General features: G+C 73.7%; 52 protein-coding genes, 2 tRNA genes and 2 pseudogenes (1 of these 56 running past the window's edge). 35 read left to right on the forward strand and 21 right to left on the reverse strand.

The features are described from left to right. Nucleotides 1-123: 123 nt before the first annotated feature. A tRNA-Gly gene (locus ACWGKI_RS07705) sits at nt 124-194 on the reverse strand. A 220-nt stretch (nt 195-414) separates the two neighbouring features. Between ACWGKI_RS07705 and ACWGKI_RS07710 the strand changes: the two genes are divergently transcribed. After that, nucleotides 415-488 (forward strand) — tRNA-Pro (locus ACWGKI_RS07710). Between the two features lie 222 nt (nt 489-710). Next, a complete protein-coding gene (tig, locus tag ACWGKI_RS07715) occupies nt 711-2,084 on the forward strand; it encodes a trigger factor (protein WP_452186083.1) in 1,374 nt (457 codons plus the stop codon). A 40-nt stretch (nt 2,085-2,124) separates the two neighbouring features. Here the strand turns inward: tig and ACWGKI_RS07720 are convergent, their stop codons facing one another. Continuing rightward, nucleotides 2,125-3,111: a DMT family transporter gene (locus ACWGKI_RS07720; protein ID WP_452186002.1), complete on the reverse strand. Its 987-nt coding sequence runs from the start codon at nt 3,109-3,111 to the stop codon at nt 2,125-2,127. A gap of 66 nt (nt 3,112-3,177) precedes the next feature. On the opposite strand from ACWGKI_RS07720, the gene ACWGKI_RS07725 reads away from it, so the two are divergent. From ACWGKI_RS07725 to clpX, 4 genes are all read left to right on the forward strand, one after another. Continuing rightward, complete coding sequence (locus ACWGKI_RS07725; protein WP_380245021.1) at nt 3,178-3,756, forward strand: TetR/AcrR family transcriptional regulator; 579 nt, start codon at nt 3,178-3,180, stop codon at nt 3,754-3,756. 136 nt (nt 3,757-3,892) lie between these two features. Continuing rightward, nucleotides 3,893-4,513 (forward strand): ATP-dependent Clp protease proteolytic subunit, encoded by a 621-nt coding sequence (locus tag ACWGKI_RS07730; protein WP_380245023.1) that lies wholly within the window; start codon nt 3,893-3,895, stop codon nt 4,511-4,513. A gap of 59 nt (nt 4,514-4,572) precedes the next feature. Further along, complete coding sequence (locus tag ACWGKI_RS07735) at nt 4,573-5,289, forward strand: ATP-dependent Clp protease proteolytic subunit (protein ID WP_380245020.1); 717 nt, start codon at nt 4,573-4,575, stop codon at nt 5,287-5,289. A 144-nt stretch (nt 5,290-5,433) separates the two neighbouring features. Beyond that, nucleotides 5,434-6,708, forward strand: coding sequence for an ATP-dependent Clp protease ATP-binding subunit ClpX (clpX, locus tag ACWGKI_RS07740; protein ID WP_380245019.1), 1,275 nt, complete (start codon nt 5,434-5,436; stop codon nt 6,706-6,708). 27 nt (nt 6,709-6,735) lie between these two features. Here the strand turns inward: clpX and ACWGKI_RS07745 are convergent, their stop codons facing one another. Continuing rightward, nucleotides 6,736-8,529 carry an AMP-dependent synthetase/ligase gene (locus ACWGKI_RS07745; protein WP_452186005.1) on the reverse strand — a complete coding sequence of 598 codons (1,794 nt, stop codon included), beginning with the start codon at nt 8,527-8,529 and terminating at the stop codon, nt 6,736-6,738. A gap of 90 nt (nt 8,530-8,619) precedes the next feature. Here ACWGKI_RS07745 and ACWGKI_RS07750 point away from each other — a divergent pair, with 90 nt between their 5' ends. Together ACWGKI_RS07750 and ACWGKI_RS07755 are read left to right on the forward strand one after the other, a co-directional pair. Then, entirely contained in the window at nt 8,620-9,003 is a 384-nt protein-coding gene (locus ACWGKI_RS07750) for a chorismate mutase (protein WP_380245017.1), read from the forward strand. Nucleotides 9,004-9,120: 117 nt separating this feature from the next. Then, entirely contained in the window at nt 9,121-10,371 is a 1,251-nt protein-coding gene (locus ACWGKI_RS07755) for a baeRF2 domain-containing protein (protein ID WP_452186007.1), read from the forward strand. 149 nt (nt 10,372-10,520) lie between these two features. Here the strand turns inward: ACWGKI_RS07755 and valS are convergent, their stop codons facing one another. Beyond that, nucleotides 10,521-13,307, reverse strand: coding sequence for a valine--tRNA ligase (gene valS / locus ACWGKI_RS07760; RefSeq protein WP_452186009.1), 2,787 nt, complete (start codon nt 13,305-13,307; stop codon nt 10,521-10,523). 267 nt (nt 13,308-13,574) lie between these two features. Between valS and ACWGKI_RS07765 the strand changes: the two genes are divergently transcribed. From ACWGKI_RS07765 to ACWGKI_RS07800, 8 genes are all read left to right on the forward strand, one after another. Then, the gene (locus ACWGKI_RS07765; RefSeq protein ID WP_452186011.1) at nt 13,575-14,522 is read left to right on the forward strand and encodes an ABC transporter permease; all 948 of its coding nucleotides are present in this window, start codon (nt 13,575-13,577) and stop codon (nt 14,520-14,522) included. Next, nucleotides 14,519-15,511, forward strand: coding sequence for an ABC transporter permease (locus ACWGKI_RS07770; RefSeq protein ID WP_452186013.1), 993 nt, complete (start codon nt 14,519-14,521; stop codon nt 15,509-15,511). Before ACWGKI_RS07765 ends, ACWGKI_RS07770 begins: the two co-directional genes overlap by 4 nt. Nucleotides 15,512-15,592: 81 nt before the next feature. Next, complete coding sequence (locus tag ACWGKI_RS07775) at nt 15,593-17,281, forward strand: ABC transporter substrate-binding protein (protein ID WP_452186015.1); 1,689 nt, start codon at nt 15,593-15,595, stop codon at nt 17,279-17,281. Next, nucleotides 17,278-18,966 (forward strand): dipeptide ABC transporter ATP-binding protein, encoded by a 1,689-nt coding sequence (locus ACWGKI_RS07780; protein WP_380242327.1) that lies wholly within the window; start codon nt 17,278-17,280, stop codon nt 18,964-18,966. The genes ACWGKI_RS07775 and ACWGKI_RS07780 overlap by 4 nt, the downstream gene beginning before the upstream one ends. A gap of 39 nt (nt 18,967-19,005) precedes the next feature. Then, the gene (locus tag ACWGKI_RS07785) at nt 19,006-19,956 is read left to right on the forward strand and encodes a bifunctional helix-turn-helix transcriptional regulator/GNAT family N-acetyltransferase (protein ID WP_452186017.1); all 951 of its coding nucleotides are present in this window, start codon (nt 19,006-19,008) and stop codon (nt 19,954-19,956) included. 71 nt (nt 19,957-20,027) lie between these two features. Further along, the gene (locus ACWGKI_RS07790; RefSeq protein WP_380242323.1) at nt 20,028-21,032 is read left to right on the forward strand and encodes a TIGR03557 family F420-dependent LLM class oxidoreductase; all 1,005 of its coding nucleotides are present in this window, start codon (nt 20,028-20,030) and stop codon (nt 21,030-21,032) included. Continuing rightward, nucleotides 21,029-21,841 (forward strand): coenzyme F420-0:L-glutamate ligase, encoded by an 813-nt coding sequence (gene cofE, locus ACWGKI_RS07795; protein ID WP_452186019.1) that lies wholly within the window; start codon nt 21,029-21,031, stop codon nt 21,839-21,841. Before ACWGKI_RS07790 ends, cofE begins: the two co-directional genes overlap by 4 nt. Nucleotides 21,842-21,888: 47 nt before the next feature. After that, nucleotides 21,889-22,299, forward strand: a complete 411-nt coding sequence (locus ACWGKI_RS07800) for a hypothetical protein (protein WP_452186021.1) — start codon at nt 21,889-21,891, stop codon at nt 22,297-22,299. A 20-nt stretch (nt 22,300-22,319) separates the two neighbouring features. On the opposite strand, the gene ACWGKI_RS07805 is transcribed toward ACWGKI_RS07800, so the two are convergent. After that, the gene (locus tag ACWGKI_RS07805; RefSeq protein WP_380242316.1) at nt 22,320-22,685 is read right to left on the reverse strand and encodes a VOC family protein; all 366 of its coding nucleotides are present in this window, start codon (nt 22,683-22,685) and stop codon (nt 22,320-22,322) included. A gap of 86 nt (nt 22,686-22,771) precedes the next feature. Between ACWGKI_RS07805 and ACWGKI_RS07810 the strand changes: the two genes are divergently transcribed. Further along, complete coding sequence (locus ACWGKI_RS07810) at nt 22,772-23,260, forward strand: TIGR03667 family PPOX class F420-dependent oxidoreductase (protein ID WP_452186023.1); 489 nt, start codon at nt 22,772-22,774, stop codon at nt 23,258-23,260. A gap of 6 nt (nt 23,261-23,266) precedes the next feature. On the opposite strand, the gene ACWGKI_RS07815 is transcribed toward ACWGKI_RS07810, so the two are convergent. From ACWGKI_RS07815 to ACWGKI_RS07830, 4 genes and pseudogenes are all read right to left on the reverse strand, one after another. Beyond that, nucleotides 23,267-23,728, reverse strand: a complete 462-nt coding sequence (locus tag ACWGKI_RS07815; RefSeq protein ID WP_452186085.1) for a YbaK/EbsC family protein — start codon at nt 23,726-23,728, stop codon at nt 23,267-23,269. A gap of 246 nt (nt 23,729-23,974) precedes the next feature. Further along, nucleotides 23,975-24,814: pseudogene (locus ACWGKI_RS07820) on the reverse strand (AI-2E family transporter); the annotation flags it as partial. 164 nt (nt 24,815-24,978) lie between these two features. Further along, nucleotides 24,979-26,175, reverse strand: a complete 1,197-nt coding sequence (corA, locus tag ACWGKI_RS07825; protein ID WP_452186025.1) for a magnesium/cobalt transporter CorA — start codon at nt 26,173-26,175, stop codon at nt 24,979-24,981. 362 nt (nt 26,176-26,537) lie between these two features. Beyond that, the gene (locus ACWGKI_RS07830) at nt 26,538-27,581 is read right to left on the reverse strand and encodes an alcohol dehydrogenase catalytic domain-containing protein (protein WP_452186027.1); all 1,044 of its coding nucleotides are present in this window, start codon (nt 27,579-27,581) and stop codon (nt 26,538-26,540) included. A gap of 105 nt (nt 27,582-27,686) precedes the next feature. On the opposite strand from ACWGKI_RS07830, the gene ACWGKI_RS07835 reads away from it, so the two are divergent. Next, nucleotides 27,687-30,005: a M28 family peptidase gene (locus tag ACWGKI_RS07835; RefSeq protein WP_452186029.1), complete on the forward strand. Its 2,319-nt coding sequence runs from the start codon at nt 27,687-27,689 to the stop codon at nt 30,003-30,005. 28 nt (nt 30,006-30,033) lie between these two features. Here the strand turns inward: ACWGKI_RS07835 and ACWGKI_RS07840 are convergent, their stop codons facing one another. The 3 genes from ACWGKI_RS07840 to ACWGKI_RS07850 all read right to left on the reverse strand — a co-directional run bounded on the left by ACWGKI_RS07840 (nt 30,034) and on the right by ACWGKI_RS07850 (nt 32,355). Further along, complete coding sequence (locus ACWGKI_RS07840) at nt 30,034-30,408, reverse strand: MmcQ/YjbR family DNA-binding protein (protein WP_452186031.1); 375 nt, start codon at nt 30,406-30,408, stop codon at nt 30,034-30,036. Between the two features lie 63 nt (nt 30,409-30,471). Further along, complete coding sequence (locus tag ACWGKI_RS07845; RefSeq protein ID WP_452186033.1) at nt 30,472-31,320, reverse strand: hypothetical protein; 849 nt, start codon at nt 31,318-31,320, stop codon at nt 30,472-30,474. A 63-nt stretch (nt 31,321-31,383) separates the two neighbouring features. After that, nucleotides 31,384-32,355, reverse strand: a complete 972-nt coding sequence (locus ACWGKI_RS07850; protein ID WP_452186035.1) for an NAD(P)/FAD-dependent oxidoreductase — start codon at nt 32,353-32,355, stop codon at nt 31,384-31,386. A 93-nt stretch (nt 32,356-32,448) separates the two neighbouring features. Between ACWGKI_RS07850 and ACWGKI_RS07855 the strand changes: the two genes are divergently transcribed. Beyond that, nucleotides 32,449-32,928 (forward strand): MerR family transcriptional regulator, encoded by a 480-nt coding sequence (locus ACWGKI_RS07855; protein ID WP_380242298.1) that lies wholly within the window; start codon nt 32,449-32,451, stop codon nt 32,926-32,928. Next, the gene (locus ACWGKI_RS07860) at nt 32,925-34,046 is read left to right on the forward strand and encodes a P1 family peptidase (RefSeq protein ID WP_452186037.1); all 1,122 of its coding nucleotides are present in this window, start codon (nt 32,925-32,927) and stop codon (nt 34,044-34,046) included. The genes ACWGKI_RS07855 and ACWGKI_RS07860 overlap by 4 nt, the downstream gene beginning before the upstream one ends. A 66-nt stretch (nt 34,047-34,112) precedes the next feature. On the opposite strand, the gene ACWGKI_RS07865 is transcribed toward ACWGKI_RS07860, so the two are convergent. From ACWGKI_RS07865 to ACWGKI_RS07880, 4 genes and pseudogenes are all read right to left on the reverse strand, one after another. Continuing rightward, the gene (locus tag ACWGKI_RS07865; protein WP_452186039.1) at nt 34,113-34,709 is read right to left on the reverse strand and encodes an HhH-GPD-type base excision DNA repair protein; all 597 of its coding nucleotides are present in this window, start codon (nt 34,707-34,709) and stop codon (nt 34,113-34,115) included. Between the two features lie 76 nt (nt 34,710-34,785). Then, nucleotides 34,786-35,061, reverse strand: a complete 276-nt coding sequence (locus ACWGKI_RS07870; RefSeq protein ID WP_452186041.1) for a DUF6959 family protein — start codon at nt 35,059-35,061, stop codon at nt 34,786-34,788. 67 nt (nt 35,062-35,128) lie between these two features. Continuing rightward, entirely contained in the window at nt 35,129-35,380 is a 252-nt protein-coding gene (locus ACWGKI_RS07875; RefSeq protein WP_452186043.1) for a hypothetical protein, read from the reverse strand. Nucleotides 35,381-35,391: 11 nt separating this feature from the next. Further along, nucleotides 35,392-35,490 (reverse strand): annotated as a pseudogene (locus ACWGKI_RS07880) (HhH-GPD-type base excision DNA repair protein); the annotation flags it as partial. An 87-nt stretch (nt 35,491-35,577) separates the two neighbouring features. Between ACWGKI_RS07880 and ACWGKI_RS07885 the strand changes: the two are divergent. After that, nucleotides 35,578-36,165 (forward strand): hypothetical protein, encoded by a 588-nt coding sequence (locus ACWGKI_RS07885; RefSeq protein ID WP_452186045.1) that lies wholly within the window; start codon nt 35,578-35,580, stop codon nt 36,163-36,165. A gap of 43 nt (nt 36,166-36,208) precedes the next feature. Here ACWGKI_RS07885 and ACWGKI_RS07890 read toward each other — a convergent pair whose 3' ends face one another. Continuing rightward, nucleotides 36,209-36,670, reverse strand: coding sequence for a hypothetical protein (locus ACWGKI_RS07890; protein WP_452186047.1), 462 nt, complete (start codon nt 36,668-36,670; stop codon nt 36,209-36,211). A 50-nt stretch (nt 36,671-36,720) separates the two neighbouring features. On the opposite strand from ACWGKI_RS07890, the gene ACWGKI_RS07895 reads away from it, so the two are divergent. Together ACWGKI_RS07895 and ACWGKI_RS07900 are read left to right on the forward strand one after the other, a co-directional pair. Further along, a complete protein-coding gene (locus ACWGKI_RS07895; protein WP_452186049.1) occupies nt 36,721-37,176 on the forward strand; it encodes an anthrone oxygenase family protein in 456 nt (151 codons plus the stop codon). A 40-nt stretch (nt 37,177-37,216) separates the two neighbouring features. Beyond that, a complete protein-coding gene (locus ACWGKI_RS07900) occupies nt 37,217-37,717 on the forward strand; it encodes a CoA-binding protein (protein ID WP_452186051.1) in 501 nt (166 codons plus the stop codon). Between the two features lie 13 nt (nt 37,718-37,730). Here ACWGKI_RS07900 and ACWGKI_RS07905 read toward each other — a convergent pair whose 3' ends face one another. Genes ACWGKI_RS07905 through ACWGKI_RS07915 form a run of 3 tightly spaced genes read right to left on the reverse strand, consistent with a single transcriptional unit; the run spans nt 37,731 to nt 40,668 of the window. After that, the gene (locus ACWGKI_RS07905; RefSeq protein ID WP_452186052.1) at nt 37,731-38,570 is read right to left on the reverse strand and encodes a putative F420-0 ABC transporter ATP-binding protein; all 840 of its coding nucleotides are present in this window, start codon (nt 38,568-38,570) and stop codon (nt 37,731-37,733) included. Further along, the gene (locus tag ACWGKI_RS07910; protein WP_452186054.1) at nt 38,567-39,643 is read right to left on the reverse strand and encodes a putative F420-0 ABC transporter permease subunit; all 1,077 of its coding nucleotides are present in this window, start codon (nt 39,641-39,643) and stop codon (nt 38,567-38,569) included. The genes ACWGKI_RS07905 and ACWGKI_RS07910 overlap by 4 nt, the downstream gene beginning before the upstream one ends. Further along, a complete protein-coding gene (locus tag ACWGKI_RS07915; RefSeq protein ID WP_452186056.1) occupies nt 39,640-40,668 on the reverse strand; it encodes a putative F420-0 ABC transporter substrate-binding protein in 1,029 nt (342 codons plus the stop codon). The genes ACWGKI_RS07910 and ACWGKI_RS07915 overlap by 4 nt, the downstream gene beginning before the upstream one ends. Nucleotides 40,669-40,838: 170 nt before the next feature. Here ACWGKI_RS07915 and ACWGKI_RS07920 point away from each other — a divergent pair, with 170 nt between their 5' ends. Then, nucleotides 40,839-41,594 carry a tyrosine-protein phosphatase gene (locus ACWGKI_RS07920; protein ID WP_452186058.1) on the forward strand — a complete coding sequence of 252 codons (756 nt, stop codon included), beginning with the start codon at nt 40,839-40,841 and terminating at the stop codon, nt 41,592-41,594. Between the two features lie 22 nt (nt 41,595-41,616). Here the strand turns inward: ACWGKI_RS07920 and ACWGKI_RS07925 are convergent, their stop codons facing one another. Further along, on the reverse strand, nt 41,617-42,456 hold the full coding sequence (locus ACWGKI_RS07925; RefSeq protein ID WP_452186060.1) for a class I SAM-dependent methyltransferase: 840 nt from the start codon (nt 42,454-42,456) through the stop codon (nt 41,617-41,619). A 143-nt stretch (nt 42,457-42,599) separates the two neighbouring features. On the opposite strand from ACWGKI_RS07925, the gene ACWGKI_RS07930 reads away from it, so the two are divergent. The 11 genes from ACWGKI_RS07930 to ACWGKI_RS07980 all read left to right on the forward strand — a co-directional run. Beyond that, a complete protein-coding gene (locus ACWGKI_RS07930) occupies nt 42,600-43,292 on the forward strand; it encodes a winged helix-turn-helix transcriptional regulator (protein ID WP_380245119.1) in 693 nt (230 codons plus the stop codon). 64 nt (nt 43,293-43,356) lie between these two features. Beyond that, nucleotides 43,357-43,929, forward strand: a complete 573-nt coding sequence (locus ACWGKI_RS07935) for a hypothetical protein (RefSeq protein ID WP_452186063.1) — start codon at nt 43,357-43,359, stop codon at nt 43,927-43,929. Between the two features lie 52 nt (nt 43,930-43,981). Beyond that, on the forward strand, nt 43,982-45,577 hold the full coding sequence (locus tag ACWGKI_RS07940) for a molybdopterin-dependent oxidoreductase (protein WP_452186065.1): 1,596 nt from the start codon (nt 43,982-43,984) through the stop codon (nt 45,575-45,577). Nucleotides 45,578-45,936: 359 nt separating this feature from the next. Then, nucleotides 45,937-49,281 carry an isoleucine--tRNA ligase gene (gene ileS, locus ACWGKI_RS07945; protein WP_452186067.1) on the forward strand — a complete coding sequence of 1,115 codons (3,345 nt, stop codon included), beginning with the start codon at nt 45,937-45,939 and terminating at the stop codon, nt 49,279-49,281. Between the two features lie 166 nt (nt 49,282-49,447). Then, nucleotides 49,448-49,927 carry a nitroreductase/quinone reductase family protein gene (locus ACWGKI_RS07950; RefSeq protein ID WP_380245145.1) on the forward strand — a complete coding sequence of 160 codons (480 nt, stop codon included), beginning with the start codon at nt 49,448-49,450 and terminating at the stop codon, nt 49,925-49,927. Between the two features lie 51 nt (nt 49,928-49,978). Continuing rightward, nucleotides 49,979-51,427: a bifunctional folylpolyglutamate synthase/dihydrofolate synthase gene (locus ACWGKI_RS07955; protein ID WP_452186069.1), complete on the forward strand. Its 1,449-nt coding sequence runs from the start codon at nt 49,979-49,981 to the stop codon at nt 51,425-51,427. Nucleotides 51,428-51,559: 132 nt separating this feature from the next. Beyond that, a complete protein-coding gene (dhaK, locus tag ACWGKI_RS07960; RefSeq protein ID WP_380245143.1) occupies nt 51,560-52,555 on the forward strand; it encodes a dihydroxyacetone kinase subunit DhaK in 996 nt (331 codons plus the stop codon). Nucleotides 52,556-52,596: 41 nt separating this feature from the next. Continuing rightward, nucleotides 52,597-53,265 carry a dihydroxyacetone kinase subunit DhaL gene (dhaL, locus tag ACWGKI_RS07965; protein ID WP_452186071.1) on the forward strand — a complete coding sequence of 223 codons (669 nt, stop codon included), beginning with the start codon at nt 52,597-52,599 and terminating at the stop codon, nt 53,263-53,265. Next, nucleotides 53,262-53,975, forward strand: coding sequence for a dihydroxyacetone kinase phosphoryl donor subunit DhaM (gene dhaM / locus ACWGKI_RS07970; RefSeq protein WP_452186073.1), 714 nt, complete (start codon nt 53,262-53,264; stop codon nt 53,973-53,975). Before dhaL ends, dhaM begins: the two co-directional genes overlap by 4 nt. Nucleotides 53,976-54,032: 57 nt before the next feature. After that, on the forward strand, nt 54,033-54,641 hold the full coding sequence (locus tag ACWGKI_RS07975; protein WP_452186075.1) for a TetR/AcrR family transcriptional regulator: 609 nt from the start codon (nt 54,033-54,035) through the stop codon (nt 54,639-54,641). 77 nt (nt 54,642-54,718) lie between these two features. Beyond that, on the forward strand, nt 54,719-55,736 hold the 5' portion of the coding sequence (locus ACWGKI_RS07980; RefSeq protein ID WP_452186077.1) for an MDR family MFS transporter. The gene runs 710 nt beyond the window's last position; only the first 1,018 of its 1,728 coding nucleotides appear in the window; it begins with the start codon at nt 54,719-54,721; the stop codon falls past the right edge of the window.

Below are 55,736 nucleotides of genomic sequence, written 5' to 3' on the forward strand. Positions count from 1 at the left end.
CAACCCCCCCCCCCCCCCCTCACAACAACACTAACTTCGCGGGGGCCGGCGACCCTTTTGTATCCCCCCCCGGGGGGGGGGGGGGGGGGGGCGCCGCCCCGCCCCACGCCAGGCGGGAGAGGGAGCGGGCGACGGGAATCGAACCCGCGTAGCCAGTTTGGAAGACTGGGGCTCTACCATTGAGCTACGCCCGCACGGACGACCCGAGCAGTGCTGCCGGGCCGGAACGCGGGGCTCACCCTAGCAAACGTGGCACGCGCGCCGGTCCCGCTCCGCGCGGGCCCGGGTGCCGACTCCTCGCCGACTCCTCGCCGATCGTTCCGACGGCGTCCCCGCCTCCGTCCGTGCACGTCGTGGCGTCCGGCGGGGGCGGTCGCACTACACTGACCGAGGTCCCGCCCGGCGGGCGGGCCACGGGGTGTGGCGCAGCTTGGTAGCGCATCTGCTTTGGGAGCAGAGGGTCGCTGGTTCGAATCCAGTCACCCCGACCGCAGGACGTCGCGACGGTGGCGGCGTGCAGAATCTGCACGGAGGCGTTTCTCACCGCGGAGCGCGCCTCCCACCGGTACCTCCGCGGGGGCGTCGTGGCGTAGCATGGACGGGTTGCCCGTACGTCCGTCGTACGGTCCGCCACCCCGCGCCGCAGCAACCAGGCCGGCTCGCGCCGGTGAGACGCGCGCGCACGCACCCAACCGTTGGAGACCATCGAAGTGAAGAGCGCCGTCGAGACCCTGGATCCCACCAAGGTCAAGCTGACCGTCGAGGTGGAGTACGACGAGCTCAAGCCGAGCATCGACCACGCGTACAAGCACATCGCCGAGCAGGTGAACATCCCCGGGTTCCGCAAGGGCAAGGTTCCCCCGCGCATCATCGACCAGCGCGTGGGCTGGGGCGCGGTCGTCGAGCACGCCGTGAACGACGCTCTGTCGAACTTCTACCGCGACGCCGTCACGGCCGAGTCGCTGCGTCCCCTGGGCCAGCCCGAGGTCGAGGTGACCGAGATCCCCGCCGCCGCCGGCGAGGGCCAGCTCGCCTTCACCGCCGAGGTCGAGGTCCGCCCGGAGATCACCCTGCCGGAGCTGTCCGGCATCGAGATCACGGTGGACAGCACCGAGGTCACCGACGAGGACGTCGCGGAGCGCCTCGACGCGCTGCGCGAGCGCTTCGGCACCCTCGTGGGCGTGGACCGCCCGGCCGCCGAGGGCGACTACGTCGTCATCGACCTCAAGGCCGTCATCGGCGACGAGGAGATCGACTCGGTCTCCGGGGTCTCCTACCAGATCGGCGCCGGCAACATGCTGGAGGGCCTCGACGAGGCGCTCACCGGCCTGTCGACGGACGAGACCACGACCTTCGCCACGAAGCTCGCCGGCGGCGAGCACGAGGGCGAGGAGGCGCAGGTCACCGTCACGGCCACCGCCGTCAAGGAGCGCGACCTGCCGACGCCGGACGACGACTTCGCCCAGCTCGCCTCGGAGTTCGACACCCTCGAGGAGCTGAAGGCGGACCTGCGTGAGCAGGTCGCGTCGATCAAGACGTCGAACCAGGCCGTCGCCGCGCGCGACCTGCTGCTCGAGAAGCTGCTCGAGGCCGTCGAGGTGCCCGTGCCGACCGGCGCCGTCGAGGCCGAGGTCCACCGTCACCTGGAGTCGGAGAGCCGCCTCGAGGACGACGAGCACCGCGCCGAGGTCACCGTGGACGCCACCAAGGCGCTCACGAACCAGATCCTCCTGGACACGCTGGCCGAGAAGCTCGAGGTGCAGGTCGGCCAGGGCGAGCTCGTCGAGTATCTGGTGCAGGCGTCGCAGCAGTACGGCATGGACCCGAACCAGTTCATCTCCACCCTGGACCAGGGCGGCCAGATCCCCGCCATGGTCGGTGAGGTCGCGCGCTCGAAGGCCCTCGCGGTCGCCCTGCGCGAGATCGAGGTCAAGGACTCCGACGGCAACGTCGTCGACCTGACCGAGTTCATCGGCACCGAGGAGGAGGACGCCGCGGCGGCCGAGGCCGAGGGCGCCACCGAGCCCGTCGAGGCGACCGAGGCGACGACGGAGGAGACCCCGGAGGAGACGGCCAAGGCCTGATCCCCGGCACCACCGGCAGTCCCGACGGCCCGCATCGTCCTCACGGACGGTGCGGGCCGTCGTCGTCCCCGCCGCCGTCTCCGTCACCGTCTTCGGCACCCTTCCCGCCACGCGCCGCCGGGGCCGCGCGACGGCGGCTCTCGGCTCGCACGACGGCCGCGACACCGAGCCCGGTGAGGACGAGCCCCGCCCCGGTGGCGGCAGAGAGGGGCTCGTCGAAGAGCGCGGCGCCGGCCAGCGTGGTGGTCGGGACGACGAGGAAAAGCAGCGCGTTGAGCGTGGTCACGTCCACGCGACGCAGCAGGGACCAGTACAGGCCGTAGGCGGCCAAGGACGGGACGAGCGCGAGGAAGACGGTCGACACCCAGAACGTGGCGTCGGCAGGCGGAAGGACGTCCCCCGTGGCGAGCGCGAGCACCGCGAGCACGAGCGTGGCGACCGTGGCGTGCAGGGCGAGCATGGGCGCGGCCGGGAGGGCTGCCGGGCGCCGGCGCTCCAGCATCGTGGCCGCGACGAGGGACCCGACCGCCGTCGCGGGCAGGGCGTACGCCCAGACGGGCGCCGTCGTGACGCGCAGGTCGGCGGACACGAGGAACGCCACGCCTGCGAACGCCGTCGCCAGGCCGGCCCACTGCAGGGGCCGGACGCGCTGGCCGAGCACGGGTCCCACGAGCGTGGCGACCAGGACGGGCTGCACCGCGTCGACGAGCGACGTCGCCCCCGTGCTCACGCCCAGGGCGATCGCGCCGTAGACGGGCAGCACGTACCCGACCTGGGAGAGCAGCCCGACGACGACGTGGTGCGCGGCCTCTCGCGCACCGCCGAGGTGCACGACTCCCGGGTGGCCGGCGCGGCGGCGCCCCCGCACCTTCCGGGCGACTCCGAGCCCGGCCCCGAGGGCGACCGTGACGACCACGTACCGCCACAGGAGGAGCGTCGGCACGGGGGCCTGGCCGGTGCCGAGCTTCGCACCGAGGAAGCCCGAGCTCCACGACAGCACGAACGCGACCGAGGCGAGAGCGGTCATCACGCGGGCGTGTATACCGATCTGTTTACCCATCCCAGCAATATACAGATCTGTATAGTCGGTCGCATGACCGACGCCCCCAGCCTCACCCCGGCCGCGCGAAGGATCCTCGAGGCCGCCTCGCACCTGTTCTACGCCCGCGGCCTGCACGCCGTCGGCGTCGACACCATCGCGGCGGAGGCGGGCGTCACGAAGAAGACCCTGTACGACCGCTTCGGGTCCAAGGAGGCCCTGGAGGTCGCGTACCTGCGGGCGCGCGACGCGCGCTGGGAGGAACACCTGCGTGCCGCGCTGGCCGCGCACGAGGAGCCTGGCGTCGAGCGCGTGCTGGCCCTGTTCGACGCCGCCGAGGGCTGGACGTCGGCCGAGGGCGGTCGAGGCTGCGCCGCGATCAACGCGCGCGCGGAGGTCGACGACCCGGCCCATCCCGTCGCGGTGGAGGTCGGGCGGCAGAAGGCGTGGCTGCGGGAGCTCGTCGAGGGGGAGTGCCGGCAGGCCGGCCTGCGGCGGTCCGGCGAGCTCGCGGCAGCGCTGGTGCTGCTCTACGACGGCGCCCTCGTGGCGTCCGGGCTGGGCGTCCCGTCGGCGCCGTTCCGCGCGGCGCGGCGGGCGGCACGCACGCTGTGCGAGGCGGCCGGGACGTGAGCGCCGGGGCCGGGGTGCGGCGTCGTGTGCGCCCGCAGCGAAAAGGGCCGGTTGCGGGACGTTTCGTCGCACCGCCGCACGTTAGGGTCGATCGACGGCGATGACGAAGGAGACGGACGTGAACGACTTGCTGCGGATGGACGGTGCGACGCCGGTGGCGCGCGCCGATGGCCCGGGCCTCGGCCTCAACGACTCCATCTACAACCGGCTCCTCAAGGAGCGCATCATCTGGCTGGGCTCGGAGGTGCGCGACGAGAACGCGAACGCCATCTGCGCCCAGATGATGCTGCTGGCCGCGGAGGACCCGGACAAGGACATCTGGCTGTACATCAACAGCCCCGGCGGCTCCATCACGGCCGGCATGGCGATCTACGACACGATGCAGTACATCCAGCCCGACGTCGCGACCATCGCGATGGGCATGGCGGCCTCGATGGGGCAGTTCCTGCTCTCCTCGGGCGCCAAGGGCAAGCGCTACATCACGCCGCACGCGCGTGTCCTCATGCACCAGCCGTCGGGCGGCGTCGGCGGGACCGCGACCGACGTGCGGATCGGCGCGCAGCTGATCATGCACATGAAGAAGGTGCTCGCGGAGCTCACGGCCGAGCAGACCGGCCAGCCGCTCGAGCAGATCCTCAAGGACAACGACCGCGACAGCTGGTTCACCGCGGACGAGGCGCTCGAGTACGGGTTCGTCGACCACGTGGTCACCAACGCGTCCTCGGTCTCGGGCGGCGGCGGCACCGCGGCGTCCTGACGACGCCGGACCGCCTCGTCCCGCGAGGACATCAACGACCTTTACGTGAGGAGACCACAGTGAGCTACTCCGAGGAGTACCAGTTCGCCCTCCGGGCCCAGAACCTGGCGGGCGCGGCGGGCCGCCCCGGCGGCGTCGCGCTGCCGCACGGCGCCCCGTCGTCGCGGTACGTGCTGCCCCAGTTCGAGGAGCGCACGGCCTACGGGTTCAAGCGCCAGGACCCGTACACCAAGCTGTTCGAGGACCGCATCATCTTCATGGGCGTCCAGGTCGACGACGCGTCGGCGGACGACATCATGGCGCAGCTGCTGGTCCTGGAGAGCCAGGACCCCGACCGCGACATCATGATCTACATCAACTCCCCCGGGGGGTCGTTCACGGCGATGACCGCGCTGTACGACACGATGCAGTTCATCAAGCCGCAGATCCAGACGGTGTGCCTCGGTCAGGCCGCGTCGGCCGCGGCCGTGCTGCTCGCCGCGGGCCAGCCGGGCAAGCGCCTCGCCCTGCCGAACGCTCGCGTGCTCATCCACCAGCCCGCGATGGAGGGCGGCGGCTACGCCCAGGCGTCGGACATCGAGATCCACGCCAACGAGCTCATCCGCATGCGGGAGTGGCTCGAGGAGACGCTGGCCGGCCACACCGGCAAGACGGTGGCCCAGGTGCGCGAGGACATCGAGCGCGACAAGATCCTCACCGCCCCCCAGGCGAAGGACTACGGCCTGGTGGACCAGGTGCTGGAGAGCCGCAAGCCGGCCGCCCTCGCGGCGCGCTGACCTGGGACGACAGAGGGTCCGCGTCCTCCCGGACCGGAGGACGCGGACCCTATGGCACGACGCACCGGGGTACTCGGCTGACAACGACGCCCCCGTGGTGTGGAATGGTTGCAGGACCAGCACTCAGGACTATGGAGGCTCCCGGTGGCTCGGATCGGTGACGGCGCAGACCTGCTCAAGTGCTCGTTCTGCGGAAAGTCGCAGAAGCAGGTCAAGAAGCTGATCGCCGGCCCCGGCGTGTACATCTGCGACGAGTGCATCGACCTGTGCAACGAGATCATCGAGGAAGAGCTCGGCGAGGCGGCCGAGCTCGGGCTCACGGAGCTGCCGAAGCCGCGCGAGATCTTCGACTTCCTGGAGCAGTACGTCATCGGCCAGGAGCCGGCCAAGCGGGCCCTGGCCGTCGCGGTCTACAACCACTACAAGCGGGTGCAGGCCGGCGAGGCGGCGCGCGACAGCGACGACGCCGTCGAGATCGCGAAGTCCAACATCCTGCTCATCGGCCCCACCGGCACCGGCAAGACGTATCTCGCGCAGACGCTCGCAAAGATGCTGAACGTCCCGTTCGCCATCGCGGACGCCACGGCCCTGACGGAGGCCGGCTACGTGGGCGAGGACGTCGAGAACATCCTCCTCAAGCTCATCCAGGCCGCCGACTACGACGTCAAGAAGGCCGAGACGGGGATCATCTACATCGACGAGGTCGACAAGGTGGCCCGCAAGGCCGAGAACCCCTCGATCACGCGCGACGTCTCCGGCGAGGGCGTGCAGCAGGCGCTCCTGAAGATCATCGAGGGCACCACCGCTTCGGTGCCTCCGCAGGGCGGTCGCAAGCACCCGCACCAGGAGTTCATCCAGATCGACACGACGAACGTGCTGTTCATCGTGGCGGGCGCGTTCGCCGGGCTCGACGACATCGTGGCGTCCCGGGCGCGCAAGCGCGGCATCGGGTTCAGCGCGCCCATGGAGACCGTCGTCGACGACGACCTGTTCGCCGAGGTGCGGCCGGAGGACCTGCAGAAGTACGGCCTCATCCCCGAGTTCATCGGCCGCCTGCCCGTCATCGCCTCCGTTTCGCCCCTCGACCGCGACGCGCTGGTGCGGATCCTCACGGAGCCGCGGAACGCGCTCGTCAAGCAGTTCCAGCGCATGTTCGAGATCGACGGCGTCGAGCTCGAGTTCGAGCAGGAGGCCATCGAGGCGATCGCCGAGCAGGCGCTGCTGCGCGGGACCGGCGCGCGCGGCCTGCGGGCCATCATGGAGGAGGTCCTCCAGCAGGTGATGTTCGACGTGCCGAGCCGCGACGACGTGGAGCGGGTGGTCGTGACGCGCGAGGTCGTGCTGGAGAACGTCAACCCCACGCTGGTGCCCCGCACCTCGCCCGTGCGTCGCCGCCCGCCGCGGGAGAAGTCGGCCTGACGCAGGCCGGCCGGGACCGGACCCGGCTCAGCGGGCGTACAGGGCCTCGATCTCCTCGGCGAAGTCGCGCAGCACGAGCTCCCGCTTCACCTTGAGCGACGGCGTGAGGTACTCGTTCGCCTCCGTGAAGTCGCCCTCGAGAACCCGGAACTTGCGGATCGACTCGGCGCGCGACACCGCGGTGTTCGCCTCCTCGACGGCGGCGTCGAGCGCCGCCAGGACGCGCGGGTCGGTGCGGGCGGCACCCACCGACATCGGCGGGATGCCCTGCGTCGACAGCCAGCCGGGCAGCATCTCCGCGTCCAGGGTGACCAGGGCCCCGATGAACGGTCGCCCGTCGCCGACCACCACGACCTGCGAGACCAGCGGGTGGGCCCGCACGCGGTCCTCCAGCGGGGCGGGGGCGACGTTCTTGCCGCCCGCGGTCACGATGATCTCCTTGGTGCGACCCGTGATGCGCAGGTGGCCGTGGTCGATCGCGCCCACGTCGCCGGTGCGGAACCAGCCGTCGACCAGCGCTTCCGCCGTGAGGTCGGGCCGCCCGCGGTAGCCGTGGAAGACGTGCGGGCCGGACACGAGGACGGCGCCGTCGTCGTCGACGCGCACGGAGGTGCCGGGGAAGGGCGGTCCCACCGTGCCGATCCGCAGGTCGGAGGGCAGGTTCACCGCCGTCGGCGCCGTGGTCTCCGTGAGGCCGTAGCCCTCGAGCACCGTGAGACCCGCCCCGCGGAAGAAGTGGCCGAGGCGGTCGCCCAGGGGAGCGCCGCCGGAGATCGCGTACCGCAGCTCGCCGCCCATCGCCGCGCGCAGCTGCGCGAGGACCAGGCGGTCGGCCACCGCGTGCCGCAGCCGGAGGGTCGCGGGGACGGCGCCGGCGTCGAGCGCGCGCGAGTACGCGCCGGACACGCGGGCCGCCCAGGTGAAGACGCGGCGGCGTGCGGCGGACCCGGCGCGCTGCTCGGCCGAGTTGTAGACCTTCTCGAACACGCGCGGCACCGCCAGGAGGAACGTGGGCCGGAACGTGCGCAGGTCGTCGGTGAGCGTCTTGACGTCCGGGAGGTGGCCCAGCACCGCGCTGCTGCCGATGACCGCGACCTGGATGAGCCGGGCGAACACGTGGGCGAGCGGGAGGAACAGCACCGTGCGGGCGCCGTCGGCCTCCAGCAGCTCGGGGAGCGCGAGGCGGGCGTTGAGGACCAGGTGCGCGAAGTTGCCGTGGGTGAGCTCGGCACCCTTCGGGCGACCCGTCGAGCCGGAGGTGTAGACGATCGTCGCGAGGTCGTCGCGTGCCACCGCGTCGCGCCGGGCGGCGACGTCGTGCGCCGGGACCGCTGCCGCGGCCTCGCGCAGGGCGTCGACGGCACCGGTCGCGATGACGAGGACGTCCTCGAGGTCCGGCAGCTCGTCGCGCACCTGACGGACGGCGTCGGCGTGGGCCGGCGACTCCACCACGACCAGCCGCGCGCCGGAGTCCGCGAGGATCCACCGCACCTGGTCGGGGGAGGACGTCTCGTAGACGGGGACCACGACGGCCCCGACCGCCCAGGCCGCGAAGTCGAGCAGCGTCCACTCGTACCGCGTGCGGGACATGATCGCGACGCGGTCGCCGACCTCGACGCCTCGGGCGAGCAGGCCTCGCGCCACCGTCAGGACGTCGGCGTGGAACTCGCCCGCGGTCACCGGCGACCACGACCCGTCCGTCGCCGCGCGCCGCTCGATGAGGGGGCGGTCTCCGGCCCGGGCCACGCGCTCCGCCAAGAGGGTGTTGATGCTCGTGCCCTCGGGCACCTCCACGAGGCTCGGCGTCGTCGCGACCGTCATCTGTTCTCTCTCCGTGCGTCGGTTCGGCCGGCTCAGGCCGAAGAGGGACCTTACACGCTCGTACGTCCGCGGGCCTCGTAGGATCGACCCATGCCCGAGACCCCCGACGAGACCACGCCCGTGCCCGCTCCCGCTGCCGACGGGATCCCCCAGGAGATCCTCGATCTGCGCGCGAGCATCGACAACATCGACGCGGCGTTGGTGCACCTGCTGGCCGAGCGGTTCAAGATGACCCGGCGCGTGGGCGAGGTCAAGGCCGTAGGCGGGCTCCCTCCGGCCGACCCGTCCCGCGACCGGCAGCAGGTCGACCGGCTCAAGGGCCTGGCCGAGGCCGCCGGGCTCGACCCCGAGTTCACCGAGCAGTTCCGCAACTTCATCGTCTCCGAGGTCATCCGGCACCACGAGCGCATCGCCGAGGAGCACGCGGCGGGGCGCCTCAAGGGCGAGCTCCCGCCCCTGGACACCTACGCTTGAAGGGGTGAGATCTGACCCCGACCACGGGGTCGCGGTCCTCTGGCCGACGCAGTGGCGTCGGCCGCGAATCCGTCGCACGCTGGAGGCCACAGCCGACGACGATCAAGGGGATCACGGATGAAGATCGACTGGCTCAAGCCCCTCGTCGGACGCCCCGGCCCGTTCGCGACCGTCTACCTGGACGCGACGCCCTCGGCCGAGGCGGGCGACAGGGACGTCGCGAACCGCTGGCGAGCGGTCCGACGTTCTCTCGAACGGCAGTCGGCGCCTAGCGCGGTGCTCGACGAGTTGGAGGCCGCGGTCCTGCGGCCGACACGCGTGGCGGGGGCGCACGGCAGGGTGCTCATCGCCGAGGACGGGGGCGTGGTCGTCGACCGCGTGCTGCGCACCCCGCCCGCCGTGGCGACGGGGGTGTGGCTGCCCGTACCGGCGCTGCTGCAGGCCGCCCTGGCCGCGGACGAGGCGGTCGACGCGCTGTGTGTCGCCGTCGACCGCAGCGGGGCGGACTTCTGGCCCTGCGACGCCGCCGGCCGGGCGAGCGCGGCCCGCGAGACGTTCGAGGGCCCCAACGACGAGGTCAGCAAGACCTCCAGCCCGGGAACCAAGCGCGCCACGATCGAGTCCCGCGCCGAGGACTCCTGGAAGCGGAACGCGGCGGCCGTCGCGGCGGAGATCGACCGGCGCGTGAACGACGGCCGCCCGGAGATCGTGCTGCTCACCGGCGACGTGCGCGCCGTGAACCTGGTGCGCGCCGAGCTCGGCCAGGACGCCGGGCACCGGACGGTCGAGGTCGCGGGCGGCGGGCGCGGCCACGGCGTCCGCGCGGCGGACTTCGAGGCGAGCGTCGAGGACGCCCTCGACTCCTACCGGGAGCGGCGGCGCGAGGTGGTGCTCGCGGAGTTCCGCCAGGACCAGGGGCGCGAGGAAGGGGCAGTCTCGTCGGTTGACGACGTGGTCGCGGTCCTCGCCCGCGGGCAGGTGAAGGCGCTGGTGCTGGCCGAGGAGCTCGCCAGGGACGCGGCCGCGGTGCTCGCGGCGCCGGGAGACGGCATCGGGGGCACGGAGCGCCTCGACGGTCTCCTCGGGGGGCGGACGCTGTGGATCGGGCCGGACCCGATGCACGTCGCCACGTCCCGCAGCGACCTGGAGGATCTCGGCGTCACCGAAGGGCTCGAGGAGCTGCCGGCGCCGTCCGCGCTGCTGCGTGCCGCCATCGCCCAGGACGCGGCCCTGACGTTCGCGCCCGAGGGGTCCGTCGACCTCATGGACGGTGTCGGCGCGACGCTGCGGTGGCACGACGACGGGACACCGAAGGAGGTCGCCGCCACCATGAGCGGTGACGGGGACCGGTTCACCACGCCGAGGTAGTCCAGGGTCTGCCGAGGTAGTTCGACAAGAGCCGAGGTAGTGCGTGCCGGCCGCCATCCTGCGGCCCGCACGAACTACCTCGGCTCTTGTTGAACTACCTCGGCCCTTGTTGAACTACCTCGGCCCTTGTTGAACTACCTCGGCGTGGGTCAGGCCTTCGGCTTGCGGGCCGGGGGCTCGCCCAGCTCGGAGGCCGTCACGACGATGCCGCCCTGGACGTCGGGGTTGCCCTGGCCCTCGGCCGCCTCGACGACCTCCAGGGTGCCGGTCGCGCGTCCGGCACCGCGGACGTCGTCGATCGCGGAGCGGACGCCGTCGAGCAGCGGCGCCGGCACCGCCATGGCCGCCGAGAGGATCGGCGTGCGCATGGAGACCTTGGCCTCCGACTTGATCTTGCGCAGCGCCGCGAGGGCGTGCCCGGCCGCCGTGAGCTGCACCGGGTCGCCGTCGCCCGCGGCGGCGCGCAGCGGCGCGGCGACGGGCCACGCCGCGTGGTGCACGGAGCCCGAGCGCCACCACGACCAGACCTCCTCCGTGGCGAACGGCAGGAACGGCGCCAGGAGCCGCAGCAGCGTGTCGACCGCGAGGGCGAGAGCCGTGCGGGCCGACTCCGTCTCGGCGGTGACCTCGGTGGCCGCGGCGCCCGCCCCGTACGCACGGTCCTTGACCAGCTCGAGGTAGTCGTCGCAGAAGGTCCAGAAGAACGTCTCGGTGACCTCGAGCGCGCGCGTGTGGTCGTAGGCCTCGAACGCGGCCGTCGCCTGCTCCACGACGCCCGCCAGGCCCGCGAGCATCGCGCGGTCGAGGGGCACCGTGACGCGCGCCGGGTCGAGGAGGATCTCGCCGGCGCCGGTCTCGGGGTCGACGCCGAAGGTCAGCGCGAACTTGGAGGCGTTGAGCACCTTGATCGCGAGGCGGCGCCCGATCTTCATCTGGCCGACCTCGAACGCGGCGTCCGTACCGAGGCGCGCGGCGGCGGCCCAGTAGCGGACCGCGTCGGCGCCGTGCTCCTCGAGGAGGCCCATCGGCGTGACGACGTTGCCCTTCGACTTCGACATCTTCTTGCGGTCCGGGTCGAGGATCCACCCGCTGATCGCCGCGTGCTTCCAGGGCAGCACGCCGCACTCGAGGTGGGAGCGCACCACCGAGGAGAACAGCCAGGTGCGGATGATGTCCTGGCCCTGCGGGCGCAGGTCCATCGGGTAGACGCGCTCGAACAGGTCGGCGTCGCGCTCCCACCCGGACACGATCAGCGGGGACAGGGACGACGTGGCCCACGTGTCCATGACGTCGGCGTCGCCGACGAAGCCGCCGGGCGTTCCGCGCTGGGACTCGTCGTAGCCGGCGGGGGCCTGCGACGTCGGGTCGACGGGCAGCTCGGCCTCCGTCGGCACGATCGGGTGGTCGTGGTCGACCTCGCCCGCGTCGGTCACCGGGTACCAGAGCGGCACGGCCACGCCGAAGAAGCGCTGGCGGGAGATGAGCCAGTCGCCGTTCAGGCCGTTCACCCAGTTCTCGTACCGCACGCGCATGAAGTCTGGGTGGAACTCCAGCTCCTTGCCGCGCGTCAGCAGCTCGGCCTTGAGGTCCCGGGCCTCCCAGTCGCGGCCGCCGTTGCGGATGTACCACTGGCGCGAGGTGACGATCTCGAGGGGCTTGTCGCCCTTCTCGTAGAAGTTCGTCATGCGCTGGGTGGCGGTGGGCTCGCCGTCGAGGTCGCCCGAGGCGCGCAGCGCGTCGACGACGGCGGTGCGGGCGGAGAAGGCCGTCTTGCCGGCGAGCTCCTCGGCGTACAGGGTCTCGCCGGGGCCACCGACGATCCAGGCCGGGGTCTCGCGGGACAGGCGGCCGTCGCGCTGGATGACGGAGCGCGTCGCCAGCTGCAGCTCGCGCCACCACTGGACGTCGGTGAGGTCGCCGAAGGTGCAGCACATGGCGATGCCCGCGCCCTTGTCCATGGCGGCAGCCGGGTGCGCCAGCACCGGCACCTCGACGCCGAAGAGGGGGGAGGTGACGGTGGTGCCGAAGAGACCCTGGTACCGCTCGTCGTCGGGGTGGGCGATGAGCGCCACGACGGCGGGGATGAGCTCCGGTCGGGTGGTCTCGATGTGGATCGGCTCACCGTCGGGACGGTGGAAGGCGACCCGGTGGTAGAAGCCCGGGTACTCGCGCGCCTCGAGCTCGGCCTGCGCCACCGCGGTCTGGAACGTCACGTCCCACAGCCCGGGGGCCTCCGCCTGGTAGGCCTCGCCGCGTGCGAGGTTGCGCAGGAAGGCGCGCTGGGACGCGGCGCGGGAGGTGGCGTCGATCGTCTGGTAGTTCTGGGCCCAGTCGACCGAGAGCCCGAGGCGGCGCCACAGCTCCTCGAACTGGCGCTCGTCGTCGGCGGTGAGCTGCTCGCACAGCTCGATGAAGTTGCGCCGGCTGACCGGCACCTGGTCACCGGGCTTGACGTTCTTGCCGTCGGTGCCCTGGTGCGGCGGCTCGAAGCCCTCGACGTAGGGGAGCGAGGGGTCGCAGCGCACGCCGAAGTAGTTCTGCACGCGGCGCTCGGTGGGCAGGCCGTTGTCGTCCCAGCCCATCGGGTAGAAGACCTTCTTGCCGCGCATGCGCCAGAAGCGCGCGACGGTGTCGGTGTGCGTGTAGCTGAACACGTGGCCCACGTGCAGCGACCCGGAGACCGTGGGCGGCGGGGTGTCGATGGAGTACACCTGCTCGCGCGTGGCGGTCCGGTCGAAGGCGTAGGTGCCCTCGGCCGACCAGCGCTCGTCGAACCGCTGCTCCAAGCCGTCCAGGCTGACCTTGTCGGGTACCTCCCGGACCACCGCGCGCACGACGTCGCCGGCGACCTGAGCAACACGGTTGCCGGCGGTCGGGGTCGCTGCGGGGGTCTGCGCGGGCGCGGTCGGCGCCTCGTGGGTCGGGAAGTCGCTCATGGTCGCTCATTCTCCCAGATCTGCGGCGGCGCTCGGCGCACCGAGATCTCACGTGATGGATGGCTGTGTCATAGTGTGGACGGGTGTCCTGACGGGGCCCGGAACAGTCGTATCGTGACGGCCGGTGCCCCACGGGCGCCACCTCGAATCGTCCGGTCGCCCCCCGCGGCACCGGCTCGACGTCCCGGGAGGACGAGATGCAGGCGATGTGTTGTCGGTGCAGCTGCCGCCGCTTCGCCCTGCCCGCCTGACACCCGAGGAGCACCCATGACGCTCGACCACGCCGACGAGCTGGTCGTGCCCGAGGGTCAGCCCGCGCCCGCTGCCGGACGCCGCACGTTCTGGCGCCGCTTCGCCCGGGACCGGTTCGCCGTCGCCGGCGCGGCGGTCGTGGTCCTGTACGTGCTGCTCGCCCTGCTCGCGCCGCTCATCACCCACCTGCTCGGCGTCGACCCCTACACCTACGACCTGGCCGCCCTCGACGAGACGGGCGCCCCGGCCGGCTGGGGCAACGGCATCAGCGCCGAGCACTGGTTCGGCGTCGAGCCGCTCACCGGGCGCGACCTGTTCGCGATCGTGCTCATGGGCTCGCGCACCTCGTTGCTCGTCGGCATCGGCGCCACGGTCATCTCCATGCTCATCGGCACCGTCCTCGGGCTCCTGGCCGGCTACCTCGGCGGCTGGGTCGACTGGGTGATCAGCCGCGGCGTCGACGTGATGCTCGGCCTGCCCGCGCTGATCTTCATGATCGCCGTCGGCGCCGTCGCCCCGCAGTCCTTCCCGCGGATCCTCCTGCTGGTGCTCGTCATCGGGTTCTTCAGCTGGTCGTCCGTGGCGCGCGTCGTGCGGGGACAGGCCCTCGGGCTGCGCACCCGCGGTTTCGTGCGGGCCTCCCAGGCGCTCGGCGCCGGCCACGGGCACGTCCTGTTCCGCCAGGTGCTGCCGAACCTCGCCGCGACCGTCGTCGTCTTCGCGACCATCAGCATCCCGGGCGCCATCGGCGCCGAGGCCGCGCTGTCCTTCCTGGGCGTCGGCGTCCCGCCTCCGACGCCGTCGTGGGGCCGCTCCATCGGCGAAGCCGTCACCTGGATCAGCTCCGACCCGATCTACCTGCTCTTCCCCGGCCTCGCGCTGTTCGGCATCACGCTCGCGTTCAACGCGTTCGGCGACGGTCTGCGCGACGCCCTCGACCCGCGCTCCGGAGGCCGCAAGTGAACGCCCTGCGGTTCCTCGGCACCCGCGTCGGGAGCATGGTCTTCGTGCTGCTCGCGGTGTCCCTGCTGACCTATGCCGTCTTCGTCCTGCTGCCGGCCGACCCGGCACAGCTCGCCTGCGGGCGGCCGTGCACCCCGGAGCGGCTCGAGACGGCGCGCGCGTTCATGGGGCTGGACCAGAACTTCGTCGTGCAGTGGTGGAACTTCGTCACGGGCATCTTCACCGGCCGCACGTTCGGCTCGGCCGGCGCGCAGATCTCGTGCCCGGCGCCGTGCCTCGGCTACTCCTTCGTGCTGCGCCAGCCGGTCACCGACCTCATCGTCGGCCGGCTGCCGGTCACCTTCTCGATCGCGATCGGGGCGGCCGTCCTGTGGCTGCTCGCCGGGGTGGCGGGGGGAGTCGTGGCCGCGGTGCGCCGTGGCACGGCGGCCGACCGCGCCATCATGATCACCGCGATCACGGGTGTCTCGGCACCCAGCTACCTCGTCGGGCTGCTCGGCATCCTCCTGTTCGGCTTCACGCTCGACATGGTTCCGGTGAACGGGTACGTGCCGTTCACGACCAGCCCCGTGGACTGGGCCTGGCACCTGGTGCTCCCGTGGTGCGTGCTCGCGTTCCTCTCGGCCGCGATCTACGCCCGGCTCACCCGCGCCCAGATGCTCGACGCGCTCGGGTCGGAGTACGTCCGCACGGCGCGCGCCAAGGGGATCACCGAACGACGCGTCGTGACCCGGCACGCGCTGCGCAACGTGCTGGTGCCCGTCGTCACGCTGTTCGGCCTGGACCTCGGCGTGCTGCTCGGCGGCACGGTCATCACCGAGAAGGTGTTCTCGATGGCGGGGCTGGGCGCGCTGCTGCTCGACGCGGTCGGCAACACGGACGTCCCGCTGCTGGTGGGCGTCACGTTCTTCTCCGCGGCCCTCATCGTGGTCGCGAACCTGCTCGTCGACGTCGTGTACGGCGTCATGGACCCGCGGGTGCGCGCATGAGCGCCCGGCCGTACGCCGGGCGATGTCCCCGCGTCGCGCCGCCCCGACCCTGACGAACTCCCCGAGAGGCCCTGAGAGACCATGACCCGCAACCTCGCCCGCCGACGCACCGTCGGCGCCGTCTCCGCCGTCGCCGCGCTCGCGCTCGTGCTCACCGCGTGCGGCGCGAACGAGCAGGACGACAGCACGACCGGCAGCCCGACCGCCGTCCAGAAGGGCGGCACGCTGCACATCCTCACGTCGGCGCCCTCCGTGAACTGGGACCCGGCGACCAGCCAGAACCTCGCCATCACCACGCTCGGGCTCGTCGAGCGCCGCCTCACGGCGTGGCAGACCAACCCCGACGGCAGCACCGAGGTGGTGCCCGACCTCGCCACGGACACCGGCACCGCCTCCGACGACGGCAAGACCTGGACCTTCACGCTGAAGGACGACGTGACGTTCGAGGACGGCACGCCGATCACCGCCCAGGACGTCAAGTACTCGGTGGAGCGCTCGTTCGCCCCGGAGCTGTCGGGCGGCCTGAGCTACCACAAGAGCCTGCTGGCGGGCGGCGACGACTACACCGGGCCGTACGACGGCAAGGAGCTCGACTCGATCGAGACGCCCGACGAGAAGACGATCGTCTTCCACCTGGACAGCGCCTACGGCGACTGGCCGTGGATCGTGTCGATGCCGGCCTTCGGGGCGGTGCCCGAGGCGAAGGACGACGTCTCGACGTACGCCACGAAGCCGGTCGCGACCGGCCCGTACACGGTCGCCGAGACGAAGGAGGGGACCTCGGTCACCCTCGAGCGCAACAAGAGCTGGGACGCGGCGACGGACGACGTCCGGACCGCCGGCCCCGACTCGATCGTGTTCGAGCTGGGCCAGGACGAGACCGTCGTGGCGCAGCGCCTCATCGCCGACGCCGGCGACGACCAGAACGCGTTCGGCGCGACCTTCGTCCCCGCCGCCCAGCTCGCCCAGGTCCAGAACGACGCCGCCGCCAAGGAGCGCCTCGTCACCTCGGGCCCGGGCGCGCTGGCGTACCTCGCGATCAACACCCAGGCGGACGGCCTGGACGACGCGAAGGTGCGCGAGGCGATCGAGTACGCCGTCGACAAGCAGGCGTTCCTCGTGGCCTCCGGTGGTGCGATCGCCGGTGACATCGCCACCACGCTGATCACCCCGGGGATCCCGGGCCGCGAGGACTTCGACCTGTACCCGGCGGACCCCTCCGGCGACGCGGACAAGGCCAAGGGCCTGCTGGCGGACGCCGGCTGGAAGGACCGCACCCTGCGGCTCGTCGTCCAGGACGACCCGACCTCGCGGGCCCAGGCGCAGGCGGTCCAGCAGGGCCTGGCGAAGGCCGGGCTCACGGTGAAGATCGTGCCGCAGGCGTCGGAGGTGTGGACCCAGACGGTCACCCAGGGCGACGGGTCGGGCTACGACCTCACGCTCTCGTCGTGGCAGCCGGACTTCCCCAGCGCGAACGGCAACATCCAGCCGCTGTTCGCCACGTCCCAGATCGGCAACGGCGGGTACAACCTGTCGCGCTACTCGAACGAGGACGTGGACGCGCTCATCGAGCAGGCGACCGCGGAGACCGACGCCGACGCTGCGGCCGGCATCTGGGCCCAGGCCGACAAGGCGATCCTCGAGGACGCCCCGGTGGTCCCGCTGATCTACACGAAGAACTCCTTCCTGCACGGTTCCAAGGTGCAGAACTTCGAGATCCCGGACTTCCCGGCCTACCCGAACTACCTCAAGGTCTCGCTGGCCCAGTGAGCACCGACACGCGCGACGGGCAGCCCCTCCTGCAGGTGGAGGGGCTGTCCGTCGTGTTCGAGGACGCCGGCGCCGCCGCGGTCGACGGGTCGTCCTGGGCCCTGCACCCCGGTCAGGTGACGGCGCTGGTGGGGGAGTCCGGTTCCGGGAAGTCGGTCTCCGCGATGGCGGTGCTCGGTCTCCTGCCGTCGAGCGCCACCGTGACGGGCAGCATCCGGTACGCCGGCGCCGAGCTGGTCGGCGCGAGCCCGGAGGAGTTCCGGGCGGTGCGCGGTGCCGTGTTCTCCCTGGTCTCGCAGGAGCCGATGAGCGCCTGGAACCCCGTGCTCACGGTCGGCGACCAGGTGGCGGAGGCCGTGGGGGCGCACGCCCGCGTGCCCCACGCTGCCGCGCGCGAACGCGTGCTGGGGCTCCTGCGGGAGGCCGGCCTGTCCGAGCCGGAGCGGATCGCGCGGTCCTACCCGCACCAGCTGTCGGGCGGGCAGCTGCAGCGCGCCCTCATCGCGATGGCGCTCTCGCAGGACCCGGTCGCGATCGTCGCGGACGAGCCGACCACGGCGCTCGACGTCACGGTGCAGGCCGACATCCTCGACCTGCTGCGGCGGCTGCGCGACACCCGCGGGACGGCGGTGCTGCTCATCACCCACGACATGGGCGTGGTCGCGGACCTCGCGGACGACGTCGTGGTCATGCGCGACGGGCGGGTGGTCGAGCAGGCGCCGGTGCGCGAGCTGTTCGCCGCGCCCCGCCAGGAGTACACCCGGACCCTGCTCGACGCCGTCCCGCACCTGGGGCGGCTCGCGCAGGAGCCCGCCACGGTCCGTGCGGCCGCGACGCCTGCGACACCCACGACGCCCGCGCACGGCGCGACGGCGGACGTCGTCGTGCTCGAGGACGTCGACGTCGTGTACCCCGGCGGCCGCCGCCGTGCCCCCGTGCGCGCGGCGGACGGCGTGAGCCTGCGGATCGCCGCGGGCGAGGTCCTCGGCCTGGTGGGGGAGTCGGGCTCGGGCAAGTCCACGCTGGGCCAGGTGGTCTCCGGGCTGCTGGTCCCCGACCGGGGTCGGGTCGTGGTGGACGGCCTCGAGCTGGCCGGGGCGCGGCGGGCCGACCTGCGCGCCGTGCGCCGCCGCACGGGGATCGTGTTCCAGGACCCGGCCTCGACCCTCAACCCGCGCTGGTCGGTGGGGGCGTGCGTGGCCGAGCCGCTGCGGCTGCACCGCACCGGGAGCGAGGCGGAGAACCGCGCCCGGGTGCTGGAGCTCCTCGACATGGTGGGTCTCGGCGCGGAGCACGCCGTGCGCTACCCGCACGAGCTCTCCGGCGGGCAGCGCCAGCGTGTCGCCATCGCCCGCGCCGTGGCCCTCGACCCCGCCGTGCTGGTGGCCGACGAGCCGACGAGCGCGCTCGACGTCTCGGTACAGGCCCGCGTGCTCGAGGTCTTCGCCGAGCTGCAGTCGCGCCTCGGGTTCGCGTGCCTGTTCGTGTCGCACAACCTGGCCGTGGTGGAGCGGGTGAGCGACCGGGTCGCCGTCATGCAGGCGGGCCGCATCGTCGAGACCGGTCCGACGGCGCGCGTGCTGGGCGCGCCGCAGGAGGAGTACACCCGCAGGCTCGTCGGGGCCGCGCCGGTCGCGGACCCGGACCTCCAGGAGCGCCGGCGGCGGGAACGGGCAGGCGCCTGACCCTGTCCCGTCCCCGATTCTCTGACTAGAGTCAGAGACATGGGAGACATGCAGGAGGGCGCCGCGCCGGACGGCGTGGACGGGCAGGTGGCTGTCGTGCGCCGGTTCAACCGGAGCTACACCCAGCGGGTCGGTGCGCTCGAGGACTCGTTCCTGGGCACCGGGCTGCCGCTGGGCACGGCGCGGCTGCTGTTCGAGGTCGGCACCGAGCCGGGCACCACGCGCGACCTGCGCGCCCGCCTCGGGCTGGACTCCGGGTACCTCAGCCGCCTGCTGCGGCGGCTCGAGTCCGACGGCCTCGTCGCGGTCGTGCCCGACGCGGACGACCGGCGGCGGCGCCGTGTGGACCTCACGCCCGCGGGCCGGCGCGCCTGGGACGACCTGGAGCGCCGGTCCGTCGACCGTGCCCGCGACCTCGTGGCGCCTCTCACGCCGCGCCAACGGGCCCGGCTCGCGGCGGCGCTGACCGAGGCGGACCTGCTGGTGCGGGCCGCGACCGTCGCTATCGAGCGCGTGGATCCGGCGTCGGACCTCGCGCGCACGGCGGTGGCGGCGTACGTGGCCGAGCTCGACGAGCGGTTCCCGGGCGGGTTCGACCCGGGCCCGGCCGCGAGCGCGGCCGACCCGGACGCCGCGAGCCTCGCCCCGCCGTCCGGCGCGTTCGTCGTGGCCACGAGCGACGGCGAGCCGGTGGCCTGCGGCGGTGTGCGCACCCTGTCCGGTGCGGCAGCACGAGGGGCGGACGGGGGCGTGGGCGAGGTCAAGCGGATGTGGGTGCACCCCGGCTGGCGTGGGGCCGGCCTCGGGTCCCGCCTGCTGCGCCACCTGGAGGGGGTGAGCCGCGACCTCGGCCATCACGAGGTGCGGCTCGACACCAACGGGACGCTCACCGAGGCGGTCGCGATGTACGAGCGGGCCGGCTACCGACGCATCGCGCGCTACAACGACAACCCCTACGCCGAGCACTTCTTCGCCAAGCACCTGGCGTGACCGCCGGGTCGCGCGGCCCGGATCGGGCCGGTACCAGGTACCTGGTCGGTGGGCGGGGATAGGGTCGGGACATGCCTTCCGGTCTCACCATCGGCTATGCCGCGATGCTCGAGCAGTTCCACCCCACCGACGTGGTCGAGTACTCGGCCTACGCGGAGGAGCACGGCTTCTCCGGCGTCATGGCGGCCGACCACTTCCAGCCCTGGGTGCCGCAGCAGGGCGAGGCCGCCTTCGTGTGGAACGTCCTCACGGCCCTGGGCGAGCGCACCCGCGGCGACCTCGGCCCCGGCGTCACGGCCCCGACCTTCCGCTGGCACCCGGCGATGGTGGCGCAGGCGTCGGCGACGCTCGCCGCGATGTACCCCGGCCGGCACTGGCTGGGCCTGGGGTCGGGCGAGGCGCTGAACGAGCACGTCGTGGCGGGCTACTGGCCCGAGGCCCCGGAGCGGATCAACCGCATGTTCGAGGCCATCGACATCATCAAGAAGCTGTTCGCGTCGGGGATCGACGGCAAGGACGTCAAGCACTCCGGGCAGTACTACAAGATGGAGTCCACGCGGCTGTGGACCATGCCGGAGGTACCCCCGGAGATCCTGGTGGCCACGGCCGGTCCGATCACCGCCAAGCGCGCCGGCAAGCACGCCGACGGTCTCATCACCGTCGGGGCGCCGCTGGAGAAGATCGAGATGCTGTTCGGCAAGTTCGACGACGGTGTGCGCGAGTCGGGCCGGGACCCGGAGGGCATGCCGAAGGTGCTGCAGGTGCACATGTCGTGGGCCGCCACCGACGAGGAGGCGCTCGCCAACGCCATGACGGAGTGGCCCAACGGCGGCATGAAGTTCCCGAAGGCCGACATCCGCTCGCCGCACGACTTCGCACAGATGGCGAAGCTGGTGCGCCCGGAGGACTTCGAGGGCCGCATGGTGATCAGCGCCGACCCGGACGAGCACCGCGCCGCCATCCAGAAGTACGTGGACCTCGGCTTCGACCGCATCTACCTGCACAACGTGGGTCGCAACCAGAAGGAGTGGATCGAGGTCTTCGGCCGCGAGGTGCTCCCGAAGCTCGCGCGGTGACCGCGCGGCTGTCCGCGTGGGCCCCTCCCGGCCTGCCGGAGGTCCGTCCCGGGGACGACCTCGCCAGGCTGGTCGGCGACCTGCTGGACGCCACCGGTGCCGACGCCCTCGTCGAGGGTGACGTCGTCGTCGTGACGTCGAAGATCGTCTCCAAGGCGGAGGGACGCGTGGTGCGCGCCGCCGACCGCGAGCAGGCGATCACCGACGAGACGGTGCGCGTGGTCGCGACACGCGAGCGGCCCGGCGGTGCGGCGCCGCTGCGCATCGTGGAGAACCGGCTGGGCCTGGTCATGGCCGCTGCCGGGGTCGACGCCTCGAACACGCCGGAGGGGACCGTGCTGCTGCTCCCCGAGGACCCGGACGCCTCGGCCCGTGCGCTGCGGACCGCCCTGCGCGCACGGTTCGGTCTGGACCGGCTGGGCGTGGTCGTCACCGACACCGCGGGCCGACCCTGGCGGGACGGTCTCACCGACATCGCGATCGGCGCGGCCGGGGTCGACGTGGTCGACGACCTGCGCGGCGGCGTGGACATGCACGGCCGTCCGCTGTCGGTGACGGTGACAGCCGTCGCGGACGAGGTGGCGGCCGCCTCCGAGCTGGTGCGCGGCAAGGCGGACGGCCGCCCGGTGGCCGTGGTGCGGGGCCTCGCGCGGCACGTGCGCCCGGGGGAGGGGGCCGACGCGGACGGGCCTGGGGCTCGCTCCCTGGTGCGGCCCAGCGCCGACGACCTCTTCCGGGAGGGCAGCGCCGAGGCCTACGCGCGAGGCGTCGCCGCCGGTCGCGCGAGCGCTGCGGGCGACGCCGGCTAGGGAGATTCCGCTCGCACCGGCCGGGCCTGGTCGCCTACGGTGCCCGCATGCCTGCCCTCGAGAGCCCCACCGGCGTCCCTGGCGACTGGATCGAGCACTGTCGCCCCGACGACCGCGAGGCGCTGGGGTGGTTGCGCCCCGACGGCGAGGACTGGGTGGCGGTGTCCCTGCTCGGCCGGGACGTGAGCGGGCCGCTCGACTGGACCGCCGCCGAGGAGGCGCTCGAGGCGACCGGCCTGGCGTGGATGGCGGAGGTGTGGGCGCTCGAACGTGACGGGGCCGACCCGCTGCGGGTGCGGCTCGTCGAGGTCACGCCCGACCGCGTGGTGGTCCAGACCGACGACTTCGGTGCCATCGACGCGACCGTGGAGCGGTTCGAGCTGCCCTGGCCGGCGCCGGACGCGCTACGCCCCCGCCGCGAGGGCGACCCCGACGGCCGCGTCCTCTTCGCCGGCTGACCGGCGACCTGCCAGGCGGCTCAGCCGGCGTCCGTGGTGCCCTCGTAGAGGCCGATCCGGTTCCCGTCCGGGTCCTGCAGCACGGCCCACCAGCTGGTCGGGCTGATCTCCGACTTCTCCATGAGCACCGTGCCGCCCAGCTCGGCCGCCTTCGCGAGGGCGTCGTCGATGGAGTCCACCTCGACATAGCTGCGAGGCTGGTCGAACCCGTCGCTGCGGGGCGCGAGGCCGCCGCCGCTGATCTGGTTGGGGGCACGCCACATCGGGTAGTCCTCGAAGCCGGGCGGTGCCTGGATCTCCCACCCGAACAGGCCGGAGTAGAAGCCCTTGGCCCGCTCCTGGTCCGCCACGGGGATGTCGATGTGCGTGATGTCGCCGTGAGCCATCGTCGTGCTCCTTCGTGGGTCGCCGGGGCGGAGGTCGCCCCGCTCCCACGCTAGGCACGCGTCGGCGTACCTGCGACCCTGCTGCCATGACGACGTCTCCCACGCCACCCGCGCCGACCCCGAACCCGACCCTGGACCCGGCGCCCGTCGACCTGTCCACGCCGCACGGTCGGCGGACGGCGGAGCGGCTGCGCACGGAGGAGGTGGTCTGGCTCACCACCGTGGACGCCGCGGGGACGCCGCAGCCCACGCCGGTGTGGTTCCTCTGGCGCCCCGACGGCGCGGGCGTCGGCGAGATCGTCCTGCTGTCCCGGCCTGGCACCGCGAAGCTGCGCAACGTGCGCCGCTCCCCGCGGGTGGCGCTGCACTTCGGCACGGACGAGGTGGGCGACGACGTCGTCGTGCTGCTCGGGCACGCCACCGTCGACGACGGCGGCCTGTCGGCCGACGAGGCGGCCGCGTTCGACGCGAGGTACGCCGGTCCGGTCCGTCGCCTCGGCACGACGCCGGGGGAGTTCCGGGCGGACTACGGCGTCCTGCTGCGCGTGGTGCCCGACCGCCTGCGCGGCTGGTGAAGGTGCTTACAACTCCTGCTCCGCGGGCGGCACGACCGTCGTCGGCGTCCCGCCCGTGATGCGCACCAGCTCGTCGAACGAGGTGGGGAACACGGTCTTGGCGTGGCCGGCCGCCGCCCACACCACCTCGTGTCCGCGCAGGTCCTCGTCGACGAGCGTGCGCACGGGGGCGGGGTGGCCCACGGGTGCGACGCCACCGATCACCTGACCGGTGGCCTCGCGCACGGTGTCCTTGTCGGCGCGGGCCAGGCGGCCCCCGAGCCGCGACCCCAGGAAGTCGGTGTCCACGCGGTGCGCGCCGCTGGTCAGGACGAGGACGGGCACGCCGTCGAGCGTGAAGACCAGCGAGTTCGCGATCGCGCCGACCGGCACGCCCAGCGCCTCGGCCGCGCGGGCGGCCGTCGTCGCGTGGTCGTCGAGCCAGCGCACCTCGCCGTCCGCGCCCGCAGCGCGAAGGGCGGCGCGCACCCGGTCGACGGCGGGGTGGGACGGCGCGGGACGGGACGCGTCGTCGGTGCGGGTGTCGGCAGCGGGCGAGGGGGCAGCAGGGGCGACGGCGAGCGCGGGCTCCGGCGCTGCGGGGAGCTCGTCGGCAGCCGTCACGTCGTCGCCGGAGAGCCAGCGCAGCCAGACGGTGCGGCGGTCCCCCTCGAGAACGAGCGCCCGGACCAGGAGGGTCAGCGGGATGGCGAGGATGGCGCCCAGCGGGCCGATGACGAACGTCCAGAAGACGACGGACACGAAGCTGAGGGTGAGGCTCAGGCTCACCGCGTCGGAGACGAACTTCGGCTGCACCAGCACCTGCAGCACCACGTTGACCACGCAGTAGACCGCCGCGACGGCGAGTGCCAGCGGCCAGCCGCCGACGACGAACGCCATGATGACGGGCGGGATCAGGCCCAGCACGAAGCCGATGTTCGGGATGAAGTTGGTGACGAACGCGAGGATCGCCCACACGACGGGTGCGGGGACGCCGAGCAGCGCGAGCGCGAAGCCGTCCACGACGGCGACGACCGCGCCGAAGGTCGCGTTCACCACGAAGTAGCGCCGCACCCCGGAGCTGAACCGGGTGGCGCGGGCGATCTGCGCGCCGTGGGTCGCGCCGAACACGCGGGACGCCGTGGAGTAGCGGGCGGCGTCGGCGGCCATGAAGATCGCGTACGCCAGGACGAAGAAGAGCGCCGTCCCGATCGACAGGGCGATGCTGCCCACGCTCCCCGCCACGGCGAGCACGCGCGACGGCTCGAGGAACGACGTGGCGGCGTCGGCCATCTGGGCGTCGAGCCCGAGGGCGGAGAGCTGGGCCGCGACGTCGTCGACGGACTGCTGCAGCTCGGACAGGTAGTCCTGCACCAGGCCGCCGAACTGGAACCCGGCGAACACGAGCATCGCGATCAGTGCCGCGAGGATCAGGTACGCGACGACGATGACGGCCGTCGTCGCGAGCCACCGCGGCCAGCCGCGCGCCTCGAGCGGGCGCCGCACCGGGTGGCAGATGATGACGATCACCGCGGCGAGGAAGACCGGGGCCAGGACGTCCCGCGCCCAGTACATGCCCGCCAGCACCAGGACGGCCGCCCCCAGGGACAGCAGCGTGCGGGTCGCGGGGTTGAGGCCGTCGTGGTCGGTGGTCGGGGTGCCGGGAACGGTCGCCGGGGTCGAGGTCACCCCGTGACCCTAACGACAGCCGCCGCGGAACGCGGGCCCGGGCACGCCTGTCAGATCCATCGCTTGCCGCGGAACACCGCGAACAGCGCCACGCTCACGCCCAGCATCGCGACGAGGGCCGCGGGGTACCCCCACGACCAGTGCGTCTCCGGCATGATGTCGAAGTTCATCCCGTAGACGGTGCCGACCAGCGTCGGGGCGAACAGGATGGCGGCCCAGCCGGAGATCTTCTTGACCTCCTCGCCCTGGCGGATGCTCACCTCGGTCAGATGGGTCATCTCCTCGTTCTGCCGCTGGGCCACGAGGGTGGCGTTCACGGTGAGGATGTCGCGCAGCGCGGCGCGGAACGACTCGACCCGGTCGGCGACCTCGGTGAGGTGGTCGGCGACGTCGCGCAGGTAGGCCTGCATCTCCTCGGTGACGCCGTACTTCTCCGCGCCCTTGGCGAGCGAGGCGCACACGCGCTGCAGCGGGCGCACGGCCCGCTGGAACTCGACGACCTCGCGGGACAGCTCGTAGATGCGGCGCGACACCGACGCGTCCCCGCCGAACACCTCCGACTCGATCTCGTCGATGTCGGCGTCCAGGCCCGCGACCACGGGGGCGTAGTCGTCGACGACGCGGTCCACGATCGCGTACAGCACCGACTCCGGGCCGCGGGCGAGCATGGCGGGGTGCGCCTCGAGGTGGGTGCGCACGGCCGCGAGGTCGGGGCACGCCCCGTGGCGCACCGTGACGACGAAGTCGGGGCCGACGAACACGTGCAGCTCGGAGAACTCGACCGACTCGGTCGCGTCGACGTACCGGGCCGCGTGCAGCACGACGAACAGCGTCTCGCCGTAACGCTCGATCTTGGGCCGCTGGTGCGCCACGATCGCGTCCTCGACGGCGAGCGGGTGCAGGTCGAACTCGCGCGCCAGCTGGGCCAGCTCGGTCTCGTCGGGCCGCTCCAGGCCGATCCACGCCATCCCGCCGGGGCGGGAGCGCAGCTCGCGGAACACCTCGGCGAGGCGGGTGAAGCTGGCGACCCGGCGCCCGTCGGCGTCGTAGAGCGCGGCCTCGACGATCGACGACCGGCCGGGCAGGTCGCGCCGGTCCAGGCGGTCGGCGTCGGCGCGGTCGGCGTCGCGCCCGAGGCGACCACCGGCCCCCGCGGCGGGGTTGGCGCGGCGAGGGCGCAGGGCGCCGAGCAGGGGGCGGGTGCGGACCGTGCGGGCGCCGCTGGTGAGGGCAGGGGTGACGGACATGGCGGACTCCGAGGGCGTGCAGGGACGAGGCGGACGTGCGTCGGTCCCGCGACTGCGGCTCGGCAGGGAGCGCCCGCGTCAGGTCCGGGCCAGGGCCTCGGACGGGTGGCGTGCGGTGGTGCGACGCGGTGTCTGCGCGCGTCGCGGCCGCCCGGACGTGCCGGGCGGGGGAGCCGTCAGTCGCGGCTCGGACTACTGGGAGGCTCGCTACGGGTCATGTGCGTGCACCTCCCTCGTCGTGTGCGGCGTCCGCCGCTGCTGCTGCTCAGGCCGCCGCCCAGCATATCCGCGCCGGAGCGCTCCGGCCACGACCCCGGCGCCCGAGCGGGGTGATCTCCGCGACGTCGTCCCCGGCGGCCCGATCAGCGGCGCGGGTCGACCAGCACCATCCCGGTGCGCGGGTCGTCCCGCAGCCCGGGCAGGAGCCGGGCACCCTCCTCGAGGCCGACGACGCGGTCGACGAGGTCGCCGGGCCGCAGGGTGCCGTCCGCGACGCGTGCCAGCATCTCCGGGTAGTCGACCGCCGCCATGCCGTGGCTGCCGAGCACGTCGAGCTCCCAGCCGATCACGCGGGACATCGGCACCCGCGGGTGACCGTCGACCGGCGGCAGCAGCCCGACCTGGACGTGCCGGCCGCGCCGCCGCAGGCTGCCGATCGCGTCCGCGCAGGTGCGCTCGCTACCGACGGCGTCGACGCTCACGTGGCAGCCGCCGGTGAGGGCGTGGACGGCGGCGGGCACGTCCACGCCGTCGCCGGCGAGCACGGTGTGCGCGGCCCCGGCCCGGCGCGCAGCCTCCAGGGCGCCGTCGTGACGGTCGACGGCGACCACGTGCGCGCCGAGCGCGGCGGCCACCATCACGGCGCTCAGGCCCACGCCGCCCGCCCCCACGACGACCACCTGCTCGCCGGCGCCCACCTGGGCGCGCCCGACGACGGCACGGTAGGCCGTCGCGAACCGGCACCCGAGGCCCGCGGCGGTGGCGTCGTCGACGCCGTCGGGCAGGGCCACGAGGTTCGTGTCGGCGGCGTGCAGCACGACGAGCTCCGCGAACGACCCGGCGTGCGTGAACCCGGGCTGCGTCTGGTCCGGGCACACCTGTGCCTGGCCGGACCGGCACCAGTCGCAGCGCCCGCAGCCGCACACGAACGGCGAGGTGACGCGGTCGCCGACCCGCCAGCGCGTCACCCCGTCGCCCACCGCGGCCACGACGCCGGCCAGCTCGTGGCCAGGCACGTGGGGGAGCGTGGTGATGTCGGTGTCGTGCCCGGCCCAGGCGTGCCAGTCGCTGAGGCACAGGCCGCTGGCGTGCACCCGCACCACGACGCCGCCGGGCGGGGCGGCGGGGTCGGGCACCTCGCGGACCGTGACCGGCCCGCCGAACTCGTCGAACGTCATCGCGCGCACCGGCCGATCCAACCACGCCCCGTACCGCCCTCGGGAGGGTCGCCCCCCGGCGCGCCCGCGGGTCACGATTGGGCCACGGACCCCGCGCACGACTAGGTTGCGCGCGTGATCCAGACCCGGTCGTGGGCGACGTCGCTCGCGTGCACCCTGTTCCTCCTCGTCCTCGCGGCGCTCGCCGTGTGGTCGGTGCTGCCGCCGGCACCGCGGGCCGCCGACACGGCCGCGGACGAGTTCAGCGCCGAGCGCGCGTTCGCGACCGTCGAGGCGATCGGCACCGAGGTGCACCCGCACGGCACGGCCGCCGCGGCCGCCGTGCGCGACCAGATCGTGGCCGACCTGCGGGACCTCGGGCTCGACCCGGACGTCACCGAGGGCGTCGGCATGTCCGGGCGCCTGGGCGACCAGAGCCGGGTCGCCGCCACGACCAACGTCGTCGCCACGATCAAGGGCACCGACTCCACGGGCCCCGTCTTCCTCGTCGCCCACTACGACTCGGCCGAGGTGTCGCACGGCGCCAACGACGACGGCGCCGGCGTGGCGACCCTGCTGGAGACGGCGCGCGCCCTCGGCGCCGGCGCACCCCTGCGCAACGACGTCGTCCTCGTGTTCACCGACGCCGAGGAGGCGTGCCTGTGCGGGGCCGAGGCGTTCGCGCACGCCGACCCCCGCGCCGCGGGCGGCGGCGTCGTGGTCAACGTCGAGGCCCGCGGGTCCTCGGGCCCGGCGATCATGTTCGAGACGTCCGACGGGAACGCCGCCCTCGTCGACGCGTACGCGAAGGTGCCGTACCCCGTCGGCAGCTCGCTCGCCGTCGAGGTCTACCGGATCCTGCCGAACGACACGGACTTCTCGCCGTTCCTCGACGACCCCGCCGGCCGGTTCACCGGACTGAACTCCGCGTACATCGACGGCTCCGCGACCTACCACGCGCCGCAGGACACCCCCGAGCGGATGTCGCTGGCGAGCCTGCAGCACCACGGGTCGAACGCCCTCGCCCTCGCCCGCGAGCTCGGGAACGGCGACGCCGCGGCGCTCGCCGAGCCCGCCGCCGACGACGCCACCTACTTCCCGCTGCCCGGCCGCGTGCTCGCGCGCTACCCCGGGTCGCTCGTGTGGCCCCTCGCGATCGTGGCCGTCCTCGCCGTCGGCGCGCTGGCCGTCGTCCTGGCACGCCGCGGCGACGTGCGCGGGGAGCGCACCGGCGCAGGCCGCCTCGCGCTCGGCTTCGTTTCCGCGCTGCTGCCGCTCGTCGGCGCCGTCGCCGGCTCGATGGCGCTGTGGTGGTTCATGACGCTCGTGCGGCCCGGCTACGCCGAGATGCTCGACCCGTGGCGGCCGTGGGGGTTCCGCGTCGCCCTGCTCGGCATCGTCGCTACCGTGGTCACCGCCTGGTTCGTCGGCCTGCGCCGCTCGCTGGGCGGCCCCGCGCTCGCCGTCGGGGCGCTCGGCTGGCTCGCCCTCCTCGGCGTCGTGCTGGCCGCGGTGACGCCGGGCGGCTCCTACCTCGCGGCGCTGCCGGCGCTCGCGGGCGCGCTCGCGGGCCTGGTCGCCGTCACGGTGGCGCGCGGCACCGTGGGCCGCCGGGTGGCGGTGACCCTCGGCGCGGCGGTGGGCGTGGTCGTCCTCGTGCCGATCGTGCTGCTGTTCTTCCCGGCCCTGGGCCTGGCCACGGGCGCCGCCCCGGCCGTCGTGGCGGCGCTGCTCGGCCTGGCCCTCACGCCGGTCCTCGCGCTGCTGCTGCCGCGTGGTCGCCGCCTCGCGGTCGGCCTGGTGGGGTCGTGCGCCGCGGTGGCCGTCGTGGCGCTGGCGGTGGGCTTCGTCGTCGACCCGTTCGACGCCGAGCACCCCGAGCCCACGCGCCTCGCCTACGCGTTGGACGCCGACACGGGGACCGCGCACTGGGTGTCGGACGAGGCGACGCCCAGCGACTGGACCTCGCACTACGTGAGCACCGAGACCGACCTGTCCGAGAAGTTCCCCATGTTCGCCGAGGAGGTCTGGGCCGGCGACGCCGAGGCCGCCGACCTCCCCGCACCGGTCGTGGAGGTGTCGGACACCGTGCCGGACGGCGACGCCCGCCGGCTCACCCTCCGGGTCACGCCCGGGAAGGGCGAGCAGATCGGCACCAGCGACGCCCTGCGCTACGTGCAGCTGAACGCCCGGGGCGTCGAGGCGGCGACCGTGGCCGGGCGCAAGGTCCCCGTCGACGACGGCGTCCTCGACACCCGGTTCTACGCGCCCGGCGAGGACGGGTTCGAGGTGGTCCTCACGGTCCCGGCCGGCCAGCCGCTCGACCTGCGCGTCGTCGCTGCCGGCGGCGGCCTCGAGGGGCTCCCCGGGTTCGTCGAGCGGCCCGCGGGCGTGGGCGTTGCCGGGGAGCACACGTCCGAGCTGGTGCTGGTGGGGACGTCCGTCCGGCTCTGACGGCGGGCCGAGCGGGTCGCAGGGCCGGTCACCCCGCAGGCTCCGGGCGGGCGACGGCGTCGGCGAGCTGCTGCGGCGCCTGGATGCAGTAGGAGTCCGTCAGCAGCTCGGCCATCTCGTCCCAGTCGGTCGCGTCGTCGAGCACGACGCCGACGACGTTGCTGCCCCAGCCGGCGCGGAAGTACGGGCCGCCGAGGTGCTCGAAGGCCTGCACCTCCTCGGGGTCGGCCCGGAACGTGACGCGGAACCGCTGGTCCTCGCCGCCGAAGACGTGCGCCACGGTGGCGCGGCGCACCCGCCAGCGGACGCCGGTCCACGCGCCCTCCTCGGCGCACTCCGGGAACCGGAGCAGGGCGCGCAGCCGCTCCACGAGCTCGGGCGGGACGTCAGGGCGGTCGGGCACACGACGAATGTGCCACGCCCGTCCGACACCCGGGCCGACCCGCGGGGCAGCGTGCGGGCCGGGTCAGCCCAGGCGGGCGCTGAGCACCAGCTCGTCGCTGCCGACGTCGAGGCGCACGTCCGTGAGCCGGACGCCGGGGGGCAGCGCGGCCGCCAGGTCGTGGCGCTGGTTCGTGGCGGCCTCGACGCGGCCACGCACGACGCCGAGCATGGCCGCGACGAGCGGGTTGCCGCTGGAGATCCGCACGTCACCCACGGTGAGCACCATCGCCGCGTCGATCGACGCCGAGGCCGTCGCGGACACCGCGGCCGAGAGGAAGCCCTTGCGGACCTTCGCGTCGATCCGCAGGCCGGCCGCGCGCGGGCCGTGCGAGTCGATCTGCACGTCCAGGCCGCTGAGGGTGATGCCCTGCGACTGCAGCGACACCGCCAGCAGGCCGTGCACCGTCGCGACGAGGCCGGCGCGGGAGACCGCGACCCGGGCCTGCCCGGTCACGGGGTGCGCGTCGTCCGGCTCGACCGTCCCCACACCGACCTGCCCGTCGGTCCCCTCCACCCAGACGAACCGCAGCCCCGCGGCCTCGACCAGGACGTCGACGGGCAGGTCGACGGCCGTCAGGGGGTGGGCCTCGACACGCACGTGCCGCACCGTCCCGTCCTCGCGCGACACGACCGCGGGTGACCACGTCATGCTCGGCACCTTCTGCTGGGCGCCGAAGGCGACGCCGGTGAGGTCCACCTCGAGCGAGGCCACGTCGGGCCCGTCCAGCGCTGCCGCCACGCGGGCCCGGTCCAGGCCCGTCGTGCCCGTGCCGGCGGCCTGCGCCGCCAGGGAGCGCAGCCGGTCGGCGAGGTCGGTCCCCGTGCGGGGTCGGGGAGCAGGGCCGAGCGAGACGAGCTGCGGTGAGGTCATGCCGGCGAGCCTAGTGCGAAGCCGTGAGGTGCGACGGGGAGGCCGGGTCGCGACCCGCCACCGTCAGTGCGCCAGCAGGTCGGCGCCGATCGACGCCGCCGCGAGCTGGCCCGCCGCCATCGCCGCGGTCACCGAGCTCACGGGCATGGGGAAGTCCGCGGTGTGCGCGAGGTCGCCCGCCGCGAGAACACCAGGGAGGCTGGTCCGTGCCGTCGCGTCCACGGCCACGCACCCGGACGCGCGCAGCTCCAGGCCGAGCTGTGCCGCGAACGGAGCCGACTGGTGCAGCGTCGGAGCGACCATCACGCCGCCGAGCTCCTCCGGCGCGGCACCGTCCAGCACGGCGCGCGCCCCCGGGTGGCCGCCGGGCAGCGTCACGGGCTCCAGGCGGAGCACCTTCTCGGGCCGGACCGCGACGCCGCGCGCGGCCAGCGCCGCGGCGAGCTCCGGGTCGACGTCGGCGCCGTCGGCGAGGACGACGACCCGGCTCGCGATGCGCTCGATCAGCCCGGCCACGTGCGGGGCGTGCGGGCCGGCGCCGAGGATCGCCACCGGGGTGTCGGAGAACTCGTGCCCGTGGCAGTACGGGCAGTGCGCGGCGACCGTGCCGAACAGGGCGTCCAGGCCAGGGGTGTCCGGCAGCTCGTCACGCACGCCGGTGGCGAGCAGCAGCCGTCGTGCGGCGACGTCTCCGGTGTCGGTGCGCACCACGAACCCGTCCGCCGGGCGTGCGGCGTCGAGCGGCGCGACCTCGTGCGCCGTCGCGCGGCGCAGCTCGACCGTGTCGTAGGCGGCGAGGGTCTGGTGTGCCGCGGCGCGGAACTCGGACGGCTTCGCGCCGTCGAAGCCGAGCACGTTGTGCATCGCGTCCGTGGGGTCGTTGCGGTAGACGCCGGAGTCGAGCACGACGACGTCGCGGTGCGTGCGGCCGAGCATCAGCGCGGCGGCGAGACCGGCCGGGCCGGCGCCGACGATCACGACGTCGTGCAGGGTGTCGTGCGTGTTGTGCGGCGCGGTGCCGGGGGTGGCGTTCATGGGGTCTCCTCGTGGTCCGTGGCGTGGTCGGTGGTGTGGTGGGTCGCATGGTCGGGCTTGCGTGCTGACCCCAGCCTGTGACTTCATGTCAACATGAAGTCAAGGGGTGCCGAGGACGCGACCTGGAGCGTCGGCGAGCTGGCGGAGCGGTTCGGACTGGAGACGCACGTGCTGCGCTACTGGGAGGAGGTCGGCCTCCTCTCCCCGTCGCGCGACGCCGGGGGGCGGCGCCGCTACGGGACGGACGACGTGGTGCGCGTCGCGACGATCCTCAGCTCCAAGGTCGCGGGCATGAGCCTGGAGCAGATCCAGGTGCTGCTGGACGCCGGGTCGTCCGGGCAGGGCGCGCGGGACCGGCACGAGATCCTCACGGCGCACCTTGCCGAGCTCGACCGACGCCAGGAGGAGATCGACCGCTCCCGGCACATGACGGAGCATGCGCTGGCGTGCCGGGCGCACGACATCGCGGCCTGCCCGCGCTTCCGCGAGCACGTCCAGGACCTGGTCGACGGCACCCGCACGTGGCGCGACATGCACCCGGTGGCCCTCGTCCCCGCGGGGACGCACCGATGACGGCGGGTGCGGGCGCCGCCCGCCCCGGTCCGCGTGAGCTCGGCGTCGTCGTGGGCGACCTGCCGACCGGACCGGTGAACGCGATCACGGACGTCGCGGGCGTGCGCGTGGGGCACACCACGCTGCACGACGGCGAGCGGCTGCACACCGGAGTCACCGCCGTCGTGCCTGACGTGCTCGGGGCGGGTCCTGGACAGCGTCGCTCGCTGCCCTGCGGGCTGTTCGTCGGCAACGGCTTCGGCAAGCTGGTCGGCGCGACGCAGGTCGCGCAGCTGGGGGCGATCGAGACGCCAATCGTGCTCACGGCGACCCTGTCGGCGTTCCGTGCGGCGGACGCCCTGGTGACCCACGTGCTCGCGTGGCCGGGGTACGAGGAGGTGCGCTCCCTGAACCCGGTGGTGGGGGAGACGAACGACGGGTACCTGTCCGACATCCGCGCCCGCCCGCTCACGGAGGCCCATGTGCTGGCGGCGCTCGACGGCGCGGCACCCGGCCCGGTCGCCCAGGGGTGCGTCGGGGCCGGCGCGGGCACCACCGCCCTCGGCTACAAGGGCGGCATCGGGACGGCGTCGCGCCGGGTGGACGTGGCGGGTGCCGCTCGCACCGTGGGCGCCCTGGTGCAGTCGAACTTCTCCGGCACGCTCACCGTGCGAGGCGTGCGGATGCCCGCCGCGGATCTGTTCGGCACGGAGTCGATCCCTTTGGCAGGTCTTCGTGCCGAAGGGATTGACGCAGTGCCGAACGGATCGGAGGCGATCGACGGCAACTCCTGCATGATCGTCGTCGCCACGGATGCGCCGCTCGACGCGCGCCGCCTGGAGCGCGTCGCCCGCCGGGCGGTGTTCGCCATGGGCCGCGTGGGCGCCGACTTCACCCACGGCAGCGGCGACTACGGGCTGGCGTTCAGCACCGCTGACCCGGCGCTGCCCCTCGTGCCGGACGACGCGCTGGACCCGCTGTTCGCCGCCGCCATGGACGCCGTCGAGGAGGCGCTGCTCGCGTCGGTGCTCACCGCCACGACGACGGTCGGCCATCGGGGCACGGCGTACGCCGTCCCGCACCGCCCCCTGCTCGAACGGCTGCGTGCCGCCGGGTGGACGCCGGGGCCGATGCTCTGACGCCGCACGGCGCCACCTCCGCCGAAGGGCCTGGCCAGGGTGACCGGTCGAGTCCGGCGAGCGTCGTCAGCCCTGCTTCGCAGCCTTGGCCGCCGCCTTCTGCGCCTTCTTGAACGTGCGCACCTCCGCCAGCGACTCCGCGCTCGTGACGTCGGCGATCGACCGCCGCGACCCCTCGTCGCCGTAGTGCCCCGCCGCCTCCTGCCACCCAGTAGGGCGGATGCCGCGCTGCTTGCCCAGCAGGGCCAGGAAGATCTTGGCCTTCTGCTCCCCGAAACCGGGCAGCGCGCGCAGCCGGGTCAGGACCTCGGCGCCCGTGGCCGGCCCCTCCGCGCCCGGCGACGTCCAGAGCCCGGCGACGTCGCCGTCGTAGTCGTCGACGATGGCGCGGGCCAGCGCCTGCACGCGCGCGGCCATCGACCTCCCGTACCGGTGGATGGCCGGCGGCGTGGTCGCGAGCGTCACGAACTCGTCCGGGTCGGCGTCCGCCACCGCCTGCGGGTCGATGCTGCCCAGCCGGTCGCGGATCTTGCGCGGCCCGGCGAACGCGTGCTCCATCGGGTACTGCTGGTCCAAAAGCATGCCGCAAAGTAGGGCAAAAAGGTCATCGCTGAGCAGTTGGTCTGTCTCGGCGTCGCCGGTGATCCACAGCCTTGTTGTCATGAATCCCATCGTCGACCAGACGGGGTGTGCTCGAAAACGCTTGGGCCGGAGTTCCGACTGAGAGTGAGTGGCGGCCTCACGTGCGGCGGAACGGAAGCGGGAGCCTGTGCGCGGCCAGCGCTGCTTCGTATCGGTCCAGTGACTTGTCGAGTTGCGCGACGAGCGCCTGTAGTTCGTCCCGAGCATCTGAGATCCGGCGACCTGTCACGAGCTCCAGGCTTGCTTGCACGTTCTCGCGGAGTTCATGCGGGCTGTCGCCCTGGATGAGGACGCCGGGGAAGCGACGGCCTGGCATGCGTACGACTGCGTCGTTGCCCGGATCGCTGAACAGCTCGACCTCAACTCGCTCCATACCCTCGTCTTTCGGTTCGCGGCTGCTTTTTGTGAATTGTGCGTATCGATGGCACGGTCGCGCGGCTTTAGGTGGCGATGAAGATGGCTATGTCGTCGTCGCCGTCGGCCGAACCGAAACGCCCGTAGCTCGTGTCCTTGTAGAGCCGTCCGCATCGGCAGGTGGCGTCGGCGGAAGGATCAAGACCAAGCAGGTCTTCGCACCGCATGCAACGAGCGTACAGATCGGGTCGCATGGTCCAGCCCGGTCCCGGGCCCGTGGCGCTCGGTCCCCGACCGACGAACCGATAGCCGTCGATCGACGTATCGCGGCGGTCCATGGCTAACGAGTCTGCTGGTCCAGCAGCATGCCCACCAGGAGCGCGAACATGTCGTCGCTCAGCAGCGCGTCCGTCTCAGGGTCGCCGGTGATCCACAGCGGTGCGGTCATGGGGCCATCCTGCCCTGTTCGCCCACCTGTCGTCGCTCCGCAGGTCACGTCGTCGACGGTGCATCGTCGAGGGGCATCATGGGCTCCATGCCGAGCAAGAAGCCGAGGCCGCCCTGCGACAAGAAGGCGGTCCGTGAACGCCTGGAGCGCGCGAGCCAGGAGCGGCTCGCGGTGGGCGTGCGGCGTTGGATACGCGGCGCGGACCACATCGAAGGGTTCGTGGTCGGCGTCGGTGCCCGTTGGGTGGCGCTCGCGCAGCTGGATGACCGCGTCAGCCTCGACGGCTGGACGCTGTTGAGGCTCAAGGACATCCAGGCCGTCACCGTGGAGCCGGATCACGACAGCTTCACCATCAAGGCCCTGCGTGCTCGCGCGGAATGGCCGCCGCAGGTCCCCGACGTGGCTCTCGACGATCTCCGGGGCGCAGCGACCTCCGCGGCTGCCCTCGCACCGATGAGCGCGACCTTCGTGGAGCTCGACCGACCCGACATCTGCTACGTCGGTTCGTTGGTCTCTGTCGATGACAGGAGGTTGCGTCTCCTGGAGGTCGACACGCAGGGCCAGTGGCACCGCAAGACGCGGTCGCTCGATCCCGACGACGTGACGCGCATCGACTTCGGTGGACGCTATGAAGAGACGCTCGCCCTGGTGGCCGGGCCCGCCCCCGAGGGCTGAGCGCGGGCTCGACGGCCCACCCGGTCCACACGGGGCTCGATCCCTACGACGCGTCGGCAGGTGGCCGCCGCAGCCGCCCCACCAGGAACGCCTGGATCCCGATGACGCCCGTCATCGAGCCGACGGCGCCGTCGAGCAGCCCGCGGCCGTGGTCGCCGTCGACGACGCGCAGCTCGTCGACGCGGTAGTCCACGCCCTTGCGGGTCAGCCGGTAGGACCCGGCGGCGCGGACGTTGCGGCACCAGTCGACGTCGGGGCCCCAGGGGAGGGGGTGCAGCACGAGGACGTCGCGGTACTCGCCGATCTCGACGGGGTCGCCCGGTCGCTCCACGCGGGTGTCGATCGGTGCGCGGGCGGCGAACGCGACGACGGGGGTGCGGTACTCGCGCCCGCTCTTGCGGCCCACGTGGTGCAGGGTGGCCCACGGCGGGACGCGCGAGCTGATCTTCAGGGCGTAGGGGTTGAAGCGCTTGGTGGCCTTGGCGACGGCGGGAGGCACGGGCATGCCGTCCATCCTGCTGCGCCCCGGCCCGCTCCGCTGGTTGACTGGGCCCCATGAATCTCTGGGACGTGCTCGTCGTGCTGACGGCGCTGGTCACCGGCCTGGCGGGCGGGGTGTTCGCGGCGTTCTCGACGTTCGTCCTGGCCGGCCTGCGCCGACTCGCCCCGGCCGACGCCGCGACCGCGATGGCGGCGATCAACGAGGAGGCGGTACGGCCGCCGTTCATGACGCTGTTCGGCGCGGCGGTCCTGCTGCCGGTCGCGACGGCGGTGGTCGGTCTCGCCGGCGGGGACGACGGCGCATGGTGGGTCGTCGCGAGCGCGGTCGTGGTGCTGGTGGGCATGCTGGGCGTCACCGCGGCCGGCAACGTGCCGCTCAACGACCGGCTCGCCGCCCGCCGCGACGCCGCCGGGTGGGCCGCGTTCCACCGGCCGTGGACCCGGTGGAACCACGTGCGCACCGTCGCGTGCGCCGCGTCGTGCGCGCTCGCCTGCCTGGCGCTGGTGTGACGACCACAGGGACGAGGGAACGGACGAGAGGGGAGCAGGCATGAGGATCAGGGACCCGCAGGACTGGAACAGGCCGCTCGACGCCACGGTTGCACCGGACATGACCACGGACGCCGCCGGGCAGCACGACAGCACCACCAGCGAGAGCGAGACGGCGACCGTCGACCGGCTCCTCGCCGACACGACCACGTGGGCCGTCGTCGGCCTGTCGAACAACACCGAGCGCGCCGCGTACGGCGTCGCGCGCGTGCTGCAGCAGGCAGGCAAGCGGGTCGTGCCCGTGCACCCGGGCGCCGAGACGGTGCACGGCGAGCAGGGCTACGCCAGCCTGGCCGACGTCCCGTTCCCCGTCGACGTCGTGGACGTGTTCGTCCGCTCCGAGCTCGCGGGTGCCGTCGCGGACGAGGCGGTCGCGATCGGCGCTAAGGCCGTCTGGTTCCAGCTGGACGTGATCGACGAGGACGCCGCCGCGCGGGTGCGCGCCGCCGGCCTCGACATGGTCATGGACCGCTGCCCGGCGATCGAGCTCGGCCGCCGGTAGCCCGCCGGAGCGGTCAGCGCGGCGCGAACGTCAGCACCGGCCGCCCGGTGCGCGGGTGGGTGAGCACCTCGGTGCGCACGCCGTAGACGGGGTCCAGGACGTCGGGCACGAGGACGTCGCGCACCTCCCCGGCGGCGACGACGCGCCCGCCGGACAGCAGCACCACGTGGTCGCAGTGCTGTGCCGCGAGCTGCAGGTCGTGCAGGGCCGCCAGCACCGTGACGCCTCGGTCGGCGAGACGGCGCAGCACGCGCAGCGCGTCCAGCTGCGCGGCGATGTCGAGGTGGTTGGTCGGCTCGTCGAGCAGGATCAGCGTCGGCTCCTGCGCGAGGGCCCGCGCCATGTGCACGCGCTGGCGCTCGCCGCCGGAGAGGGTCGTGACCTCACGGCCGGCGAGGGCGGCCGCGCCCACCTCGTCGAGCGCGGCCAGGGCCGCGGCCCGGTCCGCGGCGGAGTCCCCGGCGAGGAGCGAGCGGTGCGGGATGCGCCCGAGCAGGACGGCGTCGAGCACCGTGACCGGCAGCTCCGTGGACGCCTCCTGCTCGACGAAGGCGACGGTGCGCGCGCGACGGCGGCGCGGCAGCCCGAGCAGGTCCGTCCCTGCCAACGTGACGCGGGGTGCTGCGGCCCCGTCGCCGGAGGGAGGTTGCACGCCGGCGACGACGCGCAGCAGGGTCGACTTGCCCGACCCGTTCGGGCCCAGCAGACCGCTCACGGCGCCGGGCGGCGCGGTGACGTCCACGCCGTCGAGGATCAGCCGGCCTGCGGCGGACCACGAGACGCGGGCGGCGTCCAGCCCCGCACGGTCGGTCGGGCTGCCCGCCGGAGCGTCGAAGCGCGTCTCGGCCGTCATGCGATCCTCCGGCCGCGCCACAGCAGGAGGGCGAACACCGGGGCGCCGACGGCCGCCGTGACGATCCCCACCGGGACCTCGCGCGGGGCGAACACGGTGCGCGCCAGGGTGTCGGCCCAGACCAGGAACGACGCTCCGCACAGCGCCGACAGCGGCAGCAGCAGCCGGTGCCGCGCACCGGTGAGCAGACGGACGGCGTGCGGCAGGATCAGGCCGACGAAGCCGATGGACCCCGACTGCGAGACCAGGGCCCCGGTGAGGAGCGCGACGCCGACCAGCAGCAGCCAGCGCACCCGCGCGACGGGCACGCCGAGCGCCGCGGCCGCCGTGTCACCGAAGGTGAACGCGTCCAGGACCGACCCCGTCGAGGCGAGGAGCGTGCCGAGCACGAGCACCGCGACCCCGGTGATGGCGACCGACGTCCACGTCGCCCCGGCCACCGAACCCATGAGCCACGACAGGATCTCGCGGTAGGAGTCGCCCGTCGCGGACCAGAAGATGACGAAGCTCGTCGCGGCGGCGGCGAGCTGGCTCACGGCGAGCCCGGCGAGGACGGTGCGCGTGGGCGTGATGGTGCCGATCGCCCCGGCGAGCCCGAGCGCTGCGGCGAGCGCCGCCACCGCGCCGCCGAACGCCGCGAGGGGCAGCAGCACGGTCAGGCCGGCGACGAGCACGAGCACCGCCCCGAGGGAGGCGCCCGACGACAGGCCGAGCAGGTAGGGGTCGGCCAGCGGGTTGCGCGTCAAGGACTGCATGACGACGCCGCAGACCGCGAGCCCGGCGCCCACCGCCGCCGCCGTCAGGACGCGCGGCAGCCGCAGCTCCCAGACCATGCCGTCGGGCAGCGCCCCGAGCGGTTCGAGACCGAGCGACCCGCCGAGGCCGAGGTGCGTCGCGATCGAGCGCCACACGTCCGCGACGGACAGGTCGACCGGCCCGATGGTCACGGACACCAGGACGGTGCCGACCAGCACGGCGGCCGCGGCGGGCAGCCACCACGCGGCGCCGCGACGCCGCGGGGCGGACGTCGGCGGGGCCGTGGACGGCGGCGCCGGCCGTGTCTCGACGGTCACCGGTCGAGGCCCGCCAGCTGGTCGGCGAGGTCCACGACGGCGTCGACGTTGCGCACGCCGGCCTCCGACGCCGGGAACGGCACGGTGAGGTACCGGCCCTCGCGCACGGCGGTCATCCGCGCCGTGGCCGGGTTGGACTCGAGCCGCTCGATCTTCTGCTCGGCGGAGTTCCACGTCGCGTCGACGAGCACGATGACGTCGGGGTCGGCGTCGATCGCCTGCTCCCACGAGAACGAGGTCCAGGTGTCGTGCACGTCGGCCGCCACGTTCTGCAGGCCGACGGCGTCCATGATCATCTGCGGGGCCCCGATGCCGGCGCCGACGTACGGGATGTCGTCGCCGGAGGAGTACCACAGGGCGGTGAGGCCGCGGTCGTCCGGGGTGACGGACACGAGGGTCTTGCGCTGGGCGGCGACGAGGTCGTCCGCGGCGTCGGACACGTCGAAGATCGTGCCGACCTCGGCGATCTCGGCGAAGACGTCGTCGAAGGTCAGGGGGTCGGGCATCGCTCCCGGGGACTTGCACGCGGCGGGCGAGACGTAGGTCGCCACGCCGAGCTTGGCGAGCGTGTCCCGGTCGCCGGCACCGTCGGCCGTCAGGTTCGACTCCCAGCCGGCGTACACGAGGTCGGGCTCCAGCCCGAGCACCGCCTCGGCGCCGGGGACCTGGTCGGCCATCGGGCTCGTGACGGCGGGGACGCCGGCCGCCGCGTCGGCGAGCGAGTCCGGCACCGGGCCGTCGAGGAACGCGGAACCCACGATGCGGTTGCCCAGCCCGAGCGCGAGGAGCATCTCGGTGGTGCTCGACTTGATCGTCACGACACGCTGTGGCGCGGCGTCCACGGTGGTGCGGGTGTCGCAGTTTTCGACGGTCAGCGGATAGCTGGTGCCCTGGGCGCCGGCTCGGTCCGAGGCTGCGGGGGACGCGGCGGCGTCGGCGGGGTCCTGGGCGCAGCCCGCGAGGGTCACGAGGGACAGGGCGAGGAGGGCAGCGCCGGGCACGGCGGTGCGGGGGAGGCGGGGCACGCGAAAGCTCCAGAGGTGTCGTCGTCTGTGTCGTCGTCCGACGGCGCGGCATCTCGCACCGGTGGAACCGCGGCCCACAGCCCGGGTCGCGCCGACGGGCCAGAGTCGTGCCCGTGATCCGCCGCCGAGCCTAGTACGCGCCGGCGGTGCCGTGCGGTTGACTGGCGCCTGTGACCCTCCCGGCCGCTCCCGTCTCGCCCACCGTCCCTGCCGCACCGCCGGTCGACGCGCGCGCCGTGCGCTGGGGAGCGCTGCCGAACGCCCGGGACCTGGGCGGGCTGCCCACCGGCGACGGTGGCCGCACGCGCCCTGGCCGCTTCTATCGCACGTCGCGGCTCGACGACGCCGGACCGGACGGCCTGGCGGCGATAGCCGCTGCCGGCGTCCGCACCGTCGTCGACCTGCGCAACGCCGCGGAGGTCGAGCCGCTGGAGCTGCCGCCCTCGGTGGTGCGGTACGCCCTGCCGGTCGAGGACCCGGACGACGAGGAGTTCATGCGGGACTGGGCGCCGCACCTCCACACGCCCCGCTACTACCCGACCGTGCTGGAGCGTTGGCCCGGCCTCGTCGCCGAGGTGTTCCACGTGTTCGCCGCCGCGCCGGACGGTGCCGTCGTCTACCACTGCGCGGGTGGTCGCGACCGGACCGGCATGATCACCGCCCTCCTGCTCACGCTGGTCGGCGTGCCGCGACGCGTGATCGTCGACGACTACCTGCTCGCCGTCCGCGCCAACAACGAGCGCGCCGCCACGGTGCCCGGCTGGGACGAGCCGCACCGGGGGCCTGCGGAGCTCACGGCCTGGTGTCGCGACGTCGCGCGTGCGCTCGAGGAGGTCCTCGACGGGGTGGACCCCGCGGGCTACCTGCGTGCGCACGGCGTGACGGACGCGGAGCTCGCCCGCGTCCGTCACCGCCTCCTCCGCTGACCGCGCCGCACGGCGCCGCGGCTCAGACCCTGGTCGCGCGGACCAGCAGGTACTCCCACGTCATCGTGCCGTCGTCGCGCAGGTGCCGGTCGCCGAGGTCGGCGAGCGCCTCGTCGAGCTGCGCCGCGCGGGCGTCGTCGTCCCCGAGATGGCGGTACGTCGCGATGGTCGGCCCGTAGGTCGCCTTGAAGAAGTCGCGGAACGCGGCGCCGTCGGCGAACCGGTCCACGACGAGCCCGCGCACCTCGGCCCGGACGTCGGCGACGCGGTCACCGAGGAGCGTCCGCACGTGCTCCTCCGTGCCCCACAGCGGCGGCGCCGACGCACCGGGCGGGGGCGGGGGCGCATACGGCTTGAGAGTCGCGAACATCTCGCCGATGAACCCGCCGGGCGTCCACGCGATGTTCCCGAGGGTGCCGCCCGGCCGCGTGACCCGGGCGAGCTCGCCTGCGGCGAGCTCGTGGAAGGGCGCGAACATGACACCCACGCAGGACAGGGTGACGTCGAACGCGCCGTCGCCGAAGGGCAGCGCGTGCGCGTCGGCCGTCTCCCAGCGCAGGGTGACGCCGAGGTCGGCGGCCCGCCGTCGTCCGGCGTCGAGCAGCGCGGGGGAGAGGTCCGAGGCGACGACGTCGGCCCCCGCCAGGGCTGCCGGGATCGAGGCGTTGCCGGAACCGGCGCCGACGTCGAGCACGTGGTCGCCGCGACCGACGTCGCACGCCTCGACGAGGACGGCGCCCAGGGACGGGATGACCTGGTCGGCGACCGCCGGGTAGTCGCCCGACTCCCAGACGGCGCGGTGCTTCGTGCGGACCGCGTCGAGCAGCTCGGCGGGGGCGGTCCCGGGTTCGGTGATGCTCATGAGGGTCTCCTTCGGTGCGGGGCTCTTCTGCCTTCCTTCCACGGTGCGTGCGGCGTCGCCTCGCATCCAGTGCCAGATCTGGACCGGGCGAAGTCCTGGATCTGTACTGGCGGCGCCGCGTCCGGCGGGCGTTCACTGGGGGGATGGCGGGCTACGGCCAGTTCTGCCCCGTGGCGAAGGCGATGGAGGTGCTCGACGAGCGCTGGACGCTCCTCGTCGTGCGCGAGCTGCTGCTGGGCAGCACCCGGTTCAACGAGCTGCGGCGCGGCAACCCGAAGATGTCACCGACGCTGCTCGCCAAGCGCCTGCGCACCCTGGAGCGGGCGGGCGTCGTGCGGCGCACCGGTGACGAAGGGCACGCCCGCTACGTGCTCACCCCGGCCGGCGAGGAGCTGCGCCCGGTGGTGGAGGCGCTCGGCGCGTGGGGCACGCGGTGGGTCGGGGGCCTCGGCGAGGCCGACCTCGACCCGCACCTGCTGCTGTGGGACATGCGGCGCACCATCGACGTCGCCGCGTGGCCCCGCGAGCGCACGGTGGTCGCGTTCGCCCTCACCGACGTCGCCCCGCGCGTGTCGCGGTGGTGGATCGTCGTGCGGGACGGGCAGGTCGAGGTGTGCGACTACGACCCTGGCTACGACACCGCGGTGGTGGTGACGACGCCGCTGCGCACGCTGACCCGCCTGTGGCGCGGCGACGTCACCTGGGACGGCGCGCTGCGAGCGCGGGACGTCGTGCTCGACGGCCCGGAGGCGGTGCGCCGCCAGGTGCCGCGATGGCTGGGGCAGTCAGTGTTCGCCGGCGTGCCGCGACCGGGACGGGCAGCCGCCGACGCCTGACCCGGCCGCGGCCGTCGCCCCGCGACCTTCGACGCACCCTCCTCGACGCGCTACCTTCGCAGCCATGATGAGGCCACGGGTCCAGGACACGATCTCGTGGCGCCGACCCCGGCGGCGGCGCCTCGGGGCGCGGGCGGGCGCCGGGGCGGCCGTGGGCCTGGTGAGCGCCGCCGTCGACCTCGCTGTGTCGGTCGCGGGCGGCACGGGCGGGGTGTCCGACCTCTCCCGCCTCGGCACCGACGCACCCCGCGTGCCCCGCGACCCCGCGCAGCCCGTCGCCGACCTCCCGTGCATCGTCGTCGGAGGCACCGCGCCGTGGGCGCCCGCCTCCTGGGCGGGCCGTCCGCACCTGTGGGCGACCGCCGGCCGGTTCCGGGTCGAGCTCCCGGCACCCCGTGGCGAGGTCGTCCTGGACCCCGCCGCACTCTCGCTGCGCTCGCTCGTCGTCGCGCCCGGGCAGCACGGCGCGACGACGCTCGACACCCGCTGCGACGCCACGGTCGTCGGTCCGGACCTCGAGATCGTCGTGCAGGGGACGTGGCTGGCGATCGCCTGGCTCGGCCACCTCGCCGGCTGGCCGGACCCCGGCGTGCCGCAGGCCGACGCAGGGGGCACCGGGCGCCTTACGGACACGTGACGGACCGGTCGTCCGTCCAGGTGGCGGCTCCGCGAGGTGGGACGCTGAGGGCATGAGCAGCACCACGCCCGGGGAGCCCGGGCCGGCGGCCACGCCCGAGCCGCGACGACGGGACGGGTGGTGGTCCGCCCTCGCGGGCGTCGTCGCGACGGGTGCGGGGCTCGCGGTCGCGGAGCTGGCGGCGGCGGTCGTCGACCCGGCGTCGAGCCCGGTCGTCGCCGCGGGCGGGGCCGTGGTCGACGGCGTCCCCGGCTGGCTCAAGGACCTCGCGGTCTCGTGGTTCGGGACCGCCGACAAGGCCGTGCTGCTCGCCACGATGGGTGTCGTCGCGCTGGCGGGCGCCGCGCTCGTGGGCGTCCTCGAACGGCGTCGCCCGCCGTGGGGCGCCGTGCTGCTGGGTGCCGTCTGCGCGGCCGCGGCGATCGTCGCCGCGCGCCGCCCCGGCGCGGGCATCGCCTGGGCCTTGCCCAGCCTCGTCGGCGGCGTGGTCGCGATCGCGCTCCTGAGCGCGCTGCTGCGCCGCGTCGAGGAGTGGTTCGCCGCGGACGAGCGCCCCGGCGGCGAGCACCGCGCGGCGATGGACCGGCGCCGCTTCCTGCAGTGGACCGGCATCACGGCCGCCGGAGCCGTCGTCGCGCTGGGCGCCTCGCGCGTCGTCTCGGCCGGGGGCCGGGCGGTGCAGGCCGCGCGCGAGGCGATCCGGCTGCCGCGACCCGCGACCACGGCACCGCCCGTGCCCGCCGGAGCGGACCTCCGCGTCGCGGGCCTCACCCCGTACGTGACCCCGAACCCGGAGTTCTACCGCATCGACACGGCCCTGATCGTGCCGCAGGTGGACCCGGGGGACTGGACGCTGTCGGTGACCGGTCTCGTCGACGAGCCGTTCACCCTCACCTGGGACGACCTGCTCGCCCTGCCGCTCGAGGAGCACGACGTCACCCTGACCTGCGTCTCGAACGAGGTGGGCGGCTCCCTGATCGGCAACGCCCGCTGGCTCGGCTACCCCGTGCGGGAGCTGCTGGCTCGCGCGAGGCCGCAGGCCGGGGCGGACATGGTGCTCTCGCGCAGCACGGACGGGTTCACCGCCGGCACGCCGCTGGAGGTGCTGCGTGAGGAGGGCCGGCAGAGCCTGCTCGCGGTCGGCATGAACGGCGAGCCGCTGCCGCCCGAGCACGGCTTTCCCGCGCGGCTGGTGGTGCCGGGCCTGTACGGGTACGTGTCGGCGACCAAGTGGGTCACCGAGCTCAAGGTCACGACCTTCGCCGCGGACCAGGGCTACTGGACGCCGCGCGGCTGGTCGGCGCTCGGACCGATCAAGCTGTCGTCGCGCATCGACGTGCCCCGTCCCGGCGACGACCTGCCCGCAGGCACCGTGACCCTCGCCGGGGTCGCGTGGGCGCAGCACACCGGGATCGCGCGCGTCGAGGTGCGGGTGGACGACGGCGCGTGGACGGAGGCGGAGCTCGCGGACACCGTCGGCCCGGACACGTGGCGCCAGTGGCGCCACGACTGGCACGCGACGCCCGGCGAACACGTCGTCGCCGTGCGCGCGACCGACGCCGACGGGAACGTGCAGGTCGAGACCGAGGCTCCGCCGGCGCCCGACGGTGCGTCCGGCTGGCACACCATCCCGGTGACGATCGCCTGACCGGGTCTCAGCGCCGGCCGTGCGCCCACGACCGTCCCGACCAACGCGACGAGTGCGTGGGTGCCAGGCTTGCGCGCCTGGCTACGATGGAGGCACAGGCGTCGACCCGGCCATCACCGGCGAGCCTCCGGAAGAACGGAGCGGACCCCGCTCTCAGTAGAACCGGACGGGTAGGCCCGTCACAGCCGTGAACGAGCGGCGGGCGCCGTGCCGGGGTCTCGGCAGGGTGTCCGCAAGCGGGGTGGTACCGCGGTTCCTGCGCCCTTCGGGGCGGGGCGTCGTCCTCGCACGGCAGCAGCACGACCGTCTCGACCGCCGACCCGTACCACCCGCCCGCCCGTTCTCCCAGGAGCCCACCCATGGCCTATCCGCAGCACCGTTCGTCCGCCCCCGACCAGCCGTCGGCACAGCAGGGCGCCGCGTTCGGCATCGCCGGCGTCCCCGCGTCCCCGGACCTGCCGGCGATCGAGCGCGAGGTCCTGGAGTTCTGGGCGGGGGACGACACGTTCCGTGCGTCGGTCGCGAAGAACGCGGCGGGCGAGAACGGCAGCAACGAGTTCGTCTTCTACGACGGGCCGCCGTTCGCCAACGGCCTGCCGCACTACGGCCACCTGCTCACCGGCTACGCGAAGGACGTCGTCCCGCGCTACCAGACCATGCGCGGCAAGCACGTGGAGCGCCGGTTCGGCTGGGACACCCACGGCCTGCCCGCCGAGCTCGAGGCCATGAGCCAGCTCGGCATCAAGACGAAGGACGAGATCCTCGAGCTGGGCATCGAGAAGTTCAACGCGGCGTGCCGCGCGTCCGTGCTGAAGTACACGTCCGAGTGGCGCGACTACGTCACCCGCCAGGCGCGCTGGGTCGACTTCGACCACGACTACAAGACGCTCAACGTCACGTACATGGAGTCGGTGCTGTGGGGCTTCAAGAAGCTCTACGACGCGGGCCTGGTGTACGAGGACTTCCGCGTGCTGCCCTACTGCTGGAACGACCAGACGCCGCTGTCCAACCACGAGCTGCGCATGGACGACGACGTCTACCAGACGCGCCAGGACCCGGCCGTGACCGTCGGCTTCGACGTCGCGACCGTCCCGGCCGGCCAGGACGTCGTGCGGCCCGGGGACAAGCTCCTCATCTGGACCACCACGCCGTGGACGCTGCCCTCCAACCTGCTCGTCATGGTCGGGCCGGACATCGAGTACGCCGTCGTCGAGTCGTCCTTCACCGGCACGTCGCAGCGGTACGTGATCGCCGCGGCACGCGTGGACGCGTACTCGCGCGAGCTCACCGACGAGGGCGAGGAGGCGCCGCGCGTGGTCGGGCACCTGCTCGGCCGCGACCTGCTCCAGACCTCCTACGTGCCGCCGTTCTCCTACTACGAGGGCCGCGAGCGGGCTCACCGCGTGGTGGAGGCCGACTTTGTGACGACGACGGACGGCACCGGCCTGGTGCACAGCGCCGGCGCGTTCGGCGAGGACGACAAGGTCGTGTGCGACCGCGAGGGCGTCGCGTCCGTCATGCCCGTGGGCGCGGACGGCAAGTTCACGCACCCGGTCGAGGAGTACGCGGGCCTGCAGGTCTTCGACGCGAACCTGCCGATCATCGACCACCTCAAGGCCCGCACCCGGGGCGAGGCCGACGCCGGCTCCACCACGACCGGCACGGTGCTGCTGCGCCGCGAGTCCTACGCGCACTCCTACCCGCACTGCTGGCGCTGCCGGCAGCCGCTGATGTACATGGGCGTGTCGTCGTGGTTCGTCGAGGTCACCAAGATCAAGGAGCGCATGCTCGAGCTCAACGAGGAGATCTCGTGGACGCCCGAGCACATCCAGCACGGCCAGTTCGGCAAGTGGCTGGAGAACGCGCGCGACTGGTCGATCACGCGCAACCGGTTCTGGGGCTCGCCCGTGCCGGTCTGGAAGAGCGACGACCCGGCGCACCCCCGGCTCGACGTCTACGGGTCGCTGGAGGAGATCGAGCGCGACTTCGGCCGCCTCCCGCTCAACGCGGACGGCGAGCCGGACCTGCACCGCCCGTTCGTCGACGACCTCACGCGGCCCAACCCCGACGACCCGACCGGGAAGTCCACGATGCGCCGCGTCGAGGACGTCATGGACGTGTGGGTCGACTCGGGCTCCATGCCGTACGCCCAGGTGCACTACCCGTTCGAGAACGCGGACTGGTTCGAGCACCACTACCCGGGCGACTTCATCGTCGAGTACATCGGGCAGACCCGTGGCTGGTTCTACACGCTGCACGTGCTCGCCACGGCCCTGTTCGACCGGCCGGCGTTCCGCAGCGCCGTCTCGCACGGCATCGTGCTGGGTTCCGACGGCCGCAAGATGAGCAAGTCGCTGCGGAACTACCCGGACGTGTCCGAGGTCTTCGACCGCGACGGCTCCGACGCCATGCGCTGGTTCCTCATGGCCAGCCCGATCCTGCGCGGCGGCAACCTCGTCGTCACGGAGGAGGGCATCCGCGACGCCGTGCGCCAGGTGCTGCTGCCGCTGTGGAGCACCTACTACTTCTTCACCCTCTACGCGAACAGCGCCGCGGACGGTCAGGGCTACACGGCGAAGCCCATCACGGCGGAGCGGGTCGCGGGTCTGCCCGCGCTCGACCGGTACCTGCTGGCGCGCACGCACGACCTCGTCGCCACCGTGACGTCGCAGCTCGACGCCTACGACATCTCCGGCGCGTGCGAGTCGGTGCGCGAGCACCTGGACGTCCTCACCAACTGGTACGTGCGCACCCAGCGCGACCGCTTCTGGGCCGAGGACGCCGACGCGTTCGACACGCTGTACACCGCCCTCGAGACCCTGACCCGGGTCATGGCCCCGCTCGCGCCCCTGCTCACCGAGGAGGTCTGGCGGGGGCTCACGGGCGGCCGGTCCGTGCACCTCGCGGACTGGCCCGCGTCGTCGGGCGAGGCAGGCGGCGCGATCGAGCCCGCCCTCGTGCGCGACGACGAGCTGGTCGCCGCGATGGACGAGGTGCGCGCCGTCGTGTCCAGCGCGCTCGCGCTGCGCAAGGCGCACCAGCTGCGGGTGCGCCAGCCGCTGGCCCGCCTCACGGTCGCCGTGCCGGACCCTGCGGCGCTCGCGGACTACGTCGGCCTGCTGACCTCGGAGCTCAACGTCAAGGCGGTCGACCTCGTCGAGGCCGACGCCGACGCGTCCGAGCGGTTCGGCATCACCGAGCGCCTCGCCGTGAACGCCCGGGCGGCCGGCCCACGCCTCGGCCGCGGTGTCCAGTCGGTCATCAAGGCCGCGAAGTCCGGGGCGTGGCGGCGTGACGACGACGGCACGGTGGTCGTGACCACCGAGTCCGGCGACGAGCCGCTCCTCGAGGCGGAGTACGAGCTGACGACCGTCGTCGCCGAGGGCGCGGGCGGCGAGGTCGCGGCGAGCGTGCTGCCCGGCGGCGGGTTCGTCGTCCTCGACCTCGCGCTGGACGACGCGCTGCGCGCCGAGGGGTATGCGCGCGACGTCATCCGTGACGTCCAGGACGCCCGGAAGGCCGCGGGCCTCGAGGTGAGCGACCGCATCGCGCTGGAGCTCGCCGTCCCGGCCGAGCACGTCCCCGCGGTGGAGCGGCACCGCGAGCTCATCGCCCGCGAGACGCTCGCCCTCGACGTCGCGGTGGCCGCAGGCGACGGCGAGCGCACGGTGCGCGTCAGCAAGCGGGAGACTCCGGCCGGCTGAACCTGCTGGCGGTCTGTGCGCCGCGCTCGCGCCGTGCCCTGCGCGAGGTCGAGGTTCCCTCCGACCTCGCGCAGGGCACGCGTCCGCGCGCCTGGGACAACGCGGCGGGCTAGCCTGAGGACAGCCCGGCGCGCCGGCGCCGGCGCCCCGCGAGGAGCCCCCCGCCATGGACGCGACACCCGCCCCCGACGCCCGCCCCCCGTTCGTGCCGCCGCGCTGGTTCGTGCGCTCGGCGTGGGCGTTCCAGCGTGCCGGCTACCGGCTGACCGGCGGGCGGTGGCCGCTGCGCCGGCCGACCCCCGGCGGCAGGTTCGGCATGCTGCGCCTGCGCGTCGTCGGGCGTCGCTCCGGGCAGGAACGGGCCGTGATCCTCGGCTACGTGGAGGACGACGGCCGGTACGTCACCCTGGCGATGAACGGGTGGGGGGACCCGCCGCCCGCGTGGTGGCTCAACCTGCGCGCGCACCCCGACGCCGAGGTCGACACGGTCGACGGCGCGCGGCCCGTCCGGGCGACGGCGGCGCAGGGGCCGGAGCGCGACCGGCTGTGGGCCCTCGTCGGGAGCCACCGGGGCTGGGGCGACGTCGACCGGTTCGCGGCTCACCGGGCCGGCGAGACGCCGGTCGTCGTGCTCGCGCCGCGCTGACCCCGGTCCCACGGGGGAGGAGCGCCGGCCTGCACCGCCTATCCTCGGACCGTGACCTCTGACCTGACCCCCGACGCTGAGCACCAGTCCTCGTCCGCCGCGCGCAAGGCCCGTGCGGCCGAGCGCCAGGCCGCCCGCCAGGCGGCCGACGACGCCGTCGCCGCCGAGTCGTTGCGCGAGGTCTACGCCGAGATCATGTCCCGCGCGCCGGAGCACGACATCGACCCGACGCTCGCGCGCGTCCAGCGGGTGCTCGAGCTGCTGGGCGACCCGCAGCACGCCTTCCGCGCGATCCACCTCACCGGCACCAACGGCAAGTCGTCGACGGCGCGCATGACCGAGCGCCTCGTGCGCGAGCACGGGCTGCGCACGGGGTTGTTCACATCGCCCCACCTGACCAGCGTCACCGAGCGCATCCAGGTCGACGGCGAGCCGCTCAGCGCCGCCCGCTTCGTCGAGGTGTGGGAGGACGTCGCTCCCTACATCGGCGTGGTGGACCGCGAGTCGCAGGAGGCCGGCGGCCCTCGCCTGAGCTTCTTCGAGGTGCTCACCGTGATGGCGGTCGCCGCCTTCGCGGACGCCCCCGTGGACGTCGCCGTGATCGAGGTCGGCATGGGCGGGCGCTGGGACTCCACCAACGTCGTGGACGGGGAGGTCGCCGTGCTCACCCCCGTCGGCCTCGACCACGAGCGCTGGCTCGGCTCGACGCTCGCGGAGATCGCGACGGAGAAGTCCGGGATCATCAAGGACGGTGCCACGGTGGTGAGCGCCGAGCAGGAGCCCGTGGTCGCGGAGATCCTGCGCGAGCGCGCGGCGGCGGTCTCCGCGCACCTGCTGCGCGAGGGCCTGGAGCTGGAGGTCGCCGGGCGGCGGGTGGCGGTCGGCGGTCAGCTCGTGGACCTCCGGACCCCCGCTGGGCTCTACACCGAGGTGCTCGTCCCGCTGCACGGCGTGCACCAGGCCCACAACGCGCTGCTGGCGCTGGCCGCGGTCGAGGCGTTCCTCGGCGGGCGCGCCCTCGACGGCGGCGTGGTCGAGGTCGCGTTCGCGGACGTCGTCGTGCCGGGGCGTCTCGAGGTGCTGCGCTCCAGCCCGACCGTCCTGGTCGACGCGGCGCACAACCCGCACGGTGCGCAGGCGCTCGTCGACGCGCTCGACGAGGAGTTCGACCTGCCGCACCTGGTCGGCGTGGTCGCCGTCATGGCGGACAAGGACGTGGAGGGCCTGCTGGCCACCCTCGAGCCCGCGCTCACCGAGCTGGTGCTGACCCGCAACTCCTCGGACCGCTCCGCGGACCCCGAGGACCTGGCGGAGGTCGCCCGCGAGATCTTCGGCGAGGACCGCGTCCGCACCACGGCCCGCCTCGACGAGGCGCTGCAGGTCGCGGCGGACCTCGCCGAGAGCGGCGACCGCGTCGGCGTCGGCACGGGGCGCGGCGTCCTGGTCACGGGTTCGGTCATCACCGTCGCGGACGCGCGGATCCTGCTCGGCCGGGGCTGAGGACCCCCGCGCCACCCCCTGCACCACGTCGCCGGGGCGGGGGGCCGGGACGCTGCGGGTCGCCGCCGCCGGGTGTTGGATGGGGGCAGGCCGCCTCGGTGCTGGGCAGGCCGGGAGCCGAGGAGGCAGGACATGAAGAAGCTGCTCGACGACCCCGCGGACGCGGTCACCGACTCGCTCGCGGGGTTCGCCCTGGCGCACGCCGACCTCGTCGACGTGCACACGGAGCCCGTCTACGTGTCGCGGGCCGGCGGAACCGTGGCCGGCAAGGTCGGGCTGGTCAGCGGCGGCGGCTCCGGCCACGAGCCGCTGCACGCCGGGTTCGTCGGCGACGGGATGCTCGACGCCGCCGTCCCGGGCGCGGTGTTCACCTCACCCACGCCGGACCAGATCGTCCCCGCGATCCTGGGCGCCGACGCCGGCGCGGGGGTCGTCGCCGTCGTGAAGAACTACACCGGTGACGTGCTCAACTTCGAGACCGCGGTGGAGCTCGTCGAGGCCGAGGGGTCGCAGGTGACGACGATCCTCGTGAACGACGACGTCGCGGTCGAGGACTCCCTGTACACCGCCGGCCGCCGCGGCGTGGCCGGCACCGTGTGCGTCGAGAAGATCGCGGGCGCGGCCGCGGCGCGCGGCGACGACCTCGGCGCGGTCACCGAGGTCGCGGGCCGCGTGGTGGCGAACGTGCGGAGCATGGGGGTGGCCCTCAGCGCCTGCACGGTGCCGCACGTGGGCAAGGCGTCCTTCGACCTGCCCGACGACGAGGTCGAGATCGGCATCGGCATCCACGGGGAGCCGGGCCGCCACCGCATTCCCTTCGCCGGCGCCACCGAGATCACCCGCCGGCTGCTCGACCCGGTCGTCGAGGACCTGCGGCTGGCGGACGGTGACGACGTCCTCCTGTTCGTCAACGGGATGGGCGGCACGCCGCTGTCGGAGCTCTACGTCGTCTATGGTCGAGCGCGCGGGCTGCTCGAGGAGCGCGGCGTCACCGTCTCCCGGTCGCTCGTGGGCAACTACGTGACGTCGCTGGAGATGCAGGGCGCGTCCATCACGGTGCTGCGGCTGGACGACGAGCTGCGGGAGCTGTGGGACGCGCCGGTGCGCACGGCGGCGTTGCACTGGTGACGGGCGCCGACGAGCGTCCCGAGGCGAGGAGGCGTGCGGGGATGGGGCTCGACGTGGCTTGGGCGGAGCGTTGGGTGCGGCGCACCGCCGACGTCGTGGCAGGGGCGAAGGACGAGCTCACCGAGCTCGACCGGCAGATCGGGGACGGCGACCACGGGGAGAACCTGAACCGCGGGTTCCAGGCGGTCGTCGCCAAGCTCGACGAGCCGGGCACCGCGGAGCGCACGGACGTCGGTGACGTGCTCATGCTGGTGGCCACCACGCTGATGTCCAAGGTCGGCGGCGCGTCGGGACCCCTGTACGGGACGGCGTTCCTGCGGGCCGCGAAGCGCTCCGCCCGCCCGAGCGTGGACGAGTCGGGCGTGGTCGTCCTGCTCGAGGCGGCGCTCGAGGGCGTGACGTCGCGCGGCAAGGCCCAGGTCGGGGAGAAGACGATGGTCGACGCGCTCGCGCCGGCGGTCGAGGCGGCCACCGTAGCCGCGGACGCCGGGCAGGACCCGGTCGGGGTGCTGCGTGCCGCCGCGGACGCGGCCGACGCCGGGGCGCTCGCGACGGTGCCGCTCGTGGCCACCAAGGGCCGTGCGTCCTACCTGGGCGAGCGCAGCGCGGGACACCAGGACCCGGGTGCCCGCTCGACGGCGCTGCTGCTGCGTGCGGCGCTGGACGCGGCGCTCGACGGCGTGGACGGCGCGGGGGCGGACCCGGAATGACCGTCGGGCTGCTGCTGGTCTCCCACTCCGCGCGGCTCGCCGAGGGGGCGGCCGAGCTGGCCCGCGAGATGGCCCCCGACGTCGTCGTGGCGTGCGGGGCGGGGGACGGCGAGGGCGGTCTGGGCACGTCCCTGGAGGTCGTGCAGGAGGCGCTCGCGACCGTGCTGCCGGGCGCCGACGGTGTCGTGGTGCTGGCCGACCTCGGCTCGGCCGTGCTCACCGTCGAGACGGCGCTGGAGCTGGACGACGACCTGGCCGGCCGGGTGCGCCTGGCCGACGCGCCGTTCGTCGAGGGAGCCGTGGCGGCGGCGGTGGCGGCGCAGCAGGACGGCAGCGTCGAGGCGGTGCTCGCGGCCGCGGAGGAGGCGGGCGCGCCAGCCGTGCCTGCCGTGCCCGCCGTGCCAGCTGTGCCTGCCGCCGGCGACGTCGCACCGGCCCCGGCCGAGCCCGCCGACCTGGTGACGGCGCGCGTCGCCGTCCGCAACCCGCTGGGCCTGCACGCCCGTCCCGCGGCGGTGGTGGCCCGCGCGGCAGCCGCGTTCGGCGGCCCGGTCACCGTGCAGGGCGTGGACGCGACGAGCGTCCTGCAGCTCATGGCGCTCGGGACGACGGCCGGGACCGAGGTCGAGGTGACCGCCCGCGGCGCCGACGCGCAGGAGGCGGTCGCCACCGTGGCCGGGCTCATCGAGGGTGGCTTCGGCGAGGTGTGAGGACGATCACCAGGCATTGCACTTGGTGCAATGTTGCAGCGGGTGCATCATTATCCGGTGACTCCTCCCACCGGTGACCTCGGACTGCGCGAGCGCAAGAAGCGCGCGCGCACGGACGCGATCGTCGACGCCGCCCAGCGCCTCGTGCTCGAGCGTGGGCTCGACGCGGTGACCGTGGAGGAGATCGCCGAGGCGGCCGAGATCTCGCCGCGCACGTTCTTCAACTACTTCGAGTCGAAGGACGACGCCGTGCTCGGCCAGGGCTCGTTCGAGCTGGGCGCCCAGGTCCGCGAGGCCTTCGCGGCCGGCGGCCCCGACGGGCGCCTGACCGCGGACCTCGAGGTGCTCGTCCGGTCGATGCTCGACGCCTTCGCCGGACCGGGGAAGCACCAGGGAGAGCAGATGCTGGAGATCCTCCAGCGCGAGCCCCGCCTGCTCGGCCGGCACTTCGCCTGGTTCGAACGCCACAAGGCCCAGGTGGTCGCGCTGTTCGAGCGGCGGCACCAGGCCGTCCCCCTGCCCGCCGACCCGGAGATGTGCGCCATGGTCGTCTTCGTCGTCACCCGCGCGGCCATGGACGACTGGGTCCGCACCGACCACACGGGCGAGGTCGGCGACCGCGTGCCGCACGTCCTCGCCCGGCTCGCCGCGATCCTCACGGCCTGACCCCGGCCACGCCCCACGACCTCCCCCCAGCTCCGTCACTACCCGGCGCCCCGCGCGCCACCGATCCGAGGTGTCCCATGAGCCATGCCGCTCCTACCGCGCCGGACAAGCCGCTCGTCGTCCTGACGCAGCGCACCGTCTGGCTGATCTTCGGCGCCCTGATGGCGTCGATGTTCCTGTCCTCCCTCGACCAGACGATCGTCGGCACCGCGATGCCCACGATCGTCGGTGAGCTCAACGGCGTCGAGCACCAGGGGTGGGTCATCACGGCCTACATCCTCGCCGTCGCCATCGGCATGCCGCTGTACGGCAAGTTCGGCGACCTGTACGGGCGGCGCTGGCCGTTCCTCGTCGCGATCGGCCTGTTCACGCTCGCGTCCGCCGGCGCCGGTTTCGCGCAGAACATGCCCGAGCTCGTCCTCTGGCGCGCCGTGCAGGGCCTCGGCGGCGGCGGTCTGATGATCCTGTCGCAGTCGATCATCGCCGACATCGTGCCCGCCTCCGAGCGCGGCAAGTACATGGGGCCGCTGGGTGCCCTCTTCGGCATCTCCGCGGTGCTCGGCCCGCTCCTGGGGGGCTGGCTCACCGAGGGTCCGGGCTGGCGCTGGACGTTCTGGCTGAACATCCCCATCGGCATCATCGCCTTCGCCATCGCGTGGTTCTCGCTCAAGCTGCCGTCGCACCGCTCCTCGCGACCCGTGGACTGGGCCGGCATCGTCACGATGGCGGTCGCCACGACCGGGATCGTGCTCGTCACGAGCTGGAAGTCGCTCTCGTCGAAGGGCTACGACTGGAGCGACTGGCGCCTGTCGGGCCTCGTCGTCGTGACCCTGCTGGCCGTCGCGGCCTTCATCGTGGTGGAGACGCGGGTCGCGGAGCCGCTCATCCCGCTGCGCCTGTTCAAGAACCGCACGTTCACCATCACCACGCTCATCGGCCTGGTGCTCGGCATGGGCATGTTCTCGGCCATGGCGCTGCTCCCGTCGTTCCTGCAGATGTCGACCGGTGCGGGCGTGACCGAGTCCGGCTGGCTGATGCTCCCGATGATGGCCGGCATGATGCTGACCTCGATCGCGTCCGGCATCGCCATCTCGA

The organism is Isoptericola sp. NPDC055881 (assembly GCF_053615895.1).

What these genes read in the sequence shown, in the direction of transcription:
- ACWGKI_RS07720 (WP_452186002.1), bottom strand. Translation starts at nt 3,111, where the DNA reads ATGACCGCTCTCGCCTCGGTCGCGTTCGTGCTGTCGTGGAGCTCGGGC.
- ACWGKI_RS07725 (WP_380245021.1), top strand. Translation starts at nt 3,178, where the DNA reads ATGACCGACGCCCCCAGCCTCACCCCGGCCGCGCGAAGGATCCTCGAG.
- ACWGKI_RS07730 (WP_380245023.1), top strand. Translation starts at nt 3,893, where the DNA reads ATGGACGGTGCGACGCCGGTGGCGCGCGCCGATGGCCCGGGCCTCGGC.
- ACWGKI_RS07745 (WP_452186005.1), bottom strand. Translation starts at nt 8,529, where the DNA reads ATGACGGTCGCGACGACGCCGAGCCTCGTGGAGGTGCCCGAGGGCACG.
- ACWGKI_RS07750 (WP_380245017.1), top strand. Translation starts at nt 8,620, where the DNA reads ATGCCCGAGACCCCCGACGAGACCACGCCCGTGCCCGCTCCCGCTGCC.
- ACWGKI_RS07755 (WP_452186007.1), top strand. Translation starts at nt 9,121, where the DNA reads ATGAAGATCGACTGGCTCAAGCCCCTCGTCGGACGCCCCGGCCCGTTC.
- valS (WP_452186009.1), bottom strand. Translation starts at nt 13,307, where the DNA reads ATGAGCGACTTCCCGACCCACGAGGCGCCGACCGCGCCCGCGCAGACC.
- ACWGKI_RS07765 (WP_452186011.1), top strand. Translation starts at nt 13,575, where the DNA reads ATGACGCTCGACCACGCCGACGAGCTGGTCGTGCCCGAGGGTCAGCCC.
- ACWGKI_RS07775 (WP_452186015.1), top strand. Translation starts at nt 15,593, where the DNA reads ATGACCCGCAACCTCGCCCGCCGACGCACCGTCGGCGCCGTCTCCGCC.
- ACWGKI_RS07785 (WP_452186017.1), top strand. Translation starts at nt 19,006, where the DNA reads ATGGGAGACATGCAGGAGGGCGCCGCGCCGGACGGCGTGGACGGGCAG.
- ACWGKI_RS07790 (WP_380242323.1), top strand. Translation starts at nt 20,028, where the DNA reads ATGCCTTCCGGTCTCACCATCGGCTATGCCGCGATGCTCGAGCAGTTC.
- ACWGKI_RS07800 (WP_452186021.1), top strand. Translation starts at nt 21,889, where the DNA reads ATGCCTGCCCTCGAGAGCCCCACCGGCGTCCCTGGCGACTGGATCGAG.
- ACWGKI_RS07805 (WP_380242316.1), bottom strand. Translation starts at nt 22,685, where the DNA reads ATGGCTCACGGCGACATCACGCACATCGACATCCCCGTGGCGGACCAG.
- ACWGKI_RS07810 (WP_452186023.1), top strand. Translation starts at nt 22,772, where the DNA reads ATGACGACGTCTCCCACGCCACCCGCGCCGACCCCGAACCCGACCCTG.
- corA (WP_452186025.1), bottom strand. Translation starts at nt 26,175, where the DNA reads ATGTCCGTCACCCCTGCCCTCACCAGCGGCGCCCGCACGGTCCGCACC.
- ACWGKI_RS07845 (WP_452186033.1), bottom strand. Translation starts at nt 31,320, where the DNA reads ATGACCTCACCGCAGCTCGTCTCGCTCGGCCCTGCTCCCCGACCCCGC.
- ACWGKI_RS07850 (WP_452186035.1), bottom strand. Translation starts at nt 32,355, where the DNA reads ATGAACGCCACCCCCGGCACCGCGCCGCACAACACGCACGACACCCTG.
- ACWGKI_RS07855 (WP_380242298.1), top strand. Translation starts at nt 32,449, where the DNA reads ATGAAGTCAAGGGGTGCCGAGGACGCGACCTGGAGCGTCGGCGAGCTG.
- ACWGKI_RS07860 (WP_452186037.1), top strand. Translation starts at nt 32,925, where the DNA reads ATGACGGCGGGTGCGGGCGCCGCCCGCCCCGGTCCGCGTGAGCTCGGC.
- ACWGKI_RS07865 (WP_452186039.1), bottom strand. Translation starts at nt 34,709, where the DNA reads ATGACAACAAGGCTGTGGATCACCGGCGACGCCGAGACAGACCAACTG.
- ACWGKI_RS07870 (WP_452186041.1), bottom strand. Translation starts at nt 35,061, where the DNA reads ATGGAGCGAGTTGAGGTCGAGCTGTTCAGCGATCCGGGCAACGACGCA.
- ACWGKI_RS07875 (WP_452186043.1), bottom strand. Translation starts at nt 35,380, where the DNA reads ATGGACCGCCGCGATACGTCGATCGACGGCTATCGGTTCGTCGGTCGG.
- ACWGKI_RS07885 (WP_452186045.1), top strand. Translation starts at nt 35,578, where the DNA reads ATGCCGAGCAAGAAGCCGAGGCCGCCCTGCGACAAGAAGGCGGTCCGT.
- ACWGKI_RS07890 (WP_452186047.1), bottom strand. Translation starts at nt 36,670, where the DNA reads ATGCCCGTGCCTCCCGCCGTCGCCAAGGCCACCAAGCGCTTCAACCCC.
- ACWGKI_RS07895 (WP_452186049.1), top strand. Translation starts at nt 36,721, where the DNA reads ATGAATCTCTGGGACGTGCTCGTCGTGCTGACGGCGCTGGTCACCGGC.
- ACWGKI_RS07900 (WP_452186051.1), top strand. Translation starts at nt 37,217, where the DNA reads ATGAGGATCAGGGACCCGCAGGACTGGAACAGGCCGCTCGACGCCACG.
- ACWGKI_RS07905 (WP_452186052.1), bottom strand. Translation starts at nt 38,570, where the DNA reads ATGACGGCCGAGACGCGCTTCGACGCTCCGGCGGGCAGCCCGACCGAC.
- ACWGKI_RS07925 (WP_452186060.1), bottom strand. Translation starts at nt 42,456, where the DNA reads ATGAGCATCACCGAACCCGGGACCGCCCCCGCCGAGCTGCTCGACGCG.
- ACWGKI_RS07930 (WP_380245119.1), top strand. Translation starts at nt 42,600, where the DNA reads ATGGCGGGCTACGGCCAGTTCTGCCCCGTGGCGAAGGCGATGGAGGTG.
- ACWGKI_RS07935 (WP_452186063.1), top strand. Translation starts at nt 43,357, where the DNA reads ATGATGAGGCCACGGGTCCAGGACACGATCTCGTGGCGCCGACCCCGG.
- ACWGKI_RS07940 (WP_452186065.1), top strand. Translation starts at nt 43,982, where the DNA reads ATGAGCAGCACCACGCCCGGGGAGCCCGGGCCGGCGGCCACGCCCGAG.
- ileS (WP_452186067.1), top strand. Translation starts at nt 45,937, where the DNA reads ATGGCCTATCCGCAGCACCGTTCGTCCGCCCCCGACCAGCCGTCGGCA.
- ACWGKI_RS07950 (WP_380245145.1), top strand. Translation starts at nt 49,448, where the DNA reads ATGGACGCGACACCCGCCCCCGACGCCCGCCCCCCGTTCGTGCCGCCG.
- dhaK (WP_380245143.1), top strand. Translation starts at nt 51,560, where the DNA reads ATGAAGAAGCTGCTCGACGACCCCGCGGACGCGGTCACCGACTCGCTC.
- dhaL (WP_452186071.1), top strand. Translation starts at nt 52,597, where the DNA reads ATGGGGCTCGACGTGGCTTGGGCGGAGCGTTGGGTGCGGCGCACCGCC.
- dhaM (WP_452186073.1), top strand. Translation starts at nt 53,262, where the DNA reads ATGACCGTCGGGCTGCTGCTGGTCTCCCACTCCGCGCGGCTCGCCGAG.